Annotated in this window: 45 protein-coding genes, 1 tRNA gene and 2 pseudogenes (1 of these 48 running past the window's edge); 16 read left to right on the top strand and 32 right to left on the bottom strand. The window is 62.2% G+C overall.

The window, feature by feature from the left end:
- The 5 genes from uxaC to BMX92_RS20585 form a co-directional block, all read right to left on the bottom strand.
- A protein-coding gene (gene uxaC / locus BMX92_RS20605) for a glucuronate isomerase (protein WP_093020023.1) crosses the window boundary here: on the bottom strand, nt 1–225 show its start. Its footprint begins 1,191 nt before the window's first position; only the first 225 of its 1,416 coding nucleotides appear in the window; its start codon is at nt 223–225; its stop codon lies beyond the left edge, outside the window.
- Nucleotides 222–1,538: an MFS transporter gene (locus BMX92_RS20600; RefSeq protein WP_093020021.1), complete on the bottom strand. Its 1,317-nt coding sequence runs from the start codon at nt 1,536–1,538 to the stop codon at nt 222–224. Before BMX92_RS20600 ends, uxaC begins: the two co-directional genes overlap by 4 nt.
- A 148-nt stretch (nt 1,539–1,686) precedes the next feature.
- Nucleotides 1,687–2,898 (bottom strand): D-mannonate dehydratase ManD, encoded by a 1,212-nt coding sequence (manD, locus tag BMX92_RS20595; protein ID WP_093020019.1) that lies wholly within the window; start codon nt 2,896–2,898, stop codon nt 1,687–1,689.
- Nucleotides 2,899–2,912: 14 nt separating this feature from the next.
- Entirely contained in the window at nt 2,913–5,282 is a 2,370-nt protein-coding gene (locus tag BMX92_RS20590) for a glycoside hydrolase family 3 N-terminal domain-containing protein (RefSeq protein WP_093020017.1), read from the bottom strand.
- A complete protein-coding gene (locus BMX92_RS20585; protein ID WP_093020047.1) occupies nt 5,279–7,657 on the bottom strand; it encodes a glycoside hydrolase family 3 N-terminal domain-containing protein in 2,379 nt (792 codons plus the stop codon). Before BMX92_RS20585 ends, BMX92_RS20590 begins: the two co-directional genes overlap by 4 nt.
- Nucleotides 7,658–7,831: 174 nt before the next feature.
- Here BMX92_RS20585 and BMX92_RS20580 point away from each other — a divergent pair, with 174 nt between their 5' ends.
- Both BMX92_RS20580 and BMX92_RS20575 read left to right on the top strand, forming a co-directional pair.
- The gene (locus tag BMX92_RS20580; protein ID WP_371262484.1) at nt 7,832–9,955 is read left to right on the top strand and encodes an alpha-glucuronidase family glycosyl hydrolase; all 2,124 of its coding nucleotides are present in this window, start codon (nt 7,832–7,834) and stop codon (nt 9,953–9,955) included.
- Nucleotides 9,956–10,030: 75 nt separating this feature from the next.
- A complete protein-coding gene (locus BMX92_RS20575; protein WP_093020013.1) occupies nt 10,031–11,098 on the top strand; it encodes a LacI family DNA-binding transcriptional regulator in 1,068 nt (355 codons plus the stop codon).
- Between the two features lie 99 nt (nt 11,099–11,197).
- Here BMX92_RS20575 and purB read toward each other — a convergent pair whose 3' ends face one another.
- The gene (gene purB / locus BMX92_RS20570; RefSeq protein WP_093020011.1) at nt 11,198–12,514 is read right to left on the bottom strand and encodes an adenylosuccinate lyase; all 1,317 of its coding nucleotides are present in this window, start codon (nt 12,512–12,514) and stop codon (nt 11,198–11,200) included.
- Nucleotides 12,515–12,789: 275 nt separating this feature from the next.
- Between purB and BMX92_RS20565 the strand changes: the two genes are divergently transcribed.
- A complete protein-coding gene (locus BMX92_RS20565) occupies nt 12,790–13,200 on the top strand; it encodes a calcium-binding protein (protein WP_093020009.1) in 411 nt (136 codons plus the stop codon).
- Between the two features lie 334 nt (nt 13,201–13,534).
- Here the strand turns inward: BMX92_RS20565 and BMX92_RS20560 are convergent, their stop codons facing one another.
- Nucleotides 13,535–13,741, bottom strand: a complete 207-nt coding sequence (locus tag BMX92_RS20560; RefSeq protein WP_093020007.1) for a hypothetical protein — start codon at nt 13,739–13,741, stop codon at nt 13,535–13,537.
- Between the two features lie 165 nt (nt 13,742–13,906).
- Here BMX92_RS20560 and BMX92_RS20555 point away from each other — a divergent pair, with 165 nt between their 5' ends.
- Genes BMX92_RS20555 through pyrF form a run of 7 tightly spaced genes read left to right on the top strand, consistent with a single transcriptional unit; the run spans nt 13,907 to nt 20,108 of the window.
- Nucleotides 13,907–15,049: a fumarylacetoacetate hydrolase family protein gene (locus tag BMX92_RS20555; protein WP_093020045.1), complete on the top strand. Its 1,143-nt coding sequence runs from the start codon at nt 13,907–13,909 to the stop codon at nt 15,047–15,049.
- Entirely contained in the window at nt 15,046–15,822 is a 777-nt protein-coding gene (locus BMX92_RS20550) for an SDR family NAD(P)-dependent oxidoreductase (protein ID WP_093020005.1), read from the top strand. Before BMX92_RS20555 ends, BMX92_RS20550 begins: the two co-directional genes overlap by 4 nt.
- Before the next feature lie 4 nt (nt 15,823–15,826).
- Nucleotides 15,827–16,711, top strand: coding sequence for an SMP-30/gluconolactonase/LRE family protein (locus BMX92_RS20545; RefSeq protein WP_093020043.1), 885 nt, complete (start codon nt 15,827–15,829; stop codon nt 16,709–16,711).
- A gap of 25 nt (nt 16,712–16,736) precedes the next feature.
- Complete coding sequence (locus BMX92_RS20540) at nt 16,737–18,149, top strand: sugar porter family MFS transporter (protein ID WP_093020003.1); 1,413 nt, start codon at nt 16,737–16,739, stop codon at nt 18,147–18,149.
- Complete coding sequence (locus BMX92_RS20535) at nt 18,146–19,036, top strand: aldose 1-epimerase (RefSeq protein ID WP_093020001.1); 891 nt, start codon at nt 18,146–18,148, stop codon at nt 19,034–19,036. Before BMX92_RS20540 ends, BMX92_RS20535 begins: the two co-directional genes overlap by 4 nt.
- A gap of 35 nt (nt 19,037–19,071) precedes the next feature.
- Nucleotides 19,072–19,437 (top strand): LapA family protein, encoded by a 366-nt coding sequence (locus BMX92_RS20530; RefSeq protein WP_093019999.1) that lies wholly within the window; start codon nt 19,072–19,074, stop codon nt 19,435–19,437.
- A complete protein-coding gene (gene pyrF, locus BMX92_RS20525) occupies nt 19,434–20,108 on the top strand; it encodes an orotidine-5'-phosphate decarboxylase (RefSeq protein ID WP_093019997.1) in 675 nt (224 codons plus the stop codon). Before BMX92_RS20530 ends, pyrF begins: the two co-directional genes overlap by 4 nt.
- 186 nt (nt 20,109–20,294) lie before the next feature.
- Here pyrF and BMX92_RS20520 read toward each other — a convergent pair whose 3' ends face one another.
- From BMX92_RS20520 to BMX92_RS20490, 7 genes are all read right to left on the bottom strand, one after another.
- Entirely contained in the window at nt 20,295–20,714 is a 420-nt protein-coding gene (locus tag BMX92_RS20520; protein WP_093019995.1) for an acyl-CoA thioesterase, read from the bottom strand.
- Between the two features lie 206 nt (nt 20,715–20,920).
- Complete coding sequence (locus tag BMX92_RS20515; protein WP_093019993.1) at nt 20,921–21,574, bottom strand: outer membrane protein; 654 nt, start codon at nt 21,572–21,574, stop codon at nt 20,921–20,923.
- A gap of 180 nt (nt 21,575–21,754) precedes the next feature.
- Nucleotides 21,755–23,149: an L-serine ammonia-lyase gene (locus BMX92_RS20510; protein WP_093019991.1), complete on the bottom strand. Its 1,395-nt coding sequence runs from the start codon at nt 23,147–23,149 to the stop codon at nt 21,755–21,757.
- A gap of 1 nt (nt 23,150) precedes the next feature.
- Nucleotides 23,151–27,347, bottom strand: coding sequence for a translocation/assembly module TamB domain-containing protein (locus tag BMX92_RS20505; protein ID WP_093019989.1), 4,197 nt, complete (start codon nt 27,345–27,347; stop codon nt 23,151–23,153).
- Nucleotides 27,347–29,434, bottom strand: a complete 2,088-nt coding sequence (locus tag BMX92_RS20500; protein WP_093019987.1) for an autotransporter assembly complex protein TamA — start codon at nt 29,432–29,434, stop codon at nt 27,347–27,349. Before BMX92_RS20500 ends, BMX92_RS20505 begins: the two co-directional genes overlap by 1 nt.
- A 76-nt stretch (nt 29,435–29,510) precedes the next feature.
- The gene (locus tag BMX92_RS20495) at nt 29,511–29,990 is read right to left on the bottom strand and encodes a DUF1465 family protein (RefSeq protein ID WP_093019985.1); all 480 of its coding nucleotides are present in this window, start codon (nt 29,988–29,990) and stop codon (nt 29,511–29,513) included.
- A 130-nt stretch (nt 29,991–30,120) separates the two neighbouring features.
- Nucleotides 30,121–30,300 (bottom strand): YdcH family protein, encoded by a 180-nt coding sequence (locus tag BMX92_RS20490; RefSeq protein WP_093020041.1) that lies wholly within the window; start codon nt 30,298–30,300, stop codon nt 30,121–30,123.
- Nucleotides 30,301–30,489: 189 nt separating this feature from the next.
- On the opposite strand from BMX92_RS20490, the gene BMX92_RS20485 reads away from it, so the two are divergent.
- Nucleotides 30,490–30,648 (top strand): YdcH family protein, encoded by a 159-nt coding sequence (locus BMX92_RS20485; RefSeq protein WP_083952561.1) that lies wholly within the window; start codon nt 30,490–30,492, stop codon nt 30,646–30,648.
- Nucleotides 30,649–30,803: 155 nt separating this feature from the next.
- On the opposite strand, the gene BMX92_RS20480 is transcribed toward BMX92_RS20485, so the two are convergent.
- From BMX92_RS20480 to BMX92_RS20460, 5 genes are all read right to left on the bottom strand, one after another.
- Nucleotides 30,804–31,175, bottom strand: a complete 372-nt coding sequence (locus BMX92_RS20480) for a PilZ domain-containing protein (protein ID WP_093019983.1) — start codon at nt 31,173–31,175, stop codon at nt 30,804–30,806.
- A gap of 67 nt (nt 31,176–31,242) precedes the next feature.
- On the bottom strand, nt 31,243–31,707 hold the full coding sequence (dksA, locus tag BMX92_RS20475) for an RNA polymerase-binding protein DksA (RefSeq protein ID WP_093019981.1): 465 nt from the start codon (nt 31,705–31,707) through the stop codon (nt 31,243–31,245).
- A gap of 635 nt (nt 31,708–32,342) precedes the next feature.
- Nucleotides 32,343–32,807 (bottom strand): hypothetical protein, encoded by a 465-nt coding sequence (locus tag BMX92_RS20470; protein ID WP_256213530.1) that lies wholly within the window; start codon nt 32,805–32,807, stop codon nt 32,343–32,345.
- 6 nt (nt 32,808–32,813) lie between these two features.
- Nucleotides 32,814–33,092 carry a hypothetical protein gene (locus tag BMX92_RS27465; RefSeq protein WP_256213529.1) on the bottom strand — a complete coding sequence of 93 codons (279 nt, stop codon included), beginning with the start codon at nt 33,090–33,092 and terminating at the stop codon, nt 32,814–32,816.
- 116 nt (nt 33,093–33,208) lie between these two features.
- Nucleotides 33,209–33,646 (bottom strand): host attachment family protein, encoded by a 438-nt coding sequence (locus BMX92_RS20460; protein ID WP_093020037.1) that lies wholly within the window; start codon nt 33,644–33,646, stop codon nt 33,209–33,211.
- Between the two features lie 94 nt (nt 33,647–33,740).
- On the opposite strand from BMX92_RS20460, the gene serS reads away from it, so the two are divergent.
- Entirely contained in the window at nt 33,741–35,018 is a 1,278-nt protein-coding gene (serS, locus tag BMX92_RS20455) for a serine--tRNA ligase (protein ID WP_093019977.1), read from the top strand.
- 183 nt (nt 35,019–35,201) lie between these two features.
- Here the strand turns inward: serS and BMX92_RS20450 are convergent, their stop codons facing one another.
- From BMX92_RS20450 to BMX92_RS20440, 3 genes are all read right to left on the bottom strand, one after another.
- On the bottom strand, nt 35,202–36,116 hold the full coding sequence (locus BMX92_RS20450) for an SHOCT domain-containing protein (protein ID WP_218145815.1): 915 nt from the start codon (nt 36,114–36,116) through the stop codon (nt 35,202–35,204).
- 337 nt (nt 36,117–36,453) lie between these two features.
- A complete protein-coding gene (locus BMX92_RS20445; RefSeq protein WP_093019973.1) occupies nt 36,454–37,890 on the bottom strand; it encodes a DEAD/DEAH box helicase in 1,437 nt (478 codons plus the stop codon).
- A 121-nt stretch (nt 37,891–38,011) separates the two neighbouring features.
- Complete coding sequence (locus BMX92_RS20440) at nt 38,012–38,446, bottom strand: hypothetical protein (protein ID WP_093019971.1); 435 nt, start codon at nt 38,444–38,446, stop codon at nt 38,012–38,014.
- Nucleotides 38,447–38,525: 79 nt separating this feature from the next.
- Between BMX92_RS20440 and BMX92_RS20435 the strand changes: the two genes are divergently transcribed.
- The 3 genes from BMX92_RS20435 (at nt 38,526) to BMX92_RS20425 (ending at nt 41,293) form a co-directional block, all read left to right on the top strand.
- Nucleotides 38,526–39,965 (top strand): FAD-binding oxidoreductase, encoded by a 1,440-nt coding sequence (locus tag BMX92_RS20435; RefSeq protein WP_093019969.1) that lies wholly within the window; start codon nt 38,526–38,528, stop codon nt 39,963–39,965.
- Nucleotides 39,966–40,095: 130 nt separating this feature from the next.
- Entirely contained in the window at nt 40,096–40,884 is a 789-nt protein-coding gene (locus BMX92_RS20430; RefSeq protein ID WP_093020035.1) for a SapC family protein, read from the top strand.
- A gap of 334 nt (nt 40,885–41,218) precedes the next feature.
- Nucleotides 41,219–41,293, top strand: a tRNA-Glu gene (locus tag BMX92_RS20425).
- A 210-nt stretch (nt 41,294–41,503) separates the two neighbouring features.
- Here the strand turns inward: BMX92_RS20425 and BMX92_RS20420 are convergent.
- The 10 genes and pseudogenes from BMX92_RS20420 to BMX92_RS20375 all read right to left on the bottom strand — a co-directional run bounded on the left by BMX92_RS20420 (nt 41,504) and on the right by BMX92_RS20375 (nt 56,832).
- Complete coding sequence (locus tag BMX92_RS20420; protein WP_143066832.1) at nt 41,504–42,277, bottom strand: hypothetical protein; 774 nt, start codon at nt 42,275–42,277, stop codon at nt 41,504–41,506.
- Nucleotides 42,278–42,658: 381 nt separating this feature from the next.
- Nucleotides 42,659–44,968, bottom strand: a complete 2,310-nt coding sequence (locus BMX92_RS20415) for an nSTAND3 domain-containing NTPase (RefSeq protein WP_093019965.1) — start codon at nt 44,966–44,968, stop codon at nt 42,659–42,661.
- Between the two features lie 585 nt (nt 44,969–45,553).
- Nucleotides 45,554–45,802: an RES domain-containing protein gene (locus BMX92_RS20410; RefSeq protein WP_093019963.1), complete on the bottom strand. Its 249-nt coding sequence runs from the start codon at nt 45,800–45,802 to the stop codon at nt 45,554–45,556.
- Between the two features lie 14 nt (nt 45,803–45,816).
- Nucleotides 45,817–46,245: pseudogene (locus BMX92_RS20405) on the bottom strand (transposase); the annotation flags it as partial.
- Between the two features lie 112 nt (nt 46,246–46,357).
- Nucleotides 46,358–49,096 (bottom strand): HD domain-containing protein, encoded by a 2,739-nt coding sequence (locus BMX92_RS20400; RefSeq protein ID WP_093019961.1) that lies wholly within the window; start codon nt 49,094–49,096, stop codon nt 46,358–46,360.
- Between the two features lie 141 nt (nt 49,097–49,237).
- Complete coding sequence (locus BMX92_RS20395; protein ID WP_093019959.1) at nt 49,238–50,992, bottom strand: SIR2 family protein; 1,755 nt, start codon at nt 50,990–50,992, stop codon at nt 49,238–49,240.
- Between the two features lie 160 nt (nt 50,993–51,152).
- Entirely contained in the window at nt 51,153–51,443 is a 291-nt protein-coding gene (locus BMX92_RS28445) for a DUF6118 family protein (RefSeq protein ID WP_093019957.1), read from the bottom strand.
- Entirely contained in the window at nt 51,407–51,571 is a 165-nt protein-coding gene (locus BMX92_RS28440; RefSeq protein WP_371262485.1) for a hypothetical protein, read from the bottom strand. The genes BMX92_RS28445 and BMX92_RS28440 overlap by 37 nt, the downstream gene beginning before the upstream one ends.
- A gap of 866 nt (nt 51,572–52,437) precedes the next feature.
- Nucleotides 52,438–55,140, bottom strand: a complete 2,703-nt coding sequence (locus tag BMX92_RS20380; protein ID WP_093019955.1) for an RHS repeat-associated core domain-containing protein — start codon at nt 55,138–55,140, stop codon at nt 52,438–52,440.
- Nucleotides 55,141–55,164: 24 nt separating this feature from the next.
- Complete coding sequence (locus BMX92_RS20375) at nt 55,165–56,832, bottom strand: RHS repeat domain-containing protein (RefSeq protein ID WP_177185166.1); 1,668 nt, start codon at nt 56,830–56,832, stop codon at nt 55,165–55,167.
- Between the two features lie 745 nt (nt 56,833–57,577).
- On the opposite strand from BMX92_RS20375, the pseudogene BMX92_RS27010 reads away from it, so the two are divergent.
- Nucleotides 57,578–57,671: pseudogene (locus BMX92_RS27010) on the top strand (transposase); the annotation flags it as partial.

Raw genomic sequence — 57,671 nt, 5'->3', positions numbered from 1 at the left:
GCCCTGGCTGTAGAGCATGCGGAAGACATAATGGTCGGGGACGATCAGCAGGTCGGTCGGATTGGCGAACGGCTCGTCATAGGCGAACCAGCGCGGGTCGGTATGGCCGTGCGGGCTGATGATCGGCAGATCCTTGACCGACGCATGCAGAGCGCGGGCGAGGCTGCGGGTCGTCGGTTCCGCCGGGAAAAGGCGATCGGGATGGAGATGCAAGGGCTTCGTCAAGATTCGACTCCACTGATACCGGTGTCAACGACCTGATAACGTATTATGATAATATGAATAGTGCAAAGAGCGACCAGATAGGCGCAGGATGCGACGGCAAAGATCGGGCCATAGCTGCCGACGGTTTCCAGGATGACCCCGGCAAATTTCGCCATCAGCATGCCGCCGATCGCACCGGCCAGACCGCCCAGCCCGACCACCGACCCGGCCATATGGCGCGGGAAGACGTCCCCCGGCAGGGCGTAGAGATTGGCGGAAAAGCCCTGATGCCCGGCGCAGGCCAGACCGATCAGGCCGACGGCAACCCACATATTGGGTGCATGGGTGGCAAAGGCGATCGGCACGGCGCAGAGCGCAGCGAGGAACATCGCCGTCTTGCGCGCGCGATTGACGCTCCAGCCCCGGCCCATGAAACGCGAAGAGGCCCAGCCGCCCGCCACCGATCCGACGTCCGCCAGCAGATAGACGGCGATCAGCGGCGGACCGAAGTCCAGCATCTTCACGCTATATTGCTTGTTGAAGAAGTCAGGCAGCCAGAAGAGGAAGGTCCACCAGACCGGATCGATCATGAAGCGGCCCGCCATATAGGCCCATGTCTGGCGATAGCCGAACAGGGTCAGCCATTTGACCGGGCGATGCTGCTCCACCGGATCGGTTTCGATCCAGGCCAGTTCTTCGCGGGAAAGCCCCTTCTTCTCGCGCGGGCGGCGGTAGAAGGTCAGCCAGGCGGCTAGCCAGAAGACGGTCAGCAGACCGGTCAGGATGAAGGCCCAGCGCCAGCCCAGCGTCACCGCGATGATCGGCACCACCAAAGGCGTGAGGATCGCGCCGACATTGGATCCGGCGTTGAAGATGCCGATGGCGAGCGCCCGCTCCTTTTTGGGGAACCATTCATTGGTCGCGGCGATGGCGGCGGGGAATGTCCCCGCCTCCCCGATGGCCAGCGGAATGCGGGCGAGCAACATCCCCGCCGTCGAGGTGAAGAAGATGTGCGCGACATGGCCGATCGTCCACAGCGTCACCGCGAGCGCATAGCCCGCCCGCGCGCCGATCCGGTCGATCAGTCGCCCGAAGACGACATAGGCGATGCCGTAACCTGCCTGAAACCAGATGGCGAGGCTGGCATAGCCGCTCTCGCTCCAGCCATAGCGGGCCTGAAGGTCGGGCTTGAGCGTCGGCAGGACGAGCCGGTCGATATAGCTGAGCACTACCGCCGCGAACAGCAGGGCGCAGACGATCCAGCGGACTTTGCCAGAGGGTTTTGCCGGGCCGGAGGGTTTTGCCAAAGGAAGTTTGGAAACGGCATCTGTCATTGTCCCTCTCCCACTGGGAGAGGGAGGGAGCCGCGAAGCGGCGGAAGGGTGAGGGCGACTTGCGCCCCGCCCTCACCCTTCCCACGGCCTGCGGCCGCGGGCCCCTTCCCTCTCCCTATGGGAGAGGGAGTTAGCTCCAACATAGCCATCACCAGTTGAACATGGTGCCGTCTTCCAGCCGGTTTACCGGCAGGAAGGCACGATTATATTCGTACTTGGCGGCCAGTTCCTCGTCGATGTCGACGCCCAGACCCGGCGCTTCACCCGGATGCATTGCGCCATTTTCGAACGTGTAGGCATGCGGGAAGACAGCATCGGTTTCCGGCGTATGACGCATATATTCCTGCACCCCGAAATTCGGGATCGACAGGTCGAAATGCAGCGCGGCGGCCATGCAGACCGGCGACAGGTCGGTCGCGCCGTGGCAGCCGGTGCGCACCTGATAGAGGTCGGCCAGATTGGCGATCTTGCGCAGGTGGCTGATGCCACCGGCATGGACCACGGTGGCGCGGATATAATCGATCAGCTGATTTTCGATCAGTTCGCGGCAATCATGGATCGAGTTGAAAATCTCGCCCACCGCCAGCGGCGTCGTGGTGTGCTGGCGGATCAGCTTGAAGGCTTCCTGATTTTCCGCCGGGGTTGCATCTTCCAGCCAGAAGGGGCGATATTGTTCCAGATCCTTACCGAGGCGACCGGCTTCGATCGGCGTCAGACGGTGATGGATGTCGTGCAGCAGGTGCACGTCCCAGCCCAGCGCTTCGCGCGCCGCCTTGAAAAGTTCGGGAACGATGCGAAGATACTTGCTGGTATTCCACACATTTTCGGTCGGCAGGTCGGCGTCGGCGGGTTCGTAGAAATATTTGTCCTTCGACACGCCATAGGTGCTGGCCATGCCGGGCACACCGCACTGGATGCGGATCGCCTTGTAACCCTGCGCCTGATATTCCAGCGCGACCTTGACCGTATCCTCGATCGTGGTGCCGTTGGCATGCCCATAGACCATCACGCTTTCACGGCTGGCGCCGCCCAGCAGCTGATAGACCGGAAGGCCAGCGAGCTTGCCCTTGATGTCCCACAGCGCGGTGTCGACGGCGGCGATGGCGGACATCGTCACCGGGCCACGACGCCAATAGGCGCCCTTATAGAGATATTGCCAGATATCCTCGATCCGGTGCGCATCCCGGCCGATCAGGCAGGGAATGACATGGTCCTGCAAATAGCTGGCGACCGACAGTTCGCGGCCGTTGAGGGTCGCGTCACCCAGACCGTAAACGCCGTCTTCCGTGATGATCTTGAGCGTGACGAAGTTGCGGCCGGGGCAGGTGACGATGACCTTGGCATCAATAATCTTGGGCATTTTGGCGGTCCTGTTCAGATGATTTCGAGCGTGACGGTCTGTAGATTCTTGCTGTCGGGTCCGACCATGATGTCGAACAGGCCGGGTTCGACCACTTCTTCCATGTCGAGATTCCACAGGGTGAAGGCATCGGGGCCGAGCGGGATGCGCACGGTCTTCGTTTCGCCGGGCGCGAGCGTGACGCGCTCGAACCCCTTCAATTCCTTGATCGGGCGGGTGACGCTGGCGACCTGGTCATGGACATAGACTTGGACGACCTCGTCCCCTGCCCTCTGGCCGACATTGCGCACATCGACTTCCACGGTCACATTGCCGCTTGTGCCGATGCGTGCAGAAGAAAGCCGTGGCTTTCCAATCTCGAACCTGGTGTAGCTGAGGCCATATCCGAACGGGAAGAGCGGCGAGATATCCTCAAACACATAGCCGCGACGGGCGCTGGGCTTGCGGTTGTAGAAGATCGGGATCTGGCCCGCATCGCGCGCGACGGTGACGGGCAGCTTCGCGCCGGGGTTGACGTCGCCGAACAGGATATCGGCCATGGCGGTCCCGCCCTCCTGCCCCGGATACCAGCATAACAGCAGGGCGTTCGCCCCCTCGACCAAGGCGGGATAGCTGGGCGGACGGCCGTTGATGACGCAGACGATCACGGGCTTGCCGGTCGCCTTGATCGCGGCGAACAACTCATTCTGCTCACCCACCAGATCGAGGCTGGTGCGGTCGCCCAGATGGTTTTTGGCGAAGCCTTCGCGGCTGGTCTGTTCGGTGTCGCCGATGGCCAGCAGGACGATATCCGCGCCCTTCGCCACCTCGACCGCTTCGGCGATCAACGCGCGGTTCTTGGCGGGATCGGCCAGATAGACTTCATCGACCGAACGATCCTCGCTCTGGGTGATGAAGACACCCTGCGCATGGACGACCTCGGCCTTGCCCTTGAGCTTGGCCTGCACGCCTTCCAGCAGCGATACGTCCTGACGCGGGATGGAGGAATAGCCGCCCAGCCGCGCAATGGCGGCATTGGGCCCGATCACCGCGACCCGCCTGTGCGCACCGGCGGCGAGCGGCAGCGTACCGTCATTCTTGAGCAGCGCGATCGATTTGTGCGCAGCCTTCAGCGCCAGCGCGCGGGCTTCGGGATTGCCGGTCAGCGCATCATAATCGCGGCGCGGCCAAGGATTTTCGAACAGGCCCGCGCGGAACTTGAGGGTCAACATGCGCGTGCAGGCGATGTCGACCGCTTCGAGGGGCACCTTGCCCGCGCGGACCTGTTCCACGAGCGTCCGATAGGTCTGGCCATCGGGCAACTCGCAATCGACGCCGGCACGGAGGGCGGCGCGGGCCGATGCCTCCGGGTCGGGCTGAACATGGTGGATGGTGTCGAGTTCGTGAACCGCGCCGTAGTCGCTGACCACCGCGCCATCGAAATGCCATTCGCCGCGCAAAATATCGCCGAGCAGCCACTTATTTTGGTGGCTGGGGACACCATCGATTTCATTGTACGACGGCATGACGGCGGCGATGCCGGTGCGCTTCACGACCTGACGGAAGGGCGGGAAGAAATTCTCGCGCAACTCCCGCTGGCTGATCGGCGCGGGCGCGATATTCTCGCCGCTCTGGGGCTGGCCGTGGCCGGTCATATGCTTGAGCGTGGCCATCACCTTGTCAGGGCCAAGCTGCTTGCTCTCGCCTTGCAGGCCCAGCACCGCCGCAACGCCCATTTCGCCGCAGAGATAGGGATCTTCGCCGAAGGTTTCCTCGATCCGGCCCCAGCGCGGGTCGCGGGCGATATCCACCACCGGCGACAGCGCGAGATGCACGCCACGCGCGCGGACTTCGCGGGCGATGACCGACTGGACGTCGCGCATCAGCTCGCGGTCGAACGCGCCGGCCATGCCGATCGCCATCGGGAACATGGTGGCGTCGGTCGCCATATAGCCATGGAGGGATTCTTCGTGGAACAGCACCGGGATACCCAGCCGCGTCTCCTCGATCGCCCATTTCTGGACGGCGGTGACGAAGGCGGCCGTATCGGCCGGGGTGCGCCAGCGCGCACCGACGCCGCCGGCCTGCTGCGATCCGTCAGGCGCGCCGCGCCGGTCGGACGGGCGAGTGATCTGACCGAAGCTGTTGGGATAGGCCTTGCTCGCCTTCGCCGGCGAGAAGATCAGGTCGTCCATGATATCCGCCTTGGTCGCCCACAATGCGATAATCTGGCCGACCTTCTCCTCCAGCGTCATACGGCCGAGCAAGTCACGCACGCGCAGGTCGATGGGGGCGGAGGCATCCTTGTAGAGCGGACCGTCCGCCTTCTTCGCGAAGGCAGGCGTGACGACCGCGAAGGAGGTCGAGGCGAGCAGGCCGAGCGCCTGACGACGAGCGAGACTCATGGCTTCACCGTCAGCGTGGCGGATTTGAGCGCGACCGAACTGTTGCCGGTCATGATCTCGAAATCGCCCGGTTCGACGACGCGCTCCATATGGTCGTTCCACATCTGGAGGCTTTCGGGGCTGATGGTGAAGCTGACCGTGCGCACTTCACCCGGCTTCAGCGTCACGCGCTGGAAGCCTTTCAACGCCTTGATCGGCCGCGTGACGCTGCTGACCTTGTCGCGGATATAAAGCTGGACGACCTCGTCGCCTTCCCGCGCGCCGGTATTCCGGACATCGACCGAAACCGTCGTTTTGCCGCCGGTGCCGATGTGGGTGGCCGCCAGACGCGGCGCCGACAGGTCGAACGTCGTGTAGCTGAGGCCGAAGCCGAAGGGATAGAGCGGGTCGGTGGTGTCGAACAGATAGCCGCGCCGCGCCGAGGGCTTGGCGTTGTAGAACATCGGCAGTTGCCCGACCGAGCGGGGCACGGTGACGGGCAGCTTCGCGCCGGGGTTCACATCGCCGAACAGCACGTCGGCGACGGCATTGCCGCCCTGCTCGCCCAGATACCAGCCTTCCAGGATGGCGTTGGCCTGCTCGCTGACCTTCACGGTCGAGGCCGGGCGGCCGTTGATGAGGACGACGGTGATCGGCTTGCCGAGAGCCTTAAGGGCATCGAACAGTTCCTGCTGCTCGCCAACCAGATCGAGCGACGGACGGTCGCCCAGATGATTGTCCGCCCAGCCTTCGCGGCTCGACTGTTCAGTGTCGCCCAGCGTCAGGACGATGCGATCGACATTCTTCGCCGCTTCCACCGCCTGCGCTATCAGCTTGCGGTTTTCTGCGGGGTCGGACTTGGTGACGCTGTCTTCCCACCAGTCGTCATTTTCGGTGATCTTCACGCCCTGCGCGAAGACGATGTTCGCGCGTGCGCCGACCTTCGCCTTGATCCCGTCGAGGATCGACACGGTGTGCGGCGGCTGTCCATAATAGCCACCCAGACGCGCCACGGCCGCGCTCGGCCCGATGACGGCGATCGTGCCTTCGGGCTTCAAGGGCAGCATGCCGTCATTTTTGAGCAGGGTGATGGACCGCTGCGCCGATTTCAGCGCGAGGGCGCGGGCCTCGGCATTGTTCGTGATCTTTTCCGACGCGGCGGCATCGGCATAGGGCTTCTCGAACAGGCCGGCACGGAATTTCAGGTCCAGCATGCGGCGCACGGCCAGATCGACCTTCGCCTCGCTGACCTTGCCTTCGCGCACCAGCTTGCCCAGTGTCGCATAGGACAGGCCATCAGGCAGGTCGGCGTCGACGCCCGCGTCGAGCGCGCGGATCGCGGCCTCCTCCAGATTGGCGGCGATATGGTGGATGCTCATCAACTGGTCGACCGCCGAATAGTCGGAGACGACCGCGCCCTTGAAGCCCCATTCCTCGCGCAGGATATTTTCCAGCAACCAGCGGTTCGCATGGCTGGGGACGCCGTCGATTTCATTATAGCTGGCCATGACGGCTTCGATGCCGGTGCGCTTCACCACCTGTTCGAAGGGCGGGAAGAAATTCTCGCGCAGTTCGCGTTCGCTGACCGGTGCGGGACCGACATTGGTGCCGCTTTCGGGCTGGCCGTGGCCGGTCAGATGCTTGAGCGTGGCGAACACCTTCCCATCGCGCAGATTGCGCTCTCGGCCGACGCCTTGCAGCCCCTCGACCGCGGCGACACCCATTTCACCGACCAGATAAGGATCTTCGCCATAGGTTTCCTCGATCCGGCCCCAGCGCGGATCGCGGGCGATGTCCACCACCGGCGACAGGATCATCGGCACGCCGCGCGAGCGGATTTCGCGCGCGATGACGCTGTTGACGTCGCGCAACATGTCCGTATCGAAGGAGGACGCCATGGCGATCGACTGGGGGAAGCTGGTCGCGCCGACGGCGGCATAGCCATGCAGCCCTTCCTCATGGAAGAGGATCGGGATGCCGAGGCGGGTCTGCGTCGTCGCCCATTTTTGCAGAGCGTTGACGAGTGCGACCGTCTGGCGCGGATTGCGTCCTGGTGCGACCCGAGGACTGACGGCACCCTTCGCATCGGAAGGGCGCGTGAAATGACCCAGACCATTGGGATATTGCGCGGCCAGCTTGGCGGGATCGAGTTGAAGCTGGTCGTCGAAAATCTTGACCTTGTCGAGCCAAACCGTCGTGATCTGGGCAATCTTCTCATCCAGCGTCATGCGCAAGAGAAGATCGTCAACGCGCGCCTCGATCGGGGCGGTCGCATCCTTGTAGACCGGCTTGGCCGACGCAGCCGTCGCGGGCGCAGCCTGAACCGGCGCCATGGGCAAGGCGATACAGAAGGCCAGCGCCGATGCGGCGCACAGGATTTTGCTGGTACGGATCACGGAACCCCTCTCCATTTTTATATCACGGCGACTTTCCGCTTGCCGCGAGTAAACTGATAGCGTTACCATTGCTCGGACAAACGCACTTGTCAATGCCCGTCGAACCGGCTTTGACATGGAACGCAATAGGGAGAGGGAAGAGTGAGAGCGCGCCTGTTTTGCTGGATGATTGCCATGGCCGGAACCAGCCTGTCGCCCGTGATGGCACCTACGGCGCAGGCCGAGGACGGCTATGATCTGTGGCTGCGCTATGCCCAGGCTGATGCCCCGCGCAGCGCCGCGATTTCCGCCCATGCGACCGCCATCGTCGCTCCCGGAACCGGGCCGACACTGACCATCGCCACGCAGGAATTGCAGCGCGCGATTGCCGGCATGTCCGGCACGACACCGGCGCTGTCAGCAACATTCCAGCAAGGCGCGCTGCTGCTGGCGACGCCCGCCTCCACCCCTGCCCTGCCGGTGACGACGGACGGTCTGGGCAGCGAGGGTTATGCGATTCGCTCGACCATGATCGATGGCAAGGCGGTGACGCTGATCGCCGCGAACAGCGATGTGGGTCTGCTCCAAGGCACCTATAACTGGCTGCGCCTCGCCCAGAGCGGCGAGAGTCTCGACAATCTCGATATCCGCAGCGCGCCCAAGATCGGCCTGCGCCTGCTCAACCATTGGGACAATCTCAATGGCACGGTGGAGCGCGGTTATGCCGGGCAATCCATCTGGGACTGGTGGCGGCTCCCTGACTGGAAGGGGCCGCGCTATGCCGATTACGCCCGCGCCAATGCCTCGATCGGCATCAACGGCACCGTCCTCAACAATGTGAATGCGAAGGCGGACAGTCTGACCGCATCCTATATCGCCAAGGCGGCGGCGCTGGCGGACGTGTTCCGCCCTTATGGCATCAAGGTCTATCTGTCGGTCAAATGGACCGCGCCGATGGAACTGGACGGCCTCAAGACAGCCGATCCACTCGATCCGCAGGTCGCCGCATGGTGGAAGGCGAAGGCGGACGAAATCTACAAGGCGATTCCCGATTTCGGTGGTTTTCTGGTGAAGGCCAACAGCGAAGGCCAGCCGGGACCGCAGGATTATAACCGCACCCATGCCGACGGCGCGAACATGCTGGCGGCGGCGGTAAAGCCCCATAATGGCATCGTGATGTGGCGCGCCTTCGTCTACGCGCATGACAATCCCGATGATCGCGCCAAGCAGGCCTATACCGACTTCAAGCCGCTGGACGGCAAGTTTGCCGACAATGTCATCGTGCAGGTGAAGAATGGCGCGATCGATTTCCAGCCGCGCGAGCCCTTCCATCCGCTGTTCGGCGCAATGCCGAAAACGCCGCTGATGATGGAATTCCAGATCACCAAGGAATATCTGGGCCAGTCGACGCACCTGACCTATCTTGGCCCCTTGTTCGAGGAGACGCTGGACGCCGACACTTATGCCAGGGGCAAGGGATCGACGGTGTCCAAGGTCATCGACGGATCGCTGGAAGGGCATAAGCTGACCGGCATTGCGGGCGTCGCCAATATCGGCATGGATCGCGACTGGAGCGGGTCGATCTTCAACCAAGCCGATTGGTATGCCTTCGGCCGCCTCGCCTGGGACACCAGCCTGTCGGCCGACAGCATTGCGAAGGAATGGGCGGAGATGACCTTCTCCCCCGATCCCAAGCTGGTGCAGCCGGTCGTGAAGATGATGATGGGATCGCGCGAGGCAGCCGTCGATTACATGACGCCGCTCGGCCTTGCCCATGTCATGGACACCGGCCATCATTATGGTCCGGGGCCATGGGTGTCGGACCTCGCCCGCCCCGAATGGAACCCGGTCTATTATCATAAGGCCGACGCCAACGGCATCGGCTTTGACCGGACGAAGAGCGGCAGCGACGCCGTGGGCCAATATGCGCCGCCAGTCGCGAAGCTGCTGGCCAGCGCGAAGACGACGCCGGAAAATGAACTGCTCTGGTTCCATCACCTGCCCTGGGACTATCGCCTGAAGTCCGGCGACACGCTGTGGGATGGCCTCATCCATCATTATGACGGTGGGGTCCGCTATGTCACGGACATGCAGACGACATGGGCATCGCTGAAACCCTATGTCGATGCGGAGCGCTTCGCCGAGACGGAGGCCTTCCTGACCATCCAGCATCGCGAAGCTCTATGGTGGCGGGACGCCAGCATCGCCTATTTCCAGTCGGTGTCGAAACGCCCCCTGCCCGCCGGATCGGCCGCGCCCGCGCATGATCTCGACTGGTACAAGGCGCTGAAATTCCCCTATGCGCCGGGGCATAACTGATTTTTCGCTTTAAATATTACAGATGATGTCGCAACCCTTCGGCCGCGACATCATCCCAGCGAAAGCCCACCTATTTTGAGCGACGTCCGATCTTCCCGCCGCCAGCGCAACGCGCCCACCATCAACGACGTCGCCCGCCATGCCGGCGTGTCGCCGATGACCGTGTCGCGCGTGATCAACGGCGAACAGGTGGTGCGGGCCGCCACGCGGGAGAAGGTGGAAGCCGCCATCGCCGCCCTCAACTATGCGCCCAGCGCCGCCGCGCGCACGCTCGCCGGGGGAGAAGAGACGCGGATCGGCCTGCTCTATTCCAACCCCTCCTCTTCCTATCTCAGCGAATTTCTGGTCGGCAGCCTGGATCAGGCGACCCGCAGCAGCGTCGACCTGGTGGTGGAGAAATGGGACGACGACACATCGGTCGAGGCGGTCGTCGCTCATCTGCAACGCGGGCGCATCGACGGGGTAATCCTGCCGCCGCCGCTGTGCGACCTGCCCGAACTCGTGGAGGCGCTGGACCGGGCCGGCATTCCGGCCGTGGCGGTGGCGACCGGCCGCGCGCCGTCCGATCTGGCCGCCGTCAGCATCGACGACCGGCATGCCGCCTATGAAATGACGCGCCACCTGATTGCGCTGGGGCATGACCGGATCGGCTTCATCAAGGGCAATCCGAATCAGAGCGCCAGCGCGAAACGGTTCGAGGGCTATGTCGCGGCGCTGGGCGAAGCCGGCCTGCCGGTGCAGGACGAACTGATAGCGCAGGGTTTTTTTACCTACCGGTCGGGGCTGGACGCAGCCGAACAGATATTATCGCTGATCGATCCGCCGACGGCGATCTTCGCCAGCAATGACGATATGGCCGCGGCCACGGTGGCGATCGCCCATCGCACCGGGCTGGATGTGCCGGGCGACCTGACCGTCTGCGGTTTCGACGATACTTCGCTCGCCACCACCATCTGGCCGGAACTCACGACGATCCGCCAGCCGATCAGCGCCATGGCGCGCGCAGCGGTGGAAGTGCTGGTGCGCCAGTTGAAGGGCCGCCGAAGCAGCGACGCGGCCGAACATCTGGTGCTGGATTATGAGCTGATCCGCCGCCAGTCGGACGCCGCGCCACGGATGCGCCCGCGACTCGGCGGGCGTTAAGGCACCCCGTGCTCCTGCGAAAGCAGGAGCCCAGAGCGAAAGGCGTCACCTAGCATCCCTGGGCTCCTGCTTTCGCAGGAGCACAAGGTTTATAGGATATCAGGCTTCGCCGAACACGCGGGCGAAGATCGTGTCGACCTGCTTGAAGTGATAATCGAGGTTGAACTTTTCCTCGATCTGTTCGGCCGGCAGCGCCGCAGTGACGTCGGCGTCAGCTTTCAGCAGTTCCAGCAGTGACAGCTGGCCGTCCGACTCCCACACTTTCATGGCGTTGCGCTGAACATAGCGATAGCTGTCCTCGCGGCTCACGCCCGCCTGCGTCAGGGCCAGCAGCACGCGCTGCGAGTGGACGAGGCCACCCATCTTGTCGAGATTCTTCATCATCCGCTCAGGATAGACGAGCAGCTTGTCTATCACGCCGGTCAGACGCGCCAGCGCGAAGTCGAGCGTGATGGTCGCGTCGGGGCCGAAGAAGCGCTCGACCGACGAGTGCGAGATATCGCGCTCATGCCACAAAGCGACATTTTCGAGCGCAGGGACCACAGCCGCGCGGACGACGCGGGCCAGACCGGTCAGGTTTTCGGTCAGCACCGGGTTGCGCTTGTGCGGCATGGCCGACGAGCCCTTCTGGCCGGGCGAGAAATATTCCTCGGCTTCCAATACCTCGGTGCGCTGGAGGTGGCGGACTTCGACGGCGAGACGTTCGATCGAGCTGGCGATCACGCCGAGTGTCGCGAAGAACATCGCATGGCGATCGCGCGGGATCACCTGGGTCGACACCGGCTCGATCGCGAGGCCCAGCTTCTGCGCGACATGTTCCTCGACGCGCGGGTCGATATTGGCGAAAGTGCCGACGGCGCCCGAAATGGCGCAGGTGGCGATTTCTTCGCGGGCCGCGATCAGGCGGGTCTTGCAGCGGCTGAATTCGGCATAGGCTTCCGCCATCTTCAGGCCGAACGTCACCGGCTCGGCATGGATGCCGTGGCTGCGGCCGATGGTCGGCGTCAGCTTATGTTCGAAGGCACGGCGCTTGATGACTTCCAGCAGCTTGTCCAGATCGTCAATCAGGATGTCGGCGGCGCGGGTCAACTGAACGGCAAGGCAGGTGTCGAGCACGTCCGAGCTGGTCATGCCCTGATGCATGAAGCGGGCTTCATCGCCCACCTGTTCGGCGACCCAGGTCAGGAAGGCGATGACGTCATGCTTGGTGACGGCTTCGATCGCGTCGATCGCGGGCACGTCGATCGCGGGGTTGGTGGCCCACCAGTCCCACAGCGCCTTGGCGGCGGACGGCGGGACGACGCCCAGTTCGCCCAGCTTCTCGGTCGCGTGCGCCTCGATCTCGAACCAGATCTTGAAGCGGGCTTCCGGCTCCCAGAGGGCGGTCATTGCGGGACGGGAATAGCGGGGGACCATGGGCGAATCCTGCGGCTGGAGGGTGAATGATTGCCGCGCCGCCTAGCAGCGTCGGGGCGGCGGGGCAAATCGCGAAACATTATGATCGCCCGTCGGCCCGTTTATTTCACCAGATACCAAAATGAGAGACGAACCGTGCCTCTTTTCAAGTCAAATTCGGCATTATGAATGGATATTCAGGAACATTTCCCTGTTCTCGTCCATTATGACGATAGATTTTCAAGGAAGAGCGAAACTATCCTCTTCCCCCATATGCAAGGCGACAGGAGATTGCCATGGTCCGCATATTATTATTGTCCGCTGCCATCGCCGTGACGGCCCCCGCCATGGCGCAGACCGCACCGGAGCAGGGCGCGATACCCGCAACTCCGGCCAGTCCGGCCCAGTCCCAGCCCGCTGCGCCCGCGAATCCGGCCCCCTCTAATCCGGCGAACGCGGTCGCATCGATCGTCGACAGCGAATTTCCGGCCTATGACGCAAACAAGGACGGCCAGTTGGACCAGTCCGAATTTTCGCGCTGGGTGGTCGCGCTCAAGACACAGGAAATGAAGGCGACTGGATCGCAACTGCCGACCGATCAGGTCATGGCCTGGGCCAATGGCGCCTTCTCCACGGCCGATAAGGACAAGAGCATCAGCGTCAGCAAGCCGGAACTGATCAGCTATCTGAGTGGCGGCGCAGGCTAAAGCCGCTTCCCCAAACGCCTGTCACGAAGGCGGGGACATAAGAGAGCCTGCCGGGTCGCACCGGGGGCGGCATGGAACGAAGGCCATGCCGCCCTATTTTTATGCGCGTTCCACAGCCGGAAAGAGATGGGCGAAAAGTCTGAGAGCGCGATGACATCCGCCTGAATGGTCATTGCGAGCCCAGCGAAGCAATCCACAGACGCACCCATGGATTGCTTCGCTTCGCTCGCAATGACGGCATGGATCAGAGTAAAGTCGTCACATTTCCACCGACGAACGCCATAGGTCGAGCCGTCGTCTGCTGCCGGAAAAATTTAGAATGCGAGAGGGCAGATCAGCCCTTTTTCCGCGTGTAAAGCAGTGCGGCGACGATCGCGGCCGATCCGATGCCGACGGCAGTGCCCATCCATACGCCCTTGCTGGCGGATTTGCGCGCAGCGCTGGCAAGGTCGGTCTTGCCAGCATCGGCGGCCTTATCAGGCGTTGCGGGAGCGGCGGCGTCTGCGCCGGCGGGCGGCGCGCTGTCTTCGGGCTTGCTCATGGTCTGATCATCTATGCCCCAAAGCCGGGTGATGGAAAAGGGACAAGACGCCCACGCCCTACGACTTTTCGCTTACGCGCCTTTTACGCAACACCTCTTGACTCCGCGCGCGGTTCGATGTTGGTAGCGCTATCAATTTACAACCGTTCCATTTAGGAGTTGATGATGCCGGGCGATTTCTCCCTGCTCGATAGCCTGCCTGCCGACTGGCGCAGCGGCCTGTTCCTTGGCCGTGTGCAGACTGCCGCTGGCCCCTCCCCCATCCTGGTCGCCGACGGCCTGGCCTATGATATGAGCCGGGTCGCGCCGACCGTGGCGCAACTGGTCGAGAAGCTGCCGCTGGCGCCAGAATCGGGCGAAGCGCTTGGCCCGCTGGAAGACCTCGACCTCCCGCTGCTCAGCCCGGTCGACCTGCAATGCGTCAAGGCGTGTGGCGTGACCTTCGCCCTGTCTGCGCTGGAGCGGGTGATCGAGGAGCGTGCGCGCGGTGACGCCAGCGCCGCCGCCGAGATTCGCGGCCGTCTGGAAGAGCGCGTCGGCGGATCGATCCGCGCCGTGGCGCCGGGCACGGAAGAAGCCGCTGCGCTCAAGGCCGCGCTGATCGAGGATGGCCTGTGGTCGCAATATCTGGAAGTCGCGATCGGCCCCGACGCGGAAGTCTTCACCAAGGCGCCGGTGCTCTCCACCGTTGGTCCGGGCGCGGACATCGGCATCCGGTCGGACTCGACCTGGAACAACCCCGAACCGGAAATCGTGCTGATCGTCAACGCCGCCGGGAGCGCTATCGGCGCGACGCTGGGCAATGACGTGAACCTGCGCGATTTCGAAGGGCGCTCGGCGCTGCTGCTGGGCAAGGCGAAGGATAATAATGCGTCCTGCTCGCTCGGCCCGCTCATCCGCCTGTTCGATGGCGACTATGGCATCGATGACGTGCGCAATGCCGAGGTCGAGCTGAGCATCGACGGGCCGGAAGGCTATCGTCTGGAAGGCGTCAGCAGCATGAACCAGATCAGCCGCGATCCGCTGGAACTGGTGCGTCAGACCCTGTCCGAACATCAATATCCCGACGGCTTCACCCTGTTCCTGGGCACGCTGTTCGCCCCCGTGCAGGATCGCGACGATCCGGGCCGCGGCTTCACCCACAAGGTCGGCGACGTGGTGGCCATCTCCACCCCGCGTCTGGGCAAGCTGGTCAACACAGTCGTCACGTCCAAGGACGCCGCGCCCTGGACCTTCGGCCTGACCGCCCTGATGACCAATCTCGCGACGCGCGGCCTGCTGACCGCGCCGGAAAAGGAAACCGCATGAGCCACGCCATCTACCCCAGCCGCGCTCTTTATCCGAGTCTCAGGGGCAAGCGGGTTTTCATCAGCGGCGGCGGCAGCGGCATCGGCGAAGGACTGGTCGAGGCCTTCGTTGGTCAGGGTGCGCAGGTCGCCTTTTGCGACATCGCCGTGGATGCGAGCGAGGCGCTGGTCGCGCGCCTTGCCGACGCAGACTTCACGCCGATCTTCCATGCCGTCGACCTGCGCGACATTGAAGCCGTGCAGGCCATGATGGCGAAGGTCGAGGACGAACTGGGCGGGATCGACATATTGATCAACAACGCCGCCAATGACGACCGCCACACGATCGAGGAAGTGACCCCGGCCTATTGGGAAGAGCGGATGGCGGTGAACCTGCGCCACCTCTTCTTCGCGGCGCAGGCCGTGGTCCCGGCCATGAAGCGCGCGGGCGGCGGCGTGATCCTGAATTTCGGGTCGATCAGCTGGCACCTCGCCCTGCCCGAACTGGTCCTCTACCAGACGTCCAAGGCCGCGATCGAAGGCCTGACTCGCAGTCTCGCGCGTGATCTTGGCCGCGACAATATTCGCGTCAACACCATCATCCCCGGCAATGTGAAGACGCCGCGTCAGGAAAAATGGTACACGCCCGAAGGCGAAGCGGAAATCGTCGCGGCCCAGTGCCTTGATGGCCGCATCCTGCCGGTCGATGTCGCCGCGCTGGTGATGTTCCTGGCGTCGGACGATGCGCGTTACTGCACTGCCCATGATTATTTCATCGATGCCGGCTGGCGCTGACGACATGACGGCCGATCTCTCCACCGCGCCGCAAAGCGTCCTGTCGGTCGGCGCGACGCTGGGCGAAGGCCCGGTCTGGGTCGCGCGCGACGCGGCGCTGTGGTTCGTCGATATCAAGGCGCATCGCATCCATCGCTATGATCCGGCGATCGATGTCGGACAAAGCTGGGCGGCGCCGGGTCAGGTGGGCTGGATAGTGCCCACCGACGACGGCCTGTTCGCAGTCGGCCTGCAATCGGGCGTGCATCGTTTCGACCCGGTGCAGACCAGCTTCACGCTGATCCACGCGCCAGAAGCGCATCTGCCCGGCAATCGCCAGAATGATGCCTGCGTCGCGCCGGACGGCGCGCTGTGGTTCGGATCGATGGATGATGCGGAGGAAGCCGATAGCGGCTATTTCTACCGCTTCCACAAAGGCGCCTGCGTCGAGGCTGGCCTTCCCTGCGTATCGATCACCAACGGCCCGGCCCTGTCGCCGGACGGGCGCACGCTCTATCATACCGACACGCTGGGCAAGCGCATCTGGCGCACGCAACTGGAGCAGGACGGATCGGTCGGCAACACGACCCTGTTCACCAAGATCGAGGAGGGTGCAGGCTATCCCGACGGTCCCACCGTGGATGCCGAAGGCTGCCTGTGGACCGGCCTGTTCGGCGGATGGGCGGTGCGCCGCTATGATCCGGCCGGCAAGCTGATGCGGGAAATCCGCTTCCCCGTCGCCAACATTACCAAGATCGCCTTTGGCGGCCCGGACCTTCGGACCGCCTATGCGACGACGGCGCGCAAGGGGCTGGATATGACAGCGTTGACAGAACAGCCTCTGGCAGGCGATCTGTTCGCCTTCGATCCGGGCGTCGCGGGGCTGCCGGGGCACATCGCAACGATATAATGAGAGATTTGGAAGGAACTTTATAATGAGTGAGGGGAGCGCCGAGAGGGTCAATATGGCCTTCATCGCCGCGATTGTCGCCGTCGCGACGATCGGCGGCTTCATGTTCGGCTATGATTCGGGCGTCATCAACGGCACGCAGAAGGGGCTGGAAGCAGCCTTCGATCTGGGCAAGCTGGGCATCGGCGTCAATGTCGGCGCGATTCTGGTCGGGTCTTCGATCGGTGCGTTCGGCGCAGGCCGCATGGCCGACATTATCGGTCGACGCGGCGTGATGATGCTCGCCGCCATCCTCTTCCTCGTCAGCGCGCTGGTCGCCGGCGCGGCCGGCTCCTCCGCCATCTTCATCATCGCCCGCATCATCGGCGGTCTGGGCGTCGGCGCCGCCAGCGTCATTTCGCCCGTCTACATCTCCGAAGTCACCCCCGCCAATGTGCGTGGCCGGCTGTCGTCGGTGCAGCAGGTGATGATCATCTCCGGCCTGACCGGCGCGTTCGTCGCCAATTTCGTGCTCGCCCGCTATGCTGGTGGATCGACCGCGCCGCTATGGCTGGACTTTCCGGCCTGGCGCTGGATGTTCTGGTTGCAGGCGATCCCGGCCGCCATCTATTTCCTCGCTCTGCTCGTCATTCCCGAAAGCCCCCGCTATCTGGTCGCGCGCGGACAGGACAAGCGCGCACTGGAAGTCCTGACCCGCCTGTTCGGGCCGCAGGAAGCCGCGCGCAAGGTGACGGAAATCCGCGCCAGTCTCGCCGCCGATCATCACCGCCCGAAATTGTCCGACCTGATCAGCAAGACCACCGGCAAGATCCGCCCGATCGTGTGGACCGGCATTGGCCTTGCCGTCTTCCAACAGCTGGTCGGCATCAATGTCGTCTTCTATTATGGCGCGACCCTGTGGGAAGCCGTCGGCTTTTCGGAAGACAATGCGCTTCAGATCAACATCCTGTCGGGCGTGCTGTCGATCGGCGCGTGCCTTGGCACCATCATGCTGGTGGACAAGATCGGCCGCAAGCCGCTGCTGCTGATCGGATCGGCCGGCATGGCCGTGACGCTGGCGGTGGTCGCCTATGCCTTCTCCACCGCCGTCACCGGCGCGGATGGCGGCGTCAGCCTGCCCGGCCATAACGGCCTGATGGCGCTGATCGCGGCGAACCTCTATGTGATCTTCTTCAACCTCAGCTGGGGTCCGATCATGTGGGTGATGCTGGGCGAAATGTTCCCGAACCAGATCCGGGGATCGGGCCTGGCGGTCGCGGGCTTTGCCCAGTGGATCGCCAACGCCGCCATTTCGGTCAGCTTCCCCTCGCTGGCCGTATCGCCGGGGCTGGTCGTCACCTACACCGGCTATGCGCTGTTCGCGGCGATCAGCTTCTTCTTCGTCCGCGCCATGGTGCATGAAACCAAGGGCCGCGAGCTTGAGGATATGGTCGGCTGAGCAAGAACATTATCACGCTAAAGGCGGAAGGGCTGGAAGCGGCCCTCTCCCCCACGGTCGGCGGATCGCTGCTGTCGCTGGCGCTGGATGGCGTCGACCTGCTGCGCCGGGCGCCTGCCGACGCTGCCGATCCGCTGGCGATGGCCAGCTTCCCGCTCGTCCCCTATGCCAATCGCATAGCGGATGGGCGGTTCGCCTTTGACGGGCAGGATTATCAGCTACCGCTCAATTTCGGCGATCATCCGCACAGCATCCATGGCTTTGGCTGGCAGACGAAGTGGACAGCGAGCGAGACAGATGTTTCGTCCACGCGCCTAACTCATGTGCATGAAGGCGATGCAGGCTGGCCATGGACCTATCGGGCGGAGCAGCATGTCGCACTGACCCCGACCCAATTGTCCATGTCGCTGTCTCTCACCAATATCGGTGACGCCCCGATGCCCGCAGGTCTGGGCTTCCATCCCTATTTTCTGGCCGATGCAGCGACGACGCTGCGCTTCGATGCGCGCGGCCTGTGGCTCTCGACGCCCGACATGCTGCCCGACCAGGAAGCGCCCGCCGATACACTGGGCGACTGGTCGCAGCCCGCGATCGTGCGCGGCGACACGCTGGTCGACAATGCCTATATCGGCTGGACCGGCCCGGCGGTGGTCGATCGTGGCGATGGGCTGCGCCTGACGGTTGACGCTACGGGCGCCGACTATCTGCATGTCTATCGCCCGCCCGGCAGCAAGGATTTCTGTCTGGAACCGGTCAGCCATATGCCGGACGCGATCAACCGGGGCGGCATGACCGTACTGCCCGCCGGAGCAGCGGCGCATCTGTCCATGACCATCGCCATAGACAAAATCGATCCGACGCTTTCGAAATCGGCTGCAATCGCCTAAGCTGCCCGAAAGCAGCAGCAAGGGGTTTCAAGCCTATGCAATTTTTGCGGACAGCCTTCTGGGTCGTCATCGCCGTGGGGCTCGCCTTCTTCTGCATGGCGAATTATGTTCCCGTGACCGTGCGCCTGTGGGGCGACATGGTGATGGACACCAAATTGCCCGTCCTGCTGATCGGCGCGTTCCTGCTGGGCGCCCTGCCCTTCTGGATCATGGCGCGGGCCACCCGCTGGCGCCTGAAGCGTCGGCTGGACAGCAGCGAACGGGCGCTCGCCGCCGCGACCGCCGCGGCGGCTTCCCCCCCGCCAGCGCCGACACCGGCTGCTCTGGCGCCCGAACAGCCCGCCGTTGCGGCGATTACGGACTCCCCTACCGCCAATCCCAGCCTTACAGGACCAGCATGAGCAGCCCCATCTATGTCGCCATCGACACGCCCGACCTGAGCAAGGCGCAGACGCTTGCCGGGCAGGTGAAGCATCATGTCGGTGGGCTGAAACTGGGCCTCGAATTTTTCTGCGCCAACGGCCATCATGGCGTGCATGAGATGATGAAGTTCGGCCTGCCGATCTTCCTCGACCTGAAACTGCACGACATTCCCAATACGGTGGCCAAGGCGGTGCAGGCCCTGCACCTGCTGGAGCCGGCTGTGCTGACCGTCCACGCCGCCGGCGGCCGCGCCATGCTGGAGGATGCGAAGGCTGCTGCGGGCGTGAATACGAAGGTCGTCGCCGTCACCGTGCTGACCAGCCTGGACGATGGCGACCTGCTGGACATCGGCGTGGGCGGCAAGGCGGAGGATCAGGTGCGACGTCTCGCCGATCTGGCGCAGAGCGCGGGGCTGGACGGCATCGTCTGTTCGGGCGCGGAAGTGGCGATCGCCAAGGCGGCCTGGAATGACGGCTATTTCGTGGTGCCCGGTGTGCGCCCGACGGGCGGCGCCATGGGCGACCAGAAGCGCGCCGTAACCCCGCGCGAGGCGCTGGACCGGGGCGCATCAATGCTGGTGATCGGCCGCCCGATCAGCCAGGCGGAAAATCCCGACATGGCCGCACGGGAAATTGAGGCGACGCTGTAGGGGGATTGGTCAAATTCCCTCTCCCGCTGGGAGAGGGAGGGAGCCGTGCGAAGCACGGCGGAAGGGTGAGGGTAAAGCATCACCCTCACCTTCCCACTCGGCTGCGCCGAGCGGGCCCCTTCCTCTCCCGATGGGAGAGGAAATTATGCTCGCTTTCCACCGTTCAAACCATAAGCCGCCCGTCGATCAGGCGCGCTCTTCGCCCTCATCTCCGGGGAAGAAATGCTGGATCACTTCCCGCGTCAGCCGCGCCGGCCTAAGGCTGCTGGCATCGACGCAGCACCAGCTGGACTTGACCTCCGCCAGCACTTCCTCGCCCCGGCGGATCACCGTTTCGTAGAAGGCGCGGGCGCCCTGCACCTTTTCCAGCAGGACGGTGGCGATCACTTCGTCGTCGAGGAAAGTGGGCTTGCGATAGGTGATTTCATGCTTGAGCGCGACCCACAGATGCTGGGCGACCGCTTCGGCCGGGGCCAGTGCGCGCCAATGGTCCAGCACGGCATTCTGCACCCATTTGAGGTAGCTGGCATTGTTGACATGACCCATGAAGTCGATGTCTTCGGGGTCGATGCCGACCGGATACAGATGGGGAATCGCGTTACTCACAAGGATGTAAATAGCATCCCCGCAGGCGGGCAGATAGGGGGCATCGGCGTGACGACGGAAAAAGGGGCCGATCGCATGACCGGCCCCTTCCCCCTCGACCTGCTTTGCGCCTTCAGTCTGCTCCGTTCCCCGTCAAACCGGCGCGCGAGAGCGTTCTCGACAGGCCCGAACCGAACGGGGGCAGTGCGGACTAAAGGAGCGAAACCTTAGAAACGCCAGCCGATGCTGCCGACGACCTGATGGCGGTCGGTGTCGATGCCGAATTCGCTGCTGGTCGAACCGTCGGCGAAGTTGATGTGGGCATCCTCATATTTGGAATAGCGATATTCCACCTTGGCGAAGGTGTTGGCGTTGATCGCCCGTTCCACGCCCGCACCGATGCGCCAGCCGTCCAGCTTGAAAGCGGTGTCGGTCGTCTCGTCGGTGTCGCCGGCCAGCACGTCCAGCTTGGTGTTGGTATAGCCGCCCTTCACATAGACCAGCGTCTGCGGGTTGGCGAGGATACCGGCGCGCGCACCGATATAGAGGTCGCGGCCCTGCTTCACGCGGCCGAAGCCGAACTGATCGGAAAAGTCGCGGCGGCTGCTCTTGGCGGTGGAGTCGGTATATTCGCCTTCCACGCCGACAACCGCGCTGCCGAGGTTGACGTCATAGCCAGCGCCGACACCATAGAGCAGGCCATCGATATTCTGATCGTCCCGGCCATTGTCATTATCGACATCGCTGCCGGCGCCGGTGCGGTCATAGCCCAGGATCGCTTCGACGCGCGGACCGGTGAAGGTCGGGCCGACATCCTGCGCCAGCGCGGGGGTGGCGACGGTTGCGCCGGCCAGAAGGGTTGCGACCATCAACTTACGCATAACAGATACTCCGTTCGTCATTCTCTCCCCTTTCGACGGGGTGAGGCGATGAAGCCGGAGCGGCCGCCTTTGTTTCATGAACGCCAGATAAACGTTTGATTATGTGATATTAATGACACGAAATCGGCTCTGTTCGTCTGGCAGATGTGGCGCGGAAGCGATGAAGCGAAGGAACCCGCTTCAGCATTCCACCACATTGACGGCAAGGCCGCCGAGCGAGGTTTCCTTGTAGCGGCTGGCCATATCCTCCCCTGTCTGGCGCATGGTTTCGATTACCGCGTCCAGGCTAACGATATGGCGGCCGTCGCCCTGAAGCGCGAGATAGGCGGCGTTGATCGCCTTGACGGCGCCCATCGTGTTGCGTTCGATGCAGGGGATCTGGACCAGCCCACCGATGGGGTCGCAGGTGAGGCCAAGATTATGTTCCATGCCGATTTCGGCGGCATTTTCGATCTGCTGGTTGGTGCCGCCCAGCACCGCCGCGAGCCCGGCTGCCGCCATGGAGCAGGCGACGCCCACTTCCCCCTGACAGCCCATTTCGGCGGCGGAGATGGAGGCGCGCTTCTTGTAGAGGAAGCCGATCGCTGCGGCGGTGAGCAGGAAGCGGCGCTCGCCATCGCGATCGGCGCCGGGGACGAAGCGGCGATAATAATGGAGGACCGCCGGGATCACACCCGCCGCGCCATTGGTGGGTGCAGTGACGACCCGGCCACCCGCAGCATTTTCCTCATTCACCGCCAGCGCAAACAGGCTGACCCATTCGAAAATCTGGGCCGGTCCCAGCGCATCCTGTTGCAGGCGCAGGCGCTGATGAATGGCGCGGGCGCGTCGGCGGACCTTGAGGCCACCGGGCAGGAGGCCTTCCTGTTCCAGCCCGCGATCGATCGAGGCAGACATGGCGTCGATCACGCTGTCGAGAAAGCCGTCGGTTTCCGCCTGTACGCGCCAGGCGCCTTCGTTGCGCAGGACCAGAGTCGCGATCGACAGGCCGCTGGCTTCCCCCTGCGCCAGCATTTCGACGCCGGAGGAGAAGGGATAGGGCTGCACCACATTGTGGCCGAGCGGGGCATCGTCGCTGACCGGCACGACACCGGGCAGCACCGCTCCGCCGCCGATCGAATAATAGTCGCGCACCAGCGGTTCCGCCCGGTCCGGCAGCCAGGCGGTAAAGCGCATGCCGTTGCTGTGCGCCTCCAGAAATTCGCCCATGCGGAACAGCAGGTCGCGATCCTCCTCGAACGCGACCCAATGGTCCAGGGCGCTGCCGGCGCGGATGCGGCGATCACTGCGAATCGCGGTGAGAATATCGGCGATGGCATCGGGATCGACGCTTTCCGGACGATAGCCCGACAGGCCGAGCAGGATGGCGCTGTCGGTGGCATGGCCCCGGCCGGTCAGGGCCAGCGATCCAAACAATTCGCACTGGACCCGGTCGGGATGAGACGGCAGCGTGTCCATGAACATCAGCGCCGCGCGCATCGGCCCGACGGTGTGCGAGCTGGACGGGCCGATGCCGATGGTGAACAGGTCCATCACGCTGATCGCTGTGGTGGCGTCGATACGGCTTTTGGTCACATCAATAATCCTTGGACACCCGCACGTTGGCGCTCTGGCGCCCCAATGTGGAGATCGCCCCTAGCAGCGACAGCCAGCGAGTCACCTGATATTCCATCCGGGTCGCACTATAGCCCTGTCCGTCGGTGATCAGTTCCACATAGGTTTTGCGGGTCAGATATTTGCCCGCCGCGATCGATGTCCCCTGCCCCTGGGTCGGATCGGCGGCGATGATGCGCAGCCGGTCCAGCCCGGCCGCCTTGCGCACCGCATTGATCGGGTCCAGCCCGCCATTGCCCTGAAGCGAACCCACCGCCGATGCCAGCTGCAACGCTTCGGGTGCGGACAGGCTGGTGATCGAGGTGCCGAACAGGATGCGCGAGAGCAGTTCGTCCTGCGGCAAGGCGGGCGTGCTGCTGAAGGTGATGTCGGGCTTGAGGCCGGTGCCGCCGACATGGATGGTGGCGCTCAGATCGCTGACGTCCGCCTCCGCATCGATATCCAGCGTGGGGTTGATCGGGCTGCGGCCGTCAAACTGGATCTTGCCTTCGCGCAGGTCGAAGCGGCGGCCGGCAAAGTCATAGGTGCCCTTGAGGAGATCGGCCGTGCCCGCCAGCGCGGGATTGGTCACCGAACCGCCAATGTCCAGATTGGCGCGCCATTCGCTTTCTATGCCCAGCCCGGTGACGGCCAGACGGTTGCGCGCCCGTGCCTTGATGGCGAGGGTCCAGGGGGTAACGGCGCGTGCGCGTTCGATTTCGTCACCGGCGCGGTTGACCTCTATCACGCGCAGTTCCGGGATTTCCGCGACGGCGGCGGCGCGGCCCATGGTGAAGCGGCTCTTGTTGAGCGTCAGGTCGCCGCCGATTGTGCCGCCCACGCCATCGGAGCGGATGGTGATCGGGCCGGTGACGGTCGCGGCGATATCGTCCCGTTCCAGCAGCGCGGCATTATCCGCCTGAAGCGCCAGGTTCATGCCGACGCCCGCGATACCGTTGAAGGTGAAGCGGCCGGTGCCGTTCACCGTGCCGCCATTTTGCGCGTTGGCGGCAAAGCTGGAGATGACGAGTTGCGCGCCGGAGAAGCGACCGCGCGCCTTGACGCCGTTCAGCCGCATGCCCGTAACCGGGCTGTTGATCGTCGCATTATCGGTGGTGAAGGTGCCGGTGATCGCCGGTTCGCCCAGCGTGCCGCGCATGTCGGCCGATACGGCGACTGGGCCGCCAATGTCGACAATCTCCACGCCCACCAGGCGCCACAGCGTGTCAGCGGTGCCATTATAGCGCAACTGGGCGAAGAAGGGCGCTTTGTTCAGCCGGTCGACCAGATTGCCGTCGCTGCCCAGCGGGTTGAGCAAGGCCTGCGCCTGTCCGATCGTCTTGCCATCGGACACGAAGACCATGCGCGTCGCCAGCCGATCCGGCGACAGGATCGCGTTGACGCCGACATCGACCGGGCGGGAGCTGAGCGACAGGCCGGATCGGGACAGGCCACGGATGCGCAGTTCCGCCTTGCCGGTGGGCAGGCCACCGCGCGGCTGCACATAGCTGAGCGATCCGGTCGCCATGCCGCCCAGCCCCAGATTGTCATAGGCGATGTCGAGCAAAGACAAAGGCAGTTTCTGCATCCGTGCCTCGACATGGGTCGACGCGGCACCCAGTTCACCGGCCAGTTGCAGCGACCCGCCGGCATAGCTGATCGTCGCGGGCGACAGGCGCCAGCCATCCTCCGTTCGTGTCAGCAGGGCCGCCCGGTCGAGCCGGATGGCGCGCTTGTCGATGGTGCCGCCGGCCGACAGGCGGATGCTGTCCGGCTCCACCTGTGCTTCACCCTGAAGATCGAAGATGCGGCCCCGCTGCCCTGCCAGGCTGCCGCGTATCTTGCCCTTGCCATCGACCAGTTCGGCATTGGCGGCAAAGCGGCCGAGCAGCACGCCGCCCACGCGCAGGCCCCGCGCCTGCGCCGTGGCGGTGACGGTCGTGCCGTCGGGATCGAGCAGGATCGTGCCGTTGAGGGTGCCACGCCGCACCGCGATGACGGTCGGCCCTTCGAAGCTGGCGTCACTGGCGTTGAGTTGAAGCTGGACCTGCTGGACATCATTGATCGGCTTGAAACCGATATAGCCCGTGACCGGGCCGTTGACCGCCAGTTGCCCGTCCAGTCCGCCATTGATCGGCCGGATATCCCCGCTGGCGGTGACACCCGACACGGCGAGATTGGCGACGCGCACCACCGCCTGCCCACCGGGCGGCAACAGGATCACACCCCGGCCGGCGAAAGGCCCAAGCGTCGATCCGCCATTGGCGACATAGCTATAGCCACTGGCATCGGGGATCAGATGCGCCTTCACATCGCGCAGGCCCAGCGCATCCATCGGCCGTTGCAGCAGCAGGTCGATGGTGGGGTGCTCGATCATGCCATCAAGCGTGAGTTGCAGCGGGCCATAGCGCTGATGCCGTCCGCTCGCTTCCAGATGCAGCGTCTGGTCGGGATGGCGCAGCCCGCGACCGGTCAGGGTGAGGAGCGGCGACTCCAGCGTCAAATTGGTCAGCGCCAGTTCGCCGCCCTTGAGCAGGTCCAGCCCGCCGCGCACCGTCGGCAGACCACCGCCCAGCGAGCGCAGAAATTCATTGTCCAGCCGCCGCACCCGCGCCAGCGCAGTGCCGGTCAGGCCGAATGCGCCATCGGCGCGCGGTGCGGCACGCAGGCGGGAGGTCAGGTCGACGATGCCAAGGCCGCGAATGAACAGATTAGTGAGTTGCCCGTCCAGGCCGATGTCATAGCGGCCGGTCTTGAGATCGGCAGTCGCCACCAGCTTGCCGCGCAGCTTGTCCGACCGGAAGGGCATGGGATTGCTGACGATCTGCTGCCCCTTGAGTTGCAGCACGCCATCAATCTGGAAATTGCGCACTATACCTTCGATCAGGTCGCCCTGCCCGTCCAGACGGCGTGCGCGCAGCTTGACCGGGATCAGCGCAGGCCCCTTGCCAGCGCGGCCTTTGCCTTCGGCGCGGACGTCATGGATGACGGTCTTTTCGAAGGCGATCTGTTTGGCGGTGAGCAGATATTCATAGCCCAGCGCGGCGAACGGGCCGTCCAGCCGGACCTTTGCGCTGATATCGCTGCCACGCATCGTCTTGAGCAGCGCCTGCGGGCGGGCGAGCTTGAGCGTCAGCAGCATATTGTCGAGCGCATTGTTGCGCAGGTCGATCGCGCCGTCCGCCCCCAGATCGAAGGCGGTGGATTGCAGCATGACATGGCCGTCGATCACCCGATCGACCATCGTACCATTAGCGCGGACCATCAGGCGCGGATCGGCCATGCGGCGGAGCAGGCCGTTGCCCGATATCGCCGCGCCCTCGATCGAACCCCGCGCGGAATAGGCGCCACTGCGCGCGGCCAGCGTGAAATCGGCGGCGGGGACGGCGTCCAGCGTGGCGAAAAGGCGCCCATCCCAGCGGCTCCAGCTACCCTTGCCACCGATGCGCAGATTGGCCGCCTGCTTCAGCCCCGCCATCGCCGCCAGCACGCCGCCTTTGGGGGCATTGACCGTAACGTCGAGCGAGAAGCGATCCTTGTCCGGGCGGCTGTCCAGCGCGATCGTCAGCGCGTCGCCGCCGTCCAGCGTCCGGGCCGTCAGATCGATGATCGCCCGGCCGCCGCGCACATCGGCATCGCCCGCCATGGTCGCGACCTGCGCCCGGCCAGCGATGGCTGGGGCGACATCGAGCCGACCGACGGAAAATTGCATCAGGCGAATGTCAAAGCCCGGCAGGATCGGCCCCTGCCGCTGGGTCGGGTTGAGCTTGGGCAATTTGCGCAGGGTCGCGCGCGGGATCACCAGACGGTCTATGTCCAGCCGGTTCGATACCCAGGCGAAGGGCCACCAGTCCAGTTCCACGCGCGGCGCGTCCAGAAACACGCCCTTGGGATCGGACAGCGCCAGATTGTGCAGGACCAGCTTGCGATAGATGCTGCCATCGATCCGGTCGACGCGCATGCGCAGGCCGGACACGGGCTTGATGGTGGCGATGCGCGAGGCAAGGAAACGATGGCCGGGCGTAGTATCGAGCCAGACGAGCGCGCCGACGACGATCAGGAGCAGACTGGCGATGACGCCCAGCAGCCAGCGCTGCCAGCGCCCGTCCCATGCCCGGCGGGGGCGTGGCGCGGGTGGCGGTGGCGGCACGGGCGGAGCCGGGATCGCGTCTTCCGCCATCAGAAGGCCTGCCCCAGCGAGACATAGACGGCGACCTTCGGATCGCCCGACTGGGGATTGATCGGCGTGCCGACATCGACACGGATCGGCCCGAAGCTGCTATAATAGCGCACGCCCATACCCGCGCCGACGCGCAGGTCGCGGAAGCGCGGCAGGAAACTGGTCGAGATATTGCCGGCATCGACAAAGGGCACGACGCCGAAATTGCCAAAGCGGACGCGGGTTTCGAGCGAGAATTCGGCCAGGCTCTTGCCGCCGACCGGATCGTCATCCTCGCCGTAGCGCGGGCCGATCGCCTGATAGCCATAGCCGCGCACCGACGCGCCACCGCCGGCATAGAAGCGGCGGGACGGTGCGATCTGCTCAACGCTCGACCCCAGGATCGTGCCGAAGCGGGTGCGGGCAGCCACGACCACCCGATCACTCACCGGCTGATAGACGCTGGCGTCGACCTGCACGCGGGCATAGCCGAAAGTCTTGTCCTGGAAGGAAAGTTCGGGGCTGACGCGAGCGCCCAGACGGAAGCCCTTGCTGGGATTGAGCAGATCGTCGCTGCCGTCATAGGTCAGGCTGACCGGCACCGCCCCGATCAGGAAGGTGCGGCGTGCGCCGCCGCTGAAGGCATCGGCTTCGTCCGACGCGATCAGTTCCCCGCCGAAGCGCCAGACCCATTTCTTCTGGAACAGGATATTGCTCTGCCGCTCGATCGAGCCGGACAGGGTGATGGTGCGCGCATCATAGGCGTCCCGCTTGATATTGCTGATCGACACCAGACCGGTCAGCACATTGTCGCGCCGTTTGAAATTGTTGCGGCGATAGGTGAAGGAGCCGGTCTGTTCCTGCGTACCCAGCACACCGCGCACCGTCGCCGCGCCTTCGGGCGGGAAGAGATTGCGATGCTGCCAGCTGACTTCGGCGCGATAGCCTTCGCCCGTGCCATAGCCCAGTTCGCCCGCGATGGTGCGCAGCGGCGCGGGGCGCAGGCCGACGTCCAGATCGACATGCTCGCCATCGCCCGCATCCCTGGGCGTCAGGCTGACCGAAGAGACGAGGCCGGTGGCGACGATCGCCCGGCGCAAATCCTCGACATCGGAGGCCATATAGGGATCGCCCGGATCGAAACGGGCGATTTCCTGCACATGATGCGCATCGAACAGCGTGTCGTCCGCCATCTTGATCGCGCCGAAGCGGCGGAAACCGCCAGGCGTGACGATGACGTCCAGATCGCCCTTGCGCTCTTCATGGTCGATCCGCACTTCGGGCTCGTCCACCTTGGCGAAGGGGAAGCCGCTTTCGGCGAGCTTGGTCGCCAGCGCATCGCGCCCGGCCAATATCTTGTCGGCATCGACCGGATCACCGGTTTTGGGCGGGAAGGCGGCGCGTAGATCGGCCTCGCGGTCGGCTGTTTCGGCCAAGCCGCTTACGTCCACGGAATCGAGCAGATACTGGGTGCCGGGCACGATGTCGAAAGTGACGGACAGGCGGTCGCTGCCCGGTGGAGGCGCGGCGACGGCGCTGCGAATGCGGGCGGCATAAAAGCCCTTGGCGCGCAGCAGCCGGTCGAGCAGTTCGCCATCTTCCTTCATGCGCCGGTTGATCTGGGCGAGGTTGGCGGACTTGCCCTGCCCCTGCCGCAGGACCGACAATTCATCGAAGCGCAGGGTGAATTGCGCATCGGCGATAGCGTCTATCCCGGTCAACTGAACCGTGTAGCGGCGTTCTTCCCCGGCATCGGTGAAACCGACATTGTCTTCGGGCGGCGCAACCTCCGTTTCGGCGGCGGGCTGAGCATCGGCGGGCTGAGCCGGATCGACATTCGGCGTCGGCGTGGCGGGCGCCTGTGCCTGCGCATCGGCGGGGTCGTCGGGCAAGGGCGTGACGGTATCGGGCTGCCCCATGTCCGGCCAGTCGACGCCGATATCGGGCATCGCTTCCAGCGACTGAGTTGGATCGGGCGCGGCTTCCGCCGACGCAGGCTGCTGCGCCCGCGCGACGCAAGGGGCAGTCAACAGCAACGGCGCAAGGAGAAGCCGAGCGGTGTGCGGGCAGCCTGAAACGCGGCGTCTGATCCGCAAACCATCGGTCATGCCGCTGGTCTAGCCCAACTTTGTGCGCCAAAGCCAGCCCGGAAGCGTCCAGCCGGCGTCAATTGTCCGCCAAATGTCAGAAAGCGCCGCTCAGCCGGTCCCACAAGGCACGCGCCGGACCGGCGCTGCCCTGTTCCCCCTGCCCCGTCATCAGGTCCATCCGGTCCTGAAGCCGGGCGACGCGGTCGTACAGCTCCTGGCTCGCCTCGATCAAGGCGCGGGCGGTGAAGGGGAAGCTGCCCGCCAGTTCGGCATCGGTCTGGGTTGCGCGGCCGAGCCGATATTTCTCGTCGACCAGATCCGCGTCGCCAATCTCGCCGCGCTGCCAGGCCCGCTGGCTGAGCAGCCAGGCGATGATGTGCATCAGTCGCGTCGTCACCTTGAGCGATTCGCAGGCGAAAGCGACACGGCGCAATGGGTCATTGCCGCCATCATCCAGAGACGCACTGCCATCGAAATAAGTGCGCGCCTCATCCGCCATCACCATGGCTTCCAGATAGAGGCCGTCGACCAGACGGCGATGAAGGCCAGGATCAAGAAAGGCTGCATTCCGCATCCCGCGTTGCTGCCATATTTTTACAAATTTGTCAGGCCTGTTGGCTGGCTCGAAATGGCCGCCGGGGCACGCAATGTCCCATTTGGGATCGGTTAGCGAACCATTAACCGGAAATTGCAAGGAAAGCCGCTCAGGCGATGATGTCCGGAACCAGCGAATCCTCCAGCGAGGCGATCTCGTCCCGCAGACGCAGCTTGCGCTTCTTGAACCGCGCAATCTGCATCTGGTCGCCGCCGCCCGCTTCCGCAAGGGCCGCGATCGCGCTGTCGAGGTCGCGATGCTCCACCCGCAGCAACTCCAGACGGCGCATAATGTCTTCCCGGCTCACCGCGCCCATTGCCTCCCTGACCTGCGCTCGAACCGCCCTGATAGCCGGGCAGGATCGTGCGGGCCATCGCAAATTTGCAGGCGGTCCATCGCAAAGCGCGAATCACCGCAAGACAAGCCATGCGAATCATGATCTACTTTGTCGTCCATCACCCCTCGTAAGGAGAATGTCATGGAAAACAGCCACGTTTCAGCTCTTTCAGCAAAGCATGCCGGCCTTGAGGCCCGAATCAAGGCGGAGTCGAGTCGGCCCATGCCCGACGCCATCCTGGTAGCATCGCTCAAAAAGCAGAAACTGCGGTTGAAAGAGGAGATGGCAGCGCAACACTGACATCCGTGTTGCGTGCTGGGAGGAGGTCAGGATCCGGCGGCGGAGACCGCCGATCCGACCCTTCCGGTCGCTGGTGCTCTGGCATAGCTACGGCGCAACAAGCCCCGAAGACCAATGGTCGCGGGGCTTTTATTTTTCCTGAAAAGGAAGGGCGTTCAGCGGCGCGGCGCCTGCATCTGATGCGTGCGCAGATAATCCGGCACGCCCTGCTGCCCCTTGCCGCTGACCGGCTTGCGCGCAAGCTGGGGATCGATGGCTTCGTCGAAGGCCATACCGATCTTGTCGTCGCGCGACCAAGCGATGATGCCCGACACCTTCCCTACGCCGCGCAAATCGCACATGACGCTGGCGCCGACGGCAATGGCCCGCTCACAATCGGCCATCAGACCGGTGGCCGAAAGGTTGCGGATACGCGCCTTGCCGAGTTCCGCGCCTTCGGGCGTACAAAGCGTCGTCAGCAGAAACAGGCTGTCGCGCGGCGCGGCACGTGCCGGCCCCCGATCAGAAATATCCCGTTCTTCGTCCATGAACTGACCCGCGATTAAATGATATCCGAATGATCGTCATCCTAATCGCGGGGTGGTGGACAAAGCGTTAATCGTCGCGGGAGATCTTTTCCTGCCGCTCGTGCCGCTCCTGCGCCTCGACCGTCATGGTCGCGATCGGCCGCGCTTCCAGCCGACCCAGCGAAATGGGTTCGCCGGTAACTTCGCAATAGCCATATTCGCCGTCATCGATACGGCGCAACGCGGAGTCGATCTTCGAGATCAGTTTGCGCTGGCGATCGCGGGTGCGCAGTTCGATCGACCAGTCGGTTTCGCTCGACGCGCGATCGTTCAGGTCGGGTTCGCGCAGCGGTTCATTTTGCAGCACCGCCAGCGTGCCTTCCGCCTCGGCGAGGATCTGCTTCTTCCAGTCCCACAGGCGCTGGCGGAAATATTCCAGCTGCAAGGGATTCATGAACTCTTCGTCAGGCGACGGCCGATAGTCGGCGGGAAGCGTTACAGTCGATTTGGGCGGCTTTTCGCCGTCTTTATCGGAATTCAGCACCGATGCCATCTGGCTCTCCGACTCGAAAGGCCCCAGCGCTTATAGTGTCCGGGCGCCCATGACTTGATTGTGCGGGCCTCATAGCCATCGGGGCAGACCGACACAAGCGGGCAATCTGCGCCTCCCCGCCAAGAACTGCGTGTTTTTGCAGCAAGATCGGCCTTCGAGGCCGGGTCCGGCAAATCACCGGTGGTCGAAAAGCCAAACAAGGTTAATTTATCCTGTCGGCCGCCTGCGTACCAATGTGGGACGTTAACCATATTCCTTCAAGCAAAGGAAGGATTTCCCTAGACTTGAAAGGCGGAATCAGGGTTAACAGACTTGCGATTAACCGTTTGTTTTGCGTTATTACGTACGGGAAGTTCCTCAACCGCATCCGGCCACAAATCGGCGGCGGCCCAGGGGTAAACAAGAATAAGAGTGGATCCTATGTCGGTACGGATGGCATTGGCAAAATTATGTGCCTGCACTTGCGGCGGGGCGATCATTGGCGGCGGGGCCGTCCATGTGGCCGAGAACACGCGTCCGGCGGTGGTCCACAGCTATAAGAGCATGAAGGCGGCGCCCAAGAAGCGCTATGCCGTGCGCACCGTGAAGCGCAAGGTCGTGAAGACGGTCCAGACGGTGAAGACCGTCACACCGGCTCAGGTCGTGACCGTCACCAGCCAGCCAGCCCCCATCCCCCTGCCCCCGGCCGAAATGCCGGTGATGTCGGGCGGTGGCGGATCGGTGCCCGTCGTGATGGGCGGTGGCGGCGGCTTTGGCGGCGGTGGCTTCATCGGTGGCTTCTTCGGCGGCGGTGGCGGCGGGAGCGGCGGTTCGGTCGTGATCTCCTCGACCAGCAGCTCGACCGGCGGCATCAGCAGCTCGACCAGCTCGACCACGGGTGGCGTTTCCACATCGACCGGTGGCGTATCGACCTCCACTGGCGGCGTTTCTACGTCGACGGGTGGTGTTTCCACCTCCACCGGCGGCGTTTCGACTTCGTCGGGGGTCAGCTCCAGCTCGTCTTCCTCCTCCAGTTCCAGTTCGTCCTCTTCTTCCTCCTCCAGCTCGTCTTCGAGCAGCTCGGGCGGATCGAGCGGCGGCAAGCCGCACAAGCCCGACAAGCCGGATCATTCCAGCTCGGGTTCCAGCGGGTCGAGCGGATCAAGCAGCAGCAGTTCCTCGTCCAGCGGCAGTTCCTCCTCGTCGGGCGGTTCGTCCAGCTTCGGCAGCACGGGCAGCAGCACCGGATCGAGCGGCAGTTCCTCCTCGTCGAGCAGCAGCTCGTCGAGCAGTTCCTCTTCCAGCAGCTCGAGCGGGGGCTCGAGCAGCACCGGTGGCACCGATGTTCCGGCGCCGCCCATGGTGCTTCTGTTCGGTGCGGCAGCGGTCGCGCTGATCGCGCGCAAGCGCTTCGCCGATCGCAAGGCGCAGGCGGCGGCCTGACGGCAGACACAGCGGACAGAAAAAAGAGGGCGGTCCGATATTCGGGCCGCCCTCTTTTTTGGGCTTTGGGTCGCGCAGCTTAGCTGGCGGCGATCAGCTTTTCGATTTCGGGTACGGGATGGTTGGTCAGATCCTTGGCAATCTCTCCCACCAGCCGGTCGCGCACTTCCTTGTGCAGATGCTTGCGCATTTCGCCGAGCGCCGTCGGCGGCGCGACGATGATCAGCTTTTTATAATCCTGCGCGAAGGCGCGCTGCTTGAGCAGCTCGGCGGCCTGCGCAGCAAAGCGCTGCTCCTCCAGTTCGTGAAAGTTATTTTCGCCCATCGTGCCGGATGCAGTGCCGGTGGAGGAGGACTGGCCCACCCGGTCGGATGCCTGTTCCAGATGAGAGGGATTATCCTGCACCCTGACCGCTTCCGCCTCCAGTTGCGGGAAGGCGGAATCGCCCTTGTTCCGAAAGAAGAGCAGCTTGCGCCCGTCCGCCACCAATATCATCGCGTCATGATCGATCTGCATCGCCGTCTCCTTTTGCATTATCCGTGATGTCAGACCAACGGACGGCAGCGCACAGGGTTGCGCGGCCCGTCGCACAGCGGCATAGGGCTGACCCATGCACGACATCCGCTTCCTCCGCGAAAATCCCGCCGCTTTCGACGCCGCCCTCGCCCGGCGCGGCCTGTCGCCGCTGTCCGCCGAGATATTGGCGATCGACGAGAAGAGCCGCGCCATCAAGACCCAGTTGCAGCAGGGCCAGGCCCGCCGCAACGAGGCGAGCAAGCTGATCGGTCAGGCGATGGCGGCCAGGGATATGGAAAAGGCCGAGGCGCTGAAGGCCGAGGTCGCCGCGCTGAAGGAGAACATGCCGGCGCTGGAAGCGGACGATCGCGAGACGGGCGAGGCGCTGACCGCCCTGCTGGCCGCCATCCCCAACCTGCCGGCCGACGATGTGCCGGCAGGCGCGGACGAGACGGACAATGTGGAACTGAGCCGCTGGGGCACGGTGCGCAGCTTCGATTTCGCGCCGCGGGACCATGCCGATTTCGGCCCGGCGCTGGGACTGGACTTCGAGGGCGGCGCACGGCTGTCGGGCGCACGCTTCACGGCATTGCGCGGACAGATGGCGCGGCTGCACCGGGCGCTGGCGCAGTTCATGCTGGACACGCAGACGGCGACCAACGGCTATGAAGAGACGATCGTTCCGCTGCTGGTGAAGGATGAGGCGCTGTTCGGCACGGGGCAGTTGCCGAAATTTGCCGAAGACCTGTTCAAGACCACGGATGGCCGCTGGCTGATCCCGACGGCGGAGGTCAGCCTGACCAATCTGGTGAACGACCAGATCGTGCCGACCGACAGCCTGCCGCTGCGGCTGACCGCGCTGACACCCTGTTTCCGGTCGGAGGCTGGCTCTGCCGGGCGGGACACGCGCGGCTTCATTCGTCAGCATCAGTTCGAGAAGGTCGAACTGGTCGCCATCTGTGCGCCCGAAGACTCGGCGGCGGAACATGAGCGGATGGTCGGGGCGGCCGAGGGCATCTTGCAGGCGCTGAACCTGCCCTATCGCAAGATGTTGCTGTGCACGGGCGACATGGGCTTTGGCGCGCGCAAGACCTATGATCTGGAAGTCTGGCTGCCGAGCCAGAACACCTATCGCGAGATCAGCTCCGTCTCCAACTGCGGCGATTTCCAGGCGCGGCGGATGAACGCCCGGTTCAAGCCGAAAGAATCGAAGCAGACCGTCTTCCTGCACACGCTGAACGGGTCGGGGCTGGCGGTAGGACGCACGCTGGTCGCGGTGCTGGAGAATTACCAGCAGGCCGACGGCAGCGTGATCGTGCCGGACGCGCTGGTCCCTTATATGGGCGGGATCACCCGGCTGGACCCGAAATAAGAGCGACCTGCGGGGGCGGCCGGATGGCTGCCCCTGTTGGATTCGTCCCGCTTAACTTCGCATATTTCCCGTAAATCCTGTTCTTTCCGAACAGATGTTGGAAATTTTATTTCCAACAGCGGATCAGCATGTCGTGATCGTCCCTTAGCAAAGGGCGCGTGAATAGGACAGGCGACCGCCCCCTCACCCGCCGCAGGGCAATCCCCAGTCCTGCTTGTTCATGGGCACGAATTTGCCCTGCCGCTTCCCATAATGTTCCGTCCGGCTGACGGAGCCGGTCACGATGACATCGAAGCCCTTGTCTCTGACGACATTGGCGATCCGGCCCTCCAGTTCGCAGGCCTTGCGCGGATTATCGTCGGAGATCGCACCGGCGTCGCTATAGCCCGTTCCGATCAACTCCGGTGTGATCGGCCCTTCCGGTCGAAGCTCCGTGATGGTCGCGCTTAATTCCGTGACGCCCTGCCCGGTATAGCCGCCCGACGCATAGATGGCGGGATTGGCGGTGAAGCGGTTGGTAATATCCCAGTCCGACGGGCCGGAGCCCCATCCCCAGCCTGACACGGCTTCGGGATAGGCGGCGCGCACGACCGTCTTCCCCTGATCCTCCGCCAGATAGTAGACGCTGAGGAAGCCGGTGCAGGCGTGGCAGCCATCCTTCATTTCGCGCGTGGCGATCAGCGCGGGGCCGAAGGGCAGGTCCACGATCCGGACGGGCGTGATGGTGAAGGCTTCGCCCTCCACCGTCTGCACGAAGGGACGGCGATGGCTGGTCGCCGCCTCGAACGCGCGGGCCAGACGTTCCGCCGGGGCGACTGGCGGCGTGGTGGCGACCGGCGCGGACGGGGTAAGGACGGGCTGCGGCGTGGTGGCTTGTGGCGGCGCAACCGAAGTCGACCATTGGCCCGGCATCAACCATGCGCCGATGGCCAGCAGGGCTGCGATGCCCAGCACGCCCGCGCCGAGGATCAGCGGCCAGCGGGTCGATCCGGCGGAGAGCAGCTTGCGCTTTTCCTCCGCAAACTCTTCGTCGGTCAGCACGCCCGCTGCGCGCAGTGCCTCCAGCTTCGTCAGACGTTCGATATTGTCCGGCTTCATGCCCCACCTCTGCCTATTATAGTGGAATGACATCAGCATGAATCGTCATTGCGAGCGCAGCGAAGCAATCTATGGGCGCGCCAGTGGATTGCTTCGCTGCGCTCGCAATGACGGCGCTAAATCAGAACAATGTCATCACAATCCAACCCGATCATGCCGGGTTCAGCGGCAGGCTGCAACGAAAGAGGCACCCCCGATCCTCTCAGGGGTGCCTCTTTCGTTGCAGCCTATGGATAGAAGCCCGTGATTAGAGCATCGAGCCGTAAATAAGAACCGTTCGGGCTGAGGCTGTCGAGGCCCCGCCTTGTTCTTCAAGAAGTACGGCCCTTCGACAGGCTCAGCCGGTGAAGCCGACCGACAGGAAGTGGGGAACGGGGCCGTTCCAGCCGTCGTCCGGGCCATCGTCCACCGGATCGCGGCGACGCTGTGGCGGGGGCGTGCGATCCTTGCGTTCGGTGCGGGGACGGTCTTCGCGCGGACGATCGTCGCGGGCACGTGCCGCCGGACGTTCTTCGTTGCGATCCTCACGAGCCCGTTCGGCCGGACGATCCTCACGGCGCTTGTCGTCGCGCGGCTTTTCTTCGCGGCGGGCCGGCTTGCGGTCGCGGCTTTCGCTGCGACGACCTTCCTGCGGCGCTTCCTCCTCACGGCTCGACCCGCCCGGCAATGGGGCATAGGCGATCTTGGTGCCGATCAGCTTCTGGATATTGTCGATCGCTTCGGCATCCGCCTCGGTCACGAAGGTAAAGGCGACGCCGGTCGCGCCGGCCCGGCCGGTGCGGCCGATACGGTGGACATAATCGTCCGGGTGCCAGGGTGCATCGAAGTTGAAGACGTGGCTGACGCCCTTGATATCCAGACCGCGCGCCGCGACATCCGACGCGACGAGGATATTGACGGTGCCGTCGCGGAATCGTTCCAGTTCGGCGATGCGCGACGACTGGTCGATGTCGCCGTGAATTTCGCCCGAACGGAAGCCCTGCCGTTGCAGCGCCTTGTTGAGATCACGCACGGTCGTCTTGCGGTTGCAGAAGACGACGGCGCTGGTCACGTCCGCCACGCGCAACATGTCGCACAGGGCGTCGCGCTTCTTGCGCGAATCGACCTTCACCAGATGCTGGACGATATTGGTGGAGGCAGTGGCGGGGCGCGCCACCTCGATCGACTTGGGATTGGACAGGAAGCGGTCGGCCAGCTTCTTGATCACCGGCGGCATGGTTGCGGAAAAGAGCAAAGTCTGGCGCTGCGCCGGCAGCTTGGTGCAGATTTCCTCGATATCCGGGATGAAGCCCATGTCGAGCATGCGGTCGGCTTCGTCGATGACCAGCATCGAGCAGCCGTTGAGCAGGATCTTGCCGCGCTGGAACAGGTCCATCAGGCGGCCCGGCGTGGCGATCAGCACGTCGACGCCCTTTTCCAGCGCCTTGATCTGATCGCCCATCTGCACGCCGCCGATCAGCAAGGCCATGGAGAGCTTGTGATATTTGCCGTATTTCTCGAAATTCTCCGCCACCTGGGCGGCGAGTTCGCGGGTCGGCTCCAGAATCAGGCTGCGCGGCATCAGCGCGCGGGCGCGGCCATGGGCGAGAATGTCGATCATCGGCAGCACGAAGCTGGCGGTCTTGCCGGTCCCCGTCTGGGCGATGCCGATGATGTCCTTCATCATCAGCACGGGGGGTATCGCCTGCGCCTGAATCGGCGTCGGCGTGTCATAACCGGATTCGGTTACGGCCCTGAGCAATTCGTCGGAAAGGCCGAGATCGGCAAAAGTCATTCATATGTCCGGACAGGAGGTGGCCGACATGCGCGTCCGCATGCAGGAAATCGGCCGCGCATTGCGGAAATATCGGCCACTTGTCAAGAAATTCGCGTATTTTGCCGCCTATAGAGAAGGATCAATCCTCTTCGTCGATCGGGATCAGGCGACGGAAGCTGTCGATCCCGCAGCTAAGGCCGCTGCGCGCCTGCAATTCGTCGCGGCCCGAACAAAGCGAACCGTCATCATCCGGCTCCACATAGAAGCCGGAATAGAATCCGTCGGAGTCGCAACCCTTTTCGAGCCGGGCGCGATAGCGGTGATTGTCCGCGAGAATCAGGTCAACGCCATTGCCGACGACGATGCTGGCCCCGCGAATCGAGCGCAGGGCGACGCAGCGCGGCCCCTTTTTTTCTTCCCAAGCCTGCTGCTCTTCCGGCGCGATTCGGGCAGGCGCCCTGCCCTTCTTCGCCATCGGCACGCGGATGATAATACGCTGCTGAATCGTGAGTTGCGCCATTTGCACAGGCTCAGCGCCGGGCGCGATCAGCAGCAGCAGAACGGATGGAAGCAAGTCGAACCCCTTTTTGGGACTGGCACGCTATCGCCGAAAGGTTGAACCGTCGATGAATTCCGGGGCATAGCATCGTCCCATGATACAACAGCAGCATATAGATCGCTTCATCGCCCTGCTCGGCCCCAAGGGGGTCGTGACCGATCCGGACGATATCAGCCCATGGACCAGCGACTGGCGCGGGCGCTATCATGGCGCAGCCATGGCGATCCTCTCCCCTGCATCCACGCAGGAGGTCGCCGACACGGTGAAGCTGGCGGCGGAACTGGGTATCGCACTGGTGCCGCAGGGCGGCAACACGTCGATGGTGGGGGGCGCGACGCCGCCGGCCGATGGCAGCGCGCTGATCCTGTCGCTGCGGCGGATGAACCATATTCGCAGCCTTTCCCCCGACGACAATCTGGCGCTGTGCGAGGCTGGCGTGATCCTGAGCGTGCTGCATGACGCCGCCGAAGCGGCAGGACGGCGATTCCCGCTGAGTCTGGGCGCAAAGGGCTCCGCCACGGTCGGGGGGCTGGTGTCCACCAATGCGGGCGGGACGCAGGTGCTTCGCCACGGGACGATGCGGGCATTGGTCGAGGGGATCGAGGCGGTGCTGCCCGACGGCAGCATCTTCGACGGGCTGGATGCGCTGAAGAAGGATAATCGCGGCTATGACATCAAACAGTTGCTGATCGGGGCGGAAGGGACGCTCGGCGTCGTCACCGCCGCGTCGCTGCGGCTGGTGCCGGCGATCGCCGCGCGCGGTGTCGGCTGGGTCGGGGTGGAGACGCCGGCCGATGCGCTGCGGCTGCTGCGCCTGACCGAAGAGCGGCTGGGCGACAGTGTCGAGGGGTTCGAGGTGATCGCCGATGACACGCTGGGCTTCGTACTGGGGCATATTCCCGGCACCCGCTCGCCGATCGAAACGCGCACGCCCTGGCATGTGCTGATCGAGGTGGATCATGCCGACCTGTCCGATCCCTCCCCAGCCGAACGGCTGGAAGGGGCGCTGGCCGAGGCGTTCGAACGGGGGATTGCGGTCGACGCCGCCATCGCCGCCAATGAGGCGCAGGCCGAAGCCTTCTGGCGCATCCGCGAATCGCTGTCGGAATCGGAGCGGGCGCAGGGGCCGGCGCTGCAATATGATATCAGCGTGCCGGTGGCGAAGATGCCCGCCTTCATGATAGAGGCGGCGGAAGCGACGGAAGCCACCTTCCCCGGCACGACGGCTTCCTCCTTCGGCCATCTGGGCGACGGCAATGTCCATTTCCATGTTCGCGCGCCCAGGGGGACGAGCGACGGCCCGGCCTGGATCGCGGCGCAGGGGCAGGCGATCAACGCCTTCGTCCATGACGCGGTGGTTGCGGCGGGCGGCTCCATTTCGGCCGAACATGGCATCGGGCAGATGAAGCGAACCGAACTGGGGCGGCTGGCCGGACCGGCCCGAATCGGGGCGTTGCGCGCGATCAAGACGGCCTTCGATCCCAAAGGGCTGTTCAATCCCGGCAAGCTCATTCCGCTGCCCGGAGAAGGCTGATCATGCGGTAGGCGCGCGCCGCTGACAAAGCGATTGCGCCCGGCTCGCAAGGCCTATATCGCCCTGCCCCAAAGTTGCGACCTGCGGCGTGCCCAAAAACACGCCGCTTTATGAGAGAATGGACCTGACCATGGCCAGCGCGCCCGTGAATACCCTGCCGATCTTCTACAATGACCTGCTGCCGCTGAGCAGTGTCGATCATATCGATTACAAGGTGAAGCCGGTCGAGGCTGCCCCCTTCCTGGTGTCGCAGCATGCCGTTCCGCTGACCATCGACGAATTCGTGCCGGCTCAGCGTTTTGCGCCGATCATCTTTTCGGCCGGCGCCGATTCCGTGCCGCTGCTGCTGATGGGCCTGAACGAAGGCGTGAACATCTTCGTCGATGACGAAGGCAAGCTGCGCGGTCCGGCCTATGTCCCGGCCTATGTTCGCCGCTACCCCTGGATGCTGGCCAAGCTGCGTCAGGAAAGTGACGAACTGTCGCTGTGCTTCGACCCCACCAGCCCGGCGGTCGGCGCGGGTGAAGAAGGCCAGCCGCTGTTCGTGGACGGCAAGCCGAGCGAGCTGACCCAGGGCGTGCTGAAATTCTGCGAAGATTTCGAGCAGGCGGCGGCCCGCACCGGCCAGTTCGTGAAGGATCTTCAGGAAATGGACCTGCTGATGGACGGCGAAGTATCGATCCAGACTCCGATCGCCGAGCAGCCCTTCGTCTATCGCGGTTTCAAGATGATCAACGAGGAAAAGCTGCGCGACCTGCGTGGCGACCAGCTGCGCAAGATCAACCAGAACGGCATGCTGCCGCTGATCTATGCGCACCTCTTCTCGCTCCAGCTGATGCGCGAAATCTTCGAAGGTCAGGTCGGCCAGGGCAAGGGCCCGATCGCCGTGCCCGCCGCGCCGGAGCCGGCTGAAGCCTGAATGAGAAGTTAACCCGAACGGTTTGAAAAATTTGATGGAAGGCAGGCCGCGCCCCTCTTGCAAGGGGATGCGACCTGCCCTATCTATCAAATATATGGCGCACCTGCCCCCCTTTCGGGTGTGTCATATGGGCGCTTCCCCCTTTGGAAGCGTCTCCTCCCTGAACCTTGGCCACCCCATGCTTGCATGGGGTGGTTTTTTAATGGGCGATGGCGGGAGGCGCATGCTTTGGCGTGGTTTGCCATTGCCATGAGGTCGCCTTGTGAGACTGGGGCTTGACGCGACCGGCGCGCCTGCTAAAGCCCCTCCCCTGCCAGCCGCCGATGCGGCCCATGGCCCCTTCGTCTAGCGGTTAGGACGCGGCCCTCTCACGGCTGAAACACGGGTTCGATTCCCGTAGGGGTCACCAGTCAAGCGCTTTAACGCCTTGATACTGCGTGATAATTTCAGATTTTGCGAAATCTGATCCCACACGCGGTCCCACATTTGCTGCGGGATGCAAAACTTCGACTTGGCCTCCCCTGACCGCGGGTTGAAGCCTCTATTCACCGTGCGAGCCTTGGGGGCGTCATTTCTTCCGTCCGGCGCCCGCCTGCCGCGCTTGCTGGGTCTTTGCGAATCAGGCTTGCGCCGGGAAGTCGACTATCATCGGTATGTCCATGTCCAGTCCGGTTGGAGCGATGGCTTGGTAAAACCAGGTCTCCTCCTGTTCGACGCCGAAGACATCGGACCATCTGGCGACTATTCTGGCCTCGATGCGGACAGTCGGTTCAAGCAGCAGATCCGACAGCTGGCCTTGGGGCATAGCGTTAGCCGCCGCTATGCCCAGTTGCACGGCTTCTCCCTGTTGTGCCGCGATATCGCGCCCGCCGCCCGGTTCGATCAGGCGGCTTCCCCACTGCCAGCCGTCAGGCATGAGCCTCATGGTCACCTGAAAGGTCCATCGGAAGTTCCGGGCCGGAGACTGGCCGGAATTGAGTACGGTCATATAGAGATGAGGCGCAGCGTAGGTGTCTATCCGGAACTTCACGTCTCGCGGTGAAAGATAGCAGCGGGCCTGAGCCTGACCGATTTCGCGCGCGATGTTATTGCCCTCCACCGCGGCATTTGTCGCCGCAATGGCTTCCCGCACGGCGTCACGGGTCAACCGGATCTGCCGCCAGATGAAGAATGTACCGGCCGATGTGACCAGAAGGGTAGCGAGCGCTGCGAAGGCCATCCAGATCGAGGCCGTGGCAGTCACCTCCTGCGCCCTCAACTCGCGCATCTGATAAGGATCGGGATGTCCCATATGCCCATGCGCTTCGCGCTGGACCGATGCTTCTAGCGACAGGCGGACGCCTGAGGGCAGGGGCTTTTGGGAAATCGGCTTTGGCGTCTGCTTGGCTGTCATTCCTGCTGCTGCTCCATGACCGTTGCTGGACACCTGTGGGAGATATCAGGCAAATTTGCGATCGTCTTGTCGCCCGTGCCGTTGGGCGGTGGTGCATCCTGATTGACGCCATTCACGATATCTGTTCGAGCCTCTCCGCCGGGATCCGGGCTGCTCGTTCCTCGGGTCGCCATGATCGTTTTCGAGGGGGTCTTCGCGCGCACGACTGCCTTTTTGAAGGCGCTGGGACCGGCCGTGCGGGTCGAGCCGGGTATCGGGAAACGCCCTTTCCACAGATGAAACGCTGGCTGCAGATCTAGGCGGCCGGTCCTCTATCGTTTTCATATGTTTGGGGGACGACGGTCCCAGATTGACGGTGCGCGTGCGGGCTGGCGGAGATGATCAGCCTTCCGTTCGAAGGGAGCTGAACAGGTCGCGTATGCCCTCGTCACTGGTACGTTCGATGCTGCGCCGCTCCCGGTAATCCTCCATCTGTTGGTCGGCGCGCTGATCCTCGGCCAGCTGATATTCCTCCAGCCCCTCGTTAATGTACGAAATCTGGTGGGACACATCGACATCGAATACCCGTCCGAAATATTCCAGGTCGTTGATGAGGGCGGTAAAAGATCCCTCGGTCTGGCAGGTGCCGAGTTCGCCGGAAAAGCTGTTCTCCACGAAGTTATCATAGGCGTCCTGGAGGGCTTCGCGCAATGGATGCTCGGCGCCCATCTCGGATGCGTCGTTGTTTTCGAACAGGTACAGAATGTTTCGCAGTTCATCCGAACTGCATTCAGCGATCGCGCTTTCGACCAGCTCATCGCCGCAACGATCGAAAAATGGCTGGATGAGGTCCAGCGCCTCCCACTGCACGCGCCGATAGCATTTTATGGCGGTGATCATGTCTGCAATGGTGCAATATTGGGTTTCGCGCACTTTATCGATACGTGCGATGATCGCCTCGATCAACGGCAGTAAGACGGGAGCCCGGAAATCATCTGCCATCTCGATAACGACGGAGATGCGTTTTTCGAAGCTCGGCCCGACATATGTAGAAGTGCCTGCCGTCGAGCCGCCGCTCTGCTGGCGAAGCGCGAGCCGCTCGATATGAGGTGCGAGCCTTTCTATGTGCCGGCACAGGATATCGCGGGTTTCTCCAGCGAATTTTGAGTTCGCAAACCGCCAGATCCGCTCGATCTGAGAGAAGAATGCCGCTCCCAGGACCAGATCGAGTACGGTATCGGGCTGGGTACGAACGACGCTGTTGAGCCAGTCCTGGACTGACGGGTTCACGAACTCGACTGCGCCGTAGACCGTCGGTCGTATGAAGGCGCCGTGCAGTTCGGCCCGGGCGGCGCTGAAATCGTCCGGCCTGCGTTGCAGTCCGTAAACCTTTGCGCGCCGCGCGTGAAGGGAGCCAAAGCTCTCCCGCAGATCCGCATCGCTGGCGCTACCGCCAAGGCTGAACAAGGCAAGCAGGAGAGAACGCCCCGCGTCGCTGATCTGCTGCTCATAGGCATGGTGCCAGATCTCGGCGGGGTTGGCGAGCATGTCTTCGACAAAGGTCTGATACGTCTTCACAGCGACGCGCTGCACCTGCCGATAGGAGGACAGCCACTCAATCAGACGCGGGTTGAACTTCTCATGCTTGACGATCTTGAAATAGAACTCGCCTCGCAAAAGTTCGTCCCTGTACTCCGTCGGCAGGTCGCTGAAGAACAGATGATTGTAAAGGATTTCGGCCCTCTGGCGCCGGCTGTAATCGCCCATGTGGATGACCATCCTGCGCTCGTCGAGCCCGGCATTGCGTATCTGTTCCGAGGCGGCCCAGGCCTGACGGAACATCTGCTCCCGGGTCGTAAGGATGAGCCGCTTGCCCTTGGACCCCGCCACCATCTCGATAAAGTCGAGGATGGCGCGATATTCGCGCTGCTGGTCGGCTGATCCCTTGTCGCCAAGGAAGGTCACGCCCATGAAATCGTCGAAATAGAAGACCTGGCGCCTGCCCTTGCGGAACAGGCGTTCGCCCTCCGCAAAATCCTGACGGATTACGACCGGCTCATATTCCTGGTGCAGATGCTCGTAGAGCAGCATGTTGGCGAGCGTCGTCTTGCCGACTCCAGGCAGGCCTGAAAGGATCACGACGCGGTCCTTGTCGAGCGCGGCGAGGGCGCGCGGATAGGCGTTGCCCTGGACATAGCGCTTGATCTCGCCATGAATCTTCTCGACCTGGAACCGGGTCTGCATGACCACGTCATTGTGGAGAACCGATTCGAGCACGTTGGTGCTGGCCAGCCACAGCTTGTAGTGCGCCCTTTCGACCTCCGGGAGCGTGCCGAGCAGGTTGTTGATATCGGCCCGGCCATAGATGTCGGCCTTGGCGAGATAGTTATTGCCGATCACCTTTATGATCTGCGTTTTGTTGGCGTCCGATAAGGGCACTGCGGTCATCAGAACGTAGCGATTTGGGGCAATGCGCGCCACCTTGCCGGCCTCCTTGCCTAGCTCACGCAGGAGACCGACTACCCCGGTTTCGACGAACCGCTTGCACTGGATGACGATGTTCGCGCCGCCGCGCGCATGACGAAAATCTATCCCGCCATCCTTGCCCGACTTGAAGGATTCCAGCGTCAGGCCCGTCTCGCCCTGAAAGAGATCGCGACAAAGCAGTTCGAAATCATGGGGGCTCAGCTGGCTGAAGTCGTAATCGGGCATGAAAGGCTCTTATAGAGCGGCAGCGCCGGCTCTGCATATCCTTTTTGGCGCGCTGCTGGTGCGTGCGCGCAAGGATAGGGGCTGGCGGCTGCCCGCTGCGCGTGCACCGTGGCTCTTATCTCCGCTGTGCTCCGACCGAGCCCCGGCTGCGCCGGGTCTCGGCCCTTGCGGACTGCGATCCACTGCCGGAAGGAGGAAGGCGAGGAGTGGCGCGGCTGGCAGGAAAAGCGCACTCGGTGCGGCATAGGCAGGCACAGGGTAATCAGGCCCGCCTGGCGGGAGGCGATGCCGGCTTGCGCGTTTGTCCTGCAGCAGGGCGACGAGTGCTCACGCCGAAGGCACAATCTGGTCGATGGGCCGGCGCATAATTGCCGCAAAGGTCGCAGCGGAAATCGTCTTTCGCCATTGTTTTTTCCTGTCCCGCGCGTCTGTGTCGCCCAAATCTCAAAAGCCTGGATCGGCCGCCGGCTTACCTGCCGGATAGATGGTGAGCGACCGCTGCCGCGTCTGATAGCGTGTCGCCTATATATAGACGAGGGAAAGGCTGTCGAGGTCAAGCCGCAGGGGCGGGCGACGTTCGTCCGACTAGTTCTGGTTGCTCCATTTCGAGTGCGCTTCTGTCCGGTGCTTGACGGTCAGGGAAAAGCTGTCCGGGTCATCTTCGGGCTCCATCCAGCTTGCATGTGCCTCGATGTCGATCATGGGATCGAGCGGTTCGACCCTTGCTGCGGGGGGGAACAGCATGATGTTGCGCCCTTTCGATCCCGTTTGCGTCGAGCGGTAGAGCATGCCGTCGATCGCTGACGTCATGCGCTGCGCCAGATAGTCGGCCATGACCTGGGTGGGGAGATATCCTCCGTGAGTGCCTGCTCGTCAGCCGCCCCGCGCGCAACCTTGCGCTGTGTCGATCGATGTTGACCCAATACCCGGCATATCCGTCGCTCGGACACCGGAAGCTGTCGTCGGACATGATCGATACAACGCCGCCACCGCACAGGGCTCAGAAGTTTCCCCTGGCAGCCTCCTGCAAAATCAGCTTGTCCAATGTCAGATCCGAGATCGCCCGGCGAAGCCACGTTCTCTTTCTCCAGGTCTTTCACCCGCCGCGCCTGATCCGTCTTCAGGCCGCCATATTCCCTGCGCCAGCGATAATAGGTCTGCTCCGTAACAGCGATCCGACGGGAGGCTTCGGCGGTCGTACCATTCTGCGCCAGCACGATCTCAACTTCACGCAACTTGCCGATAATCTCTTCCGGTTTGTGCTTCTTGCTCGGCATTCGTCGTCCCTTTCCTGGTCCGGACTATCATAGTCCATGGGCCACTCAGTAGGGGTCAGATCACGGCATCAAACGTAGGCCGCAGTCGCGCTGGCTGCAGCGATTTGATGGATCACAGCAGTCCGGCTAACCTAGCTGGCGGATAGCCAGCCTCGTCCTCCTGGAGGTCAGCTACGAGATCAGCGAGTTTCGACGAACGACCATCGCGGACCAGAATGGCAATCTCCTTAGCGAGGCGGCTGTCGATTTTGACCACGATGCGATACCGGCCAAGGAAGACATAGGGCTTGCCGTTCGGATGTTCGAAGTCTCGCAGATACACAGCCCCACTCCAACGACCGGAAACTTCCGCTAGCACACCAGCAGGCCTGCGAATGTCAACCGCCTGCAAATCAACAAGCAGAAGAGGCACGGTCCCGTATATCGGAGTCTGGACGAACACGACTGCGCTATTCGGATCGGCATCGAACAGCCACGAGGCGGAGCGCTCGGTCGCCATCGCATATACCGTGGCTACGTCTGGACCTGATAGCGGCGCGAGCGTGCGCGCAAGTCCGATGCTCCCCTTGCTGCTTGGGTCGACCTGCAACGGACCCTGGACGCCTGCGAACCTCGTCTGTTGCAACAGGAAAGCTTGCCCAGGCACTTTGTGAATTTCGTCAGGTTGGATGTAGATCGGTTTCGACTGGGAGAACGGATAGAGTCTGATAGGCGCGAGATCCGGAAAACGACGCACAGCCTGATACAGCTCGTCCTTGGTAAACACATCATAGACGTTGCCGCCGTGCATGGCTGCCTGTTCGCGCAGCGCTGCCACGGTTGGGAGATCCTGCCCTCCGGTCTCCCGCAAAAAAGCGCGATAACCCTCATGAATGAGGTCGGTCACCTCTTCCTCGAACTGGAGGGATGCCTCGTTCTCGATCATTTGGGTTCGGTCCAGCGAAAAGCCGATGCCACGTGGCGTCGTTCGATTGGCTGTGCAGGTGCCAACCCGGAACAAATCTATGCACAGGTGCCGGAGACGAAGCGGCACCGTAAAGCCGCATATTCCGGTAACTCCCCTTGCGAGACCGGGGAGAGCGTTAAGGATCGACACTCCTGACTCAAGCAAGAATGTCGGCTTCCCGTCCACCATTCGGTAGGCGAGAAGCAGTGAAGCATCGGTATGACCCTTTGAACCTGACCATCGGAAGACCTGTATGCCGTATTCGTCGACGATCGCAGCCCGGCTTCCGAGTAGCCTGTCCTCTGGCAGAGCGGGACGATCGGGCAGGGTCGACTCCTCGTCATCCAACCGAAAGCTAATAGGGATTTCTGAGCAGAGTATCTGCTCCCTTGTTCGTTCGTAAATGTCGTCGAGCGCAACATCATCGCGAAGATGCAGCGTAACGGTCGTCCCGCAGCGCGCAGGTGTCGCATGGAACACGGTATAATCGTGCAGGTCATCAAGCGCGACTTTGAACGAGATGCCGTCTGCGGCAGCGGCAGCACTCGGATCGCCCCGATATGGTTCGAACGAGGCAGTGATCACATCGGCTGATTTCGCGATCGTAAACACCGACCAGAAGCCGATCCCGAAGCGGGCGATCGGAGCATAGTCGGCGTTGCCGTAGCCCGGCTCCGCGGAGCGACTGCTCCCGATCGTAAGCAGGTTATTGAGTACGACGCGCTCGGTCATTCCGCACCCATTGTCAGAGATGACAATTTCATGACGAGCCCGGTTGAACACTATGTCGACTTTCGGGGAATAAGCATCTGCTTTGCTGGAATGATATTGCCGATATCGACATGCTTCCACAGCGTTCTGCAGAAGTTCCCGGATCGGAAGACCGGCGTTGTTTTTCCAGACAGCATTCGATGCGATCAGATCGATGACGTTGCGTGTGTTGAGCCGCACTCCCAGCCGTTCGAAACGACCGCCGGGGAACGCGAGCGTACGCAGGAAAGGCTCTGGCCGAATACGAAGCCTTGAGGGATCAAGGCGCCGATCCAGATCGCAATAGCCCCGTATCCAGCCTTCCATCTGATCGAAGGTCCGATGAGCGAGTGCCAGGACAGCCGCATCTCTGAACGTCCCTGACACCAGGACCCGTCCGTCTTCATCGATCGCAAGACTGTCGCCGATGCAAACATGCTTCATGTTTTCCAAATAGGAAATATGGGCCGCCGGGCTCGGGTCGGCTGCGATCGCCTCAAACACACCCTCTATAACGCGGGTGTCACTAAATTCGAGCGCGTCCGCCACACATAGAATGATTGCGAGCTGGCGAACGTCGATCCGCTTCTCTTGAGCGGCATAGGCCGAGGATATCTGAGTTTCGAGAGTGTCGATGGACAGGTTGTGGGCCTGCATAATTCGGTCAAGCGCGTCCACGAGCGGTACCGGAACGGCAAGACGAGCGGCATTTTCACCGATATACGACCCGCCCCGTCGAGAGTGCTCGCGCCGAAGATAGGCTTGTAGCCGAGGGTCGAGTTCCCAGCCCGGCATCCTCGAAATTCCGAGTTCGGCACAAAGCTGATCAGCCTCGTCATCAAAGACGGTCATACCCAAATCATGGGCGTAGGCAGCAAGTATCAACAGATAGATGCTTGGTGCGGTCAAAGCCTCATGGACTGTTGCACTCAAGCTTGCAGGGGTCAGTATCTGTTCAATGCGCTTGATAACCCGAAAGCCATGATGCGCATCGTGTCGCGTATATAAAGGAAAATAAGTGATTGTGCTCGCAAGGATGGGCGCGACGGCCTCAAGGAAGGTGATGGCCCTGTCGGCATAGTCCGCATTAAGCAGGCGTAATTGCGAGAAGAGCGCGGTCGAATGGAGTTCGCTTACTGGATCGGCGATTGTCAAAGAATAGGACCTTTCTCGCGTTGCTTGACTTGCTTCTCTTTATCAAAATACGCCGCCGCGTCACTACTTTGAATTATGGCGAAAGTCTCTTCTCGCGGGGACATTACAAATTTTGGCGCAGAGGATTGTCGATACTGGACCTTAGTAGAAGTGGACCTTGCCGGCATGGGCTTCCACCGCTGCGACATTTTCGTCAAGCGACCGGCCATTCCGGGTGAGCGCAACGCACGCCTCCGCGAACACTTTACCACCATAGCGAACCTCGGCCCCCTTCAGGCCGGCCAGGATGAGTTCGTGGTTCTTGTGCCGATAGGCAGCCCATGCCCCGACCGGTACCCAGCCGCTGTTCGAGGCTTCCAGCCCGACGAAGGCAAGCGAGAAGAGATATTCGAAAGTGTCGAACAGGAGATCATAGTCCTCGTCCTCAGCTATGAAAGGCCGAAACGTCTCGCGTAACGTATCGTGTAGCCAGTCGCTCATCGGGACACGGTGCTTTTTGCCACCGAACAAGGGAGCGACGTGCTCAGCCTCGGCTAGGCGTAAGGCGATAAGATTCGAAACCGCCGCTGCGTCCGTGTTGCCGATAATCGAGGTCCGTACAGACAGAAGCCGGGAGAGCAATGCCGGCCGCCTGGCAATCAGGCTCGCCATTCCTGCGGCGTAGAGCATCAGTGTGCCGGGATATGGCCTGAGATTGCCCCAGACAGTGTATTGAGAGCCGTTGATGAACTGCTCACGGCCGATCTCGCCTATCGCGTCTACGAGCAGATCGTCCTGTTCGCCGCGTGACCATATGCCGATCGTGGCGTTGAGTGCGACGAGCGTCGCGCCGGCTGCGTCATAGGCCTTGATCCGCGCCGAAATCGTTTCAGCCGTCGGACTATCGCCATGGGGCGGAAATGCCGGGCCGGTCCATACCGCCTTCGCCTCCGCCACAGCGTCGCGGTACAGGTCATGCAGCCGAATGCGCTGTTCGGCATTGGCCAGATAACGCTTGGCGGCACCAACGGCAGCCTGCACGCTTAGTGGATGCGGCCGGTCGAATTCCTCAAGACCGCGCACATGGTCCAGCAGGTTCTCGAAGAAGCTGTCTGCTGACTTGATCCGGACCACATCCGCCCGCCGACTGGTGATCACGGCACTGGCTTCTCCGGATAGCTCACCCGTCGTCGTCCAGAAGCAGGCATAGCGCCGGTTAGTAGCCCGCTCGATCGAGGTGCGTAGCGCATGGTCCCAGGTAGCGGACCAGCCGCAGACCACCAACCCGAACTCATCGAATACCCGGTCGACGAGTGTAGCCATCGCCGGGTCGTAAGCGGCCAGCTCGTTTTCGGTGTTGAGTATCCGGGTATCGAGATAGTCGCCATGAATCTTGATGATGCAATGCTTCTGGTGAGTCAGCGGGATCATGCCGATTGCCTGATCCGAACTGCCGACTACCACCGGCACAATACCTCGCTGCTCGAGCGCCTGTTCCAGCAGACGGTCAAAATTGGTGGTGACGATGACCCGGACGAGCCCCGCCTCCATAAGTTCAGCCACGGCATGGTGCGCGGGCGTCGGCACCTTCAGACCTTGTTCGCGCTCGTCCGCATCCGGTTCGAAATAGCCTTTCAGCAATTGCTGGCGTTCGATACCGGTACGACAAAGGCTGTCGAGCAGGTCCGAATAGCCTGCTTCCTTACCGTATTTGTCGGCGTACCAGCGATCAGGAGCATCGCCAGTTTCTTCTGATTGCGCAGCAGCTGTACGCCGGATCAGGTCAAGCACCACTTCCCAACCCGTCGGAATGCCAGCCGAGCGCGACACGCCCGAACCCAGCAACATTGCATAAACGCCGGGGCTCGATCGCAAGGAAAAGGCGAGCGACACAAGCGGATCGAGAATCTGGGTCAAATCATGCTTCCCTCAACGCAGCGCGGTCATCGCGCCTTAGCTATGAGATGAAGCCTTCCGGCGATCTGAGCAAGCTGCTCACACCTCTGCGGTGGAAGCGGAAAAAGGGGATGGATGGTTGAGAGAATATGGGCGTGGCGGCGAATCAATTCCACCCGTCTTATCGGATATCGATCGCGCAACGAACGATCTTTTCCGACCTGGCAGCCGCCATCTGGCATTTGTGTATGGCGTCAGCGTTAGTCCGGCGCATCTCAGTAGCCTCAACGATAGCATGCCAACCGGAAGGATTGGCCACGCGCATCATTCTCGTTCCAGCATCCCAGAGCGATGCTTCGCCCACGACGCGACGCGCGACCCGCTCAGGCCATAACCAGCTTTGAGGCCCGATCGATGCGGCCCAACCCGGATAGGTCAGCCAGAGCAGCGATATCGCCAAGGCCGTACCCATGCGCCATCGCCCGACGCACTGGTCGTGATCCCAAGACCATCCGTAGAACTCAGCCGATCGAGGATCATGAACTCCATGCGGGCGTCTGATAGATTATGCTGCGCCGGCAGGATCAGGGCCTTGAACATCATCACCGGATCGACTGGCGGGCGCCCGCCTTTGGCTCCATCACCATAACCAAGCCCTGCGACCAGTCACGCCCAGAAATACTCGAAATCCACCGTCTCCTGCAAAACATAGGGCGAGGCGGATCGCCCTCGTTGCTCAATGCCTTAAGGTGATCACTCAAACTGAACAGAGACTTGGGATCCATAGCTGACGTCCGCGATCGCGCTCCATCAGTTGATCATCATCGTTGCCCAAACGATAACGGTTTTTGCGGGTCTTCAGGTGGCTGCACAATCATTAAATTGAGCGTATCTCGACACCGGCAGCGTTTTCGCGACTGAGCCTACGCCCCGTGTCGGCTCCCATGCCTGTCGGCCGTGCGTCAGAGCCAACCGAACCGCGATCGCCTAGTCCCGACGCAGCGACCTCAACATGATATCCGTCACAAAAATCACGTCAGGGCCAACATTATCGGCGCAGCTACAAACCTTATATTGGCAAATACCAATAAATTATCAACATATCTATGGCCTCGTAGAGATTTCTCGTCGCAAGATGTACTGATCACAAACATTCATGCAGATTCGTCCTTTGCCGCAATCGGTTTTTTGTAATATTCCGGATAGAGTGACATGCGCTCCGTGCACCAACCCTTCAAAAGGCTGCGGCAAAATGCATTTTCCATTTTCCAATCGAAGATCACGTTCTTTCAGATAAAGCCCTGCAGCTCCGTGCGTTTGAGATACTATACCCCTAACGTAAATCGTAGATCCTAGCTTTTGCTTCAGATCTGAGAAATCAGTTATAACTTTTCTGCCATTGGTCCGATCCATTGTCGTACATCCGGAGATACAAGATAATATAAATAGTGCTATGACAGGCCTTTTCATTGCATAATCCTCTGCATTGACCTTAATCTCTGACTAATTTTCTGCTGCTCTGTCCGGTTAACTTGGCCACCAACAACCCTCACCCGAGCTTGGCCGCCAGACACCTCAATGACGATAGTCCGACCCTGATGGGTGATGTAGTTGGGAATGCCAGCTTGAAGCGTAGCTGCACCATCGCCAGGCCCTGGATTTGCACCATCTGTACCAGGTCCACTCACGATACCTTGTTGTGCCTCTGTAGCGTTAACGTCCTCTGCGTGAGAGTGGCCAAACGCATCCGCGCCCGCCAGCTCAGACCGCTTGAACGAGACTGTCGCCGTCGAACCCCTATCGCCCGGCGTACCGGCGGCGGAAACACTTGAACCATCAACCCGATAACCTTTTTCTGCGCCATTCACCGCGTAGCTTGGTCCAGCTGCTGCAACTGCAGAGTCTGCCTTGGCGTTAGAAACGATATTTTTGGTGGTGTCCGCCTTATTATCTTTGAAGTTTGAGGCATCAAAGCAAGCACCTGACAGGCCTTGGTCGCCCATATCGCTACAGCCCGCCATGCCGGTCGGATCTATGCCGTTAATCGGATCGTTTGCGACATAGGCGTAAAGATTGATCTGATCTTCATAGCCGATGGGATCGGTCTGCATGAAGCGCCCGAGAGTGGGTGAGTAGATGCGGGCTTTGTAATAATACATGCCCAGTTCCGGGATGCGTATCTGGCCGGTGTAGGCAAAGCGACCGATATTGCCGCTACCCGGAATACCATAATCGTCATAGCTATTGATGCCGACGCTGGACCCGGCACTGGATGCGATGGACACCACACTGCCCTGATGATTGGTACGCAAGACCCGCCGAGTCGCAAGATCAGAGCCTTCATACCAGAAGAGCGGTTCATCGACATTAGGGCCATGGACATAGCGACGCTGCAAGGCGCCCGCGCCGTCATATTCAGCGACCAGTTCATCCCCGTCATAGAGAAAGCGCGTCGTCGCGCTTCCCGCAGTCTGGAACAGGCGGCCCATTGGGTCATAGGTCAGCGTGACATTGTTCGCCCCCGAAGAACCGATTAGGCGATTTTCTATATCGTAGAGATAGGCATTGCTGCCATCGGAAGTAAGATTGCCGTTGAGGTCATAGCCATAGGTCGAACTACCTACCGCCGCATATTGATTGCGGCCATTGACCGTATAGGCGCGATCCGTGTTGACATGCCCGGTCCAGACATAACTATCATTGCTGGTCGTACGGGCGAGCGCCTGGCTTGCGGCATTATAGGACGGCGTACAAGTCGTGCCGCTCATCGTGCCCATGCAGAAGGTGACGTCCGCCGCCGTGCTGGCAAGATCGTGCGACAGGCTCGCGAGCCGACCAATAGCATCATAGCTGTAGTCGGACTTGTTGGCATCAGCGGTACCGCAGGTCGACACGGCACTTGCCAGCCAGCAATCTCGCTCGCCCCGATTGTTGTAGACGATAGTCCCGATCACTGAATTGGCGCCCTGCTTGATCAGCGTCATGCGATCCAACCCGTCATATTCGTAGCTTATGTAGTTATTATCGGGATAGGTCAGTCGCGTGCGATTGCCATTGGCATCATACTGAAAGGCCAAGACACGTTCGGTGCCACCCATATTATTTTTGCTGGAAGACAGGCGACCAAGCCCATCATAGTAGTTGGTAATTCCCTGGGACGTGACGGCGCCTGAGCCGAAACGGGCAAAGGTTTGCAGCCCACGCAGGTCATAACCATAATAGACCGCATCGCCGCCAGAAGGCGTTGCCGATTGGCACTGCGCCAAGGCTGCGGTTGCTGCCAGATAAAATTTGCTGGTCGCGCGATTGAGCGCGTCAAACTTCTGGCAGATGAACCGGCCGTCGCGTTTCCTCAGTCCGGTGCGATTGCCATTGGCATCATAGCCATATTGCTCGAAATCCGCGGCGTTGAGCGCCCCCGCCGTCGCCAAGGCATTAGCCGGAGTCGAAGGATTGAACGCAGAAGGGGATGTTGTGGATGGGAATATCCATTTCACCTGCCGGTCAAAGCCATCATATTCCAGCTTTGCCCGGTTGCCTTTCGCGTCGATCACATATTCACGCTTGCCGTTGGGCGTGTAGCTGTATGTCGCATAGGCCTGTTCCAAGGAGGTACCGACCCCTTTGCGAACCTGCAGCAGTTGACCCGCCGCATCATAGAGATTTCGGGTTATGCGATCGGGACCGTTGGAACCTGGCGCGCCCAGCACGCAGGCATCGGGCAGCAACCCAAATGCCGAGGGGTTCATACGAATGGCTGTACAGACAGGAAGGCCACGCGCATCGTAACTCGTCTGGGTTACGGCCACCAGCGTGTCATTTCCAGTCAACCGCTTCTCCAGTGTCCGACGATGTTGGGCGTCGTAACTATAGATGACCTTCTCGGTGATCGTGAAGCCAGGCCACTGAAGCGGCACGACATCTTCCGACTGCCAACTGTCTAGCGTTCCCTTTTCAGTCAGTACAAGATCGCCGTTACTGTCGTAGCGACTGCGTGTTGCCGGATACTTCAGTGCGCCTATATCATCAGGATCCGAGAGGATGGTCCCGGTCACCCTACCTCCCGCATCATAGCGGACGGCTCTTCCAAAAGAAACCGGGATCTGCTGCGCGTGGGCATATCCGCCAATCACTGCTGCCACAAGTGCGGCTGGCACGTAGATACGCATGTCGAAGCCTTTCTGGCCGGTGGATCAGGGGCAGGTTGCCAGTCCTGCTCGCGGGGAGGTTTCCGAGACACGATTGCCAAAACTGTCGTAGCTGTAACATGTGAGAAGACTTTTGCCGTCCGCAGTCACTTGCAAGCTTTTCACAAGAAGCGGGTTTTTACTTCCCTGTCCGCCATACCCGTAGACGGTCACCACTTCGTCTGAGGTGCTCCCGCAGGCAGGTGCCAACATATTGCCATTGAATGTGGAGCGACAGATGATCTCGCGAACGGGAACCGAGACCGGGGAAGAAGCTGGGACGAATGATCCATTAGCAGCCTTCACGTAGGCATACCGGTCCTCATATTCCCAGCGCCGGAGCGGCCGAACGCCGTTAGTGTCGGGCGGCTGAATCTCCGCTGTCATTTGCCCTCGGGCGTTGTAGCGATAGTCCGTGGTCCTGCCGTTTGCGTCCGTTTCGGACGTCGGTTTGTTGCAGGTCAAGACCCCCCAGGCGCACGCACCAAACGTTCTGCTTGTCGATATGGTCGAAGCATTGCCTTTGGAATGAACGATTTCTTGCGTCACGCGACCGTAAGCGTCTCGCACATATTCCGTGTAATTGCCTTCCGGCCACTGCGCCCTGACCAATTTACCATTGTTATCATAATTAAAGCTGGAGGTGTGGGACAACTCATTGCGCGCCGCTCTGACGCCCAGTGCGCCCGCACCATCGGAGTTATAAATTGTAGTGCCGATACCGGACGTAGCCGCGCTGATCTGCCTTATGTCTCCGCTTACTAGGCTGTAGGTGTAGGATGTGGATCTGCCTCCGTCGGTGAACAGGGAAACCCTGCTGTTACTTCCCATCGAACAGAAAGATGATGGATCCTGGTTGGGGTTCTCGCACTGCCAGATGGAGGTGTAGGCATAGCGTCGGCCCGATGAAGGGTCTGCAGTGTCGGACAAGATAAAATCTCCTATACCGTTGGCATTTACCCATGTCATGTTCGCAACGGTGCCGTCAGGCCGGCTCGCAGACCGGGTGACACCGCCTGACCCATATGGAACCTGCGAATAAGTGGTGGTGGGCCAGGACTGCAAAGAACAGCTGTCTGCTGAGGGATCGCAGTATTCGACCGCCATGTTGACAGCTGTCGCGGAAACACGGGTTCCCCACGCAGCGTTGTATGGATCACTGCTCGCGTAGCTGAATTTGATCTGATAACCGGTATTGGTGGTTGCTGACTGCACTCGTGAAACCGTGAGTGTGCCATAGGGGCCGGACACCTGTGCAGTTTTGTAATGGAGATATGTCGTCGCCCCACTCGGATATCTAATAAAGTCGGCGAGCTTGTAGATATTCTCAAAGTCGTATTCGTTTGGCTCGGCCAGGATCGAAATTCCGAAATTCACGACCGCACCATCAAGATGCTGATACATGTCGGGATCGCGGCTATAAAAGTCGCCCGGCGACTTTCCGTAAGTACCGAATGATCCGCCAATTCCGCCAAACGTCGCCGATATCGACCAGACACCGGTCTGAGGGCTGGAGTGCGAGAGGAAGGTGCTGTCGAAAGAGTCTCGGATGACCCCCTCATTTTTCTGCCGACTAAGATGCAATCCCATCTCGCCGTCAGGACCTATGCCGAGTTCGGGAAAAGACCAGGTCTCGTTTCCGTTTCTTGCATCTATTCCGTTCGGATCAACCATCTGCTCCTTGGGCGGGGGGGGCAATTGTGCCAGGGCGAACCCCGCTGACGCAGCCATTCCGGCAACAAGACATAGCGCAAGGCGACTTGTCATAAGACTCACCATTTTTCATCGATATAGGTAATGCGCTTGGGCGCACGGGGCAGCTTCAGTTGAGCGGGATCATTGTAAACCCATTTAGCGGCACCACCACTAATCGCTTCCTCGCACCGGACGCCGCCCCGCTGGTTCAGTTGCTGGCCGCGTCATAGGTGTAAACGGCTGTCGTTCCAGAATTGGGGCGCTCTCACGCGCCGCATTCGTCATGCGGCCAAGCGCGTCATATTCGATTTTCACCTGTTCCTGCGCCCATGCATCAGGCGCGAGTAAGTAGGCGACCGCAATAAGCACAGCCGGACCAACTATTTTCATCAGTATCCCCCCCGTTTTGAACCGTACAACCATCATGCTTTGGCAGCATGGCGAGCGGTTGCCATCTGTCATTAACGCCGAATTGCACACTGGTGAGCAAAGTCAGCCCCCCCCCCTAATGCGAACTAGGCTCGGTTTTCATCCCTGTTGTTCTTTTGATGCCACTCCTTCAGGTGCTGAGCAATAGCCAAAACAACCGTATGTAATCAGTTGTCTGTGTCTTGTTTTTAGTAGGGCCTCCGGATCATCGCATCGCCTGTAAAGCCGTGTGTCCCGTCACTTCTTCAGTCAGCCTTTTTCTGAGTCGCCAAAGTGAGAAAGCGTCGATTCTGGTCGGCTTGAGCCCTACTTTCCCAAGAGCCATGGCAAACCGCGTGTCGACGATCGCCGGGTGTTGAGCGGGATCATTTTCGTCAACCGGAATGGGT

Source organism: Sphingobium sp. YR768 (assembly GCF_900111125.1).
GTDB lineage: Bacteria > Pseudomonadota > Alphaproteobacteria > Sphingomonadales > Sphingomonadaceae > Sphingobium.
This window is presented reverse-complemented; position numbering and strand designations above follow the sequence as displayed.

What these genes read in the sequence shown, in the direction of transcription:
- BMX92_RS20495 (WP_093019985.1), bottom strand. Translation starts at nt 29,990, where the DNA reads ATGCGGAATGCAGCCTTTCTTGATCCTGGCCTTCATCGCCGTCTGGTC.
- serS (WP_093019977.1), top strand. Translation starts at nt 33,741, where the DNA reads ATGCACGACATCCGCTTCCTCCGCGAAAATCCCGCCGCTTTCGACGCC.
- BMX92_RS20550 (WP_093020005.1), top strand. Translation starts at nt 15,046, where the DNA reads ATGAGCCACGCCATCTACCCCAGCCGCGCTCTTTATCCGAGTCTCAGG.
- BMX92_RS20565 (WP_093020009.1), top strand. Translation starts at nt 12,790, where the DNA reads ATGGTCCGCATATTATTATTGTCCGCTGCCATCGCCGTGACGGCCCCC.
- BMX92_RS20460 (WP_093020037.1), bottom strand. Translation starts at nt 33,646, where the DNA reads ATGCAGATCGATCATGACGCGATGATATTGGTGGCGGACGGGCGCAAG.
- BMX92_RS20380 (WP_093019955.1), bottom strand. Translation starts at nt 55,140, where the DNA reads ATGCGTATCTACGTGCCAGCCGCACTTGTGGCAGCAGTGATTGGCGGA.
- pyrF (WP_093019997.1), top strand. Translation starts at nt 19,434, where the DNA reads ATGAGCAGCCCCATCTATGTCGCCATCGACACGCCCGACCTGAGCAAG.
- BMX92_RS20450 (WP_218145815.1), bottom strand. Translation starts at nt 36,116, where the DNA reads ATGAAGCCGGACAATATCGAACGTCTGACGAAGCTGGAGGCACTGCGC.
- BMX92_RS20485 (WP_083952561.1), top strand. Translation starts at nt 30,490, where the DNA reads ATGGAAAACAGCCACGTTTCAGCTCTTTCAGCAAAGCATGCCGGCCTT.
- BMX92_RS20505 (WP_093019989.1), bottom strand. Translation starts at nt 27,347, where the DNA reads ATGGCGGAAGACGCGATCCCGGCTCCGCCCGTGCCGCCACCGCCACCC.
- BMX92_RS20530 (WP_093019999.1), top strand. Translation starts at nt 19,072, where the DNA reads ATGCAATTTTTGCGGACAGCCTTCTGGGTCGTCATCGCCGTGGGGCTC.
- dksA (WP_093019981.1), bottom strand. Translation starts at nt 31,707, where the DNA reads ATGGCATCGGTGCTGAATTCCGATAAAGACGGCGAAAAGCCGCCCAAA.
- BMX92_RS20600 (WP_093020021.1), bottom strand. Translation starts at nt 1,538, where the DNA reads ATGACAGATGCCGTTTCCAAACTTCCTTTGGCAAAACCCTCCGGCCCG.
- BMX92_RS20580 (WP_371262484.1), top strand. Translation starts at nt 7,832, where the DNA reads ATGGCCGGAACCAGCCTGTCGCCCGTGATGGCACCTACGGCGCAGGCC.
- BMX92_RS28445 (WP_093019957.1), bottom strand. Translation starts at nt 51,443, where the DNA reads ATGGGTACGGCCTTGGCGATATCGCTGCTCTGGCTGACCTATCCGGGT.
- BMX92_RS20415 (WP_093019965.1), bottom strand. Translation starts at nt 44,968, where the DNA reads ATGCCCGATTACGACTTCAGCCAGCTGAGCCCCCATGATTTCGAACTG.
- BMX92_RS20445 (WP_093019973.1), bottom strand. Translation starts at nt 37,890, where the DNA reads ATGACTTTTGCCGATCTCGGCCTTTCCGACGAATTGCTCAGGGCCGTA.
- manD (WP_093020019.1), bottom strand. Translation starts at nt 2,898, where the DNA reads ATGCCCAAGATTATTGATGCCAAGGTCATCGTCACCTGCCCCGGCCGC.
- BMX92_RS20515 (WP_093019993.1), bottom strand. Translation starts at nt 21,574, where the DNA reads ATGCGTAAGTTGATGGTCGCAACCCTTCTGGCCGGCGCAACCGTCGCC.
- BMX92_RS20545 (WP_093020043.1), top strand. Translation starts at nt 15,827, where the DNA reads ATGACGGCCGATCTCTCCACCGCGCCGCAAAGCGTCCTGTCGGTCGGC.
- BMX92_RS20480 (WP_093019983.1), bottom strand. Translation starts at nt 31,175, where the DNA reads ATGGACGAAGAACGGGATATTTCTGATCGGGGGCCGGCACGTGCCGCG.
- BMX92_RS20410 (WP_093019963.1), bottom strand. Translation starts at nt 45,802, where the DNA reads ATGGCCGACTATCTGGCGCAGCGCATGACGTCAGCGATCGACGGCATG.
- BMX92_RS20590 (WP_093020017.1), bottom strand. Translation starts at nt 5,282, where the DNA reads ATGAGTCTCGCTCGTCGTCAGGCGCTCGGCCTGCTCGCCTCGACCTCC.
- BMX92_RS20430 (WP_093020035.1), top strand. Translation starts at nt 40,096, where the DNA reads ATGGCCAGCGCGCCCGTGAATACCCTGCCGATCTTCTACAATGACCTG.
- BMX92_RS20490 (WP_093020041.1), bottom strand. Translation starts at nt 30,300, where the DNA reads ATGCGCCGTCTGGAGTTGCTGCGGGTGGAGCATCGCGACCTCGACAGC.
- BMX92_RS20420 (WP_143066832.1), bottom strand. Translation starts at nt 42,277, where the DNA reads ATGACAGCCAAGCAGACGCCAAAGCCGATTTCCCAAAAGCCCCTGCCC.
- BMX92_RS20500 (WP_093019987.1), bottom strand. Translation starts at nt 29,434, where the DNA reads ATGACCGATGGTTTGCGGATCAGACGCCGCGTTTCAGGCTGCCCGCAC.
- BMX92_RS20435 (WP_093019969.1), top strand. Translation starts at nt 38,526, where the DNA reads ATGATACAACAGCAGCATATAGATCGCTTCATCGCCCTGCTCGGCCCC.
- BMX92_RS20540 (WP_093020003.1), top strand. Translation starts at nt 16,737, where the DNA reads ATGAGTGAGGGGAGCGCCGAGAGGGTCAATATGGCCTTCATCGCCGCG.
- BMX92_RS28440 (WP_371262485.1), bottom strand. Translation starts at nt 51,571, where the DNA reads ATGTTCAAGGCCCTGATCCTGCCGGCGCAGCATAATCTATCAGACGCC.
- purB (WP_093020011.1), bottom strand. Translation starts at nt 12,514, where the DNA reads ATGGTCCCCCGCTATTCCCGTCCCGCAATGACCGCCCTCTGGGAGCCG.
- BMX92_RS20560 (WP_093020007.1), bottom strand. Translation starts at nt 13,741, where the DNA reads ATGAGCAAGCCCGAAGACAGCGCGCCGCCCGCCGGCGCAGACGCCGCC.
- BMX92_RS20555 (WP_093020045.1), top strand. Translation starts at nt 13,907, where the DNA reads ATGCCGGGCGATTTCTCCCTGCTCGATAGCCTGCCTGCCGACTGGCGC.
- BMX92_RS20375 (WP_177185166.1), bottom strand. Translation starts at nt 56,832, where the DNA reads ATGGTTGATCCGAACGGAATAGATGCAAGAAACGGAAACGAGACCTGG.